Below are 55,941 nucleotides of genomic sequence, written 5' to 3'. Positions count from 1 at the left end.
GACACCGCTCCACGGCCGTTCGACGTACGGTTGACGCGGCGGTCGTGGACACAGACGAGATGGCCGTCCGCAGTCAGTCGCACATCGCACTCGAGGGCGTCCGCACCGTCCTCGATCGCCTTCTTGTACGCGGCCAGGGTGTGCTCGGGTGCCTCCTCGGAGGCTCCGCGGTGGGCGACGACCTGAATCGGGTGCTGTCGTGCATGGGTCACCGCGTCATGGTGCCACCGTTGAAGGGCAGACGTGAGGGTGGATATGCCAGGAATGGGTTAATTTCGCCTGACAAGACCCTTATAAAGAACGGTCTCGGACACACAGGCACCGCTTATGGTGCTCTGACGCCCAGTGGGAAAAGCTGACGGCAGACAAGAACACATGCACAGCTGATTCGCGCCCGGACCGCCGACAAGCGTGAGCGAGCGTGACCGAGTGCGACCGAGAACAACAGCCGTGGATCGAGGAGAAGAGCTGTGAGCACCGAGAACGAGGGCACTGCAGTACCCCCGGCCCCGTCCGCACCTCCTGTGCCGGTGGACACTCCCGCTGCTTCCGCGCAGACGGCCGCGCCGGGGGAGAGCGTGCCGACCGCTCAACTCCCGGCGGTGCCTCCGAGCGCCCCCGGCACACCGGAGCACGCACCGGCATACGGCACATCAGGCCAGGCGCCTGCGTACGGCTCCCCGGATCAGACGCCGGCCTACGGCGCACCCGACCAGACGCCGGCCTACGGCGCACCCGACCAGGCACCGGCCTACGGAACAACGGACCAGGCACCGGCGTACGCCTCCGTGGGCGCCGGGGCTCCTGACGCGCAGGGCCACGACTCCGGGGCCACCGGGCCTTCCGGAGCGCCGGTCTCCGCGGCCGAGGCGGGCTGGCCGCCCCCGCCGCCCGCCACCCCCTCGTACGCGGACGGCGGCGGTTCGGGCACCGGCTGGGGCTCCTCCTACCAGGAGCCCGCCCCCAAGTCCGGTGGCGGACGCGGTGGTCTGGTCGCCGCGATCCTCGTCGCCGCGCTGGTCGCGGGCGGCGTGGGCGGCGGCATCGGCTACACGCTGGCCAAGGACAACGACGACCCCACTGGCTCGACGACGGTTTCCGCCCCGCAGAGCAGCGGTGATGTGAAGCGCGCCGCGGACTCCGTCGCGGGCGTGGCCGCCAACGCGCTGCCGAGCACGGTCACCATCGAGGCCGAGAGCAGCAGCGGCGAGGGCGGCACCGGCACCGGTTTCGTCTTCGACAAGGAAGGCCACATCCTCACCAACAACCACGTGGTGGCGGACGCGGTCGACAACGGCAAGCTCACCGCGACCTTCTCCAACGGCAAGAAGTACGACGCCGAAGTGGTCGGCCACGCGCAGGGTTACGACGTCGCGGTCATCAAGCTGAAGAACGCGCCGTCGGATCTGAAGCCCCTCGCCCTCGGCGACTCCGACAAGGTCGCCGTCGGCGACTCGACGATCGCGATCGGCGCGCCCTTCGGTCTCTCGAACACGGTGACCACGGGCATCATCAGCGCCAAGAACCGCCCGGTGGCCTCCAGCGACGGCACGTCCAGCGCTGCCTCGTACATGAGCGCCCTGCAGACGGACGCCTCGATCAACCCCGGCAACTCCGGCGGCCCGCTCCTGGACGCACAGGGCTCGGTCATCGGCATCAACTCGGCGATCCAGTCGAGCGGCAGCCTCGACGGCACCAGCCAGTCCGGCTCCATCGGCCTGGGTTTCGCGATCCCGATCAACCAGGCGAAGACCGTCGCGCAGCAGCTGATCAAGACGGGCAAGCCGGTGTACCCGGTGATCGGCGCGTCGGTCTCCCTCGAAGAGGGCACCGGCGGCGCGAAGATCACCGACCAGGGGGCGAGCGGCTCCGCCTCGATCACATCCGGCGGTCCCGCGGACAAGGCCGGCCTCAAGTCCGGTGACGTCATCACCAAGCTCGACGACCAGGTGATCGACAGCGGCCCCACCCTCATCGGCGAGATCTGGACCCACCAGCCCGGCGACACCGTCAAGCTCACCTACACGCGCGACGGCAAGACCCACACCACCGACGTCACCCTGGGCGAACGCGAGGGCGACAGCTGACCGTGGCCCCCGAGTGGCCCACCAGCCCACGACACCTCCCGGGGCGGGTACGCTGTACCCGCTCCGTCCCAGGTGGGCCGGGGCGAGGGTGGGTTGCCCGAGCGGCCTAAGGGAACGGTCTTGAAAACCGTCGTGGCAGCGATGTCACCGTGGGTTCAAATCCCACACCCACCGCCAGGTCAGAGAGTGTGCAGGTCAGAAGGGGTGTCTCTCGGTGAGAGACACCCCTTCTGCGTTTACCCTGTCTCACCCTGACTCGCCTGTATCCCACCTTTGACCAGTGCGTATGGGCCATCTGTGGGCCAGGAATCGGGCCTACTCGTCATCGGCCAGTCCCTGGGCGATCAGTTGGTTGGAGCGTCCCTGATCCCCCTTCAAGATCTTGGCGTAGAAGCGGTAGAGCACCGCGATGCTGTGGCCCGCTCGCGCCGCGACCTCTGCGGGGTCCACCCCTGATTTGATCCACAGGGAGACGCCGGCGTGCCTCAGCGAGTACGGCACGTCGGCGAGCCGCGATGTGACCTCCTGCTCCGACAGAGCCTTGACCCGAGCAGCGCCCCACAGATCGCAGTACTCCGTGGAACGCACGCGACTGCCTCTCACTGCTCGGAAGAGTCGACCGTCCGGCGCGGTGCCGTACGCGGCGATGTGGTCTCGGAGCATCTTGACCAGGGTCGGCGGAATCGGCACGGACCGCGTCGCGCCGCGAGCTCGACGCTTGAGCCCTCGCGACTCGTACGACGTTCCGTCATCCGTCCAGCCGCCGGCCACTTCGGGGCGACTCTCCCCGAGCAGCAACTCACCCCAGTGATCGGCCGTTTCCTCGGTGTCCGGGGGCAGCGTGCAGTCTGAGCGCTTCAACGATGCGATTTCCCCGGGGCGCATCGCGGCGTAGTAGAGGCAACCGAAGAACGCTGCCATATGCTCACCGCGCGGTCCGGCACCGCGTACTGCGTCGATGAGCGCGCGAGCCTGCGCAGGTCCGGGGACGTACCGGAAGTCGATTTCGTCGTCTCGGTCTGGAGTCGTCCAGTCGACGCGTTGGAGGGGGTTGGTGGACAGAAGCCCCTTCTCTTCCACGGTGTACTTCAGGAAGTTGCTGAGGACCATGAGCTTTCGCCGCAGGGTGTTCTCAGCCGCCTTACGCCCGTCCAGCCGTCGTGAGAGCGCGTCCAGGGCGGGACGGAGCAACTCCGGGTTCTCCAGAGCGCTCACCTGCTCGGAGTGCTCGGAGAGCCATGACAGGGCAGCGCGGATGTCCTCAGGGGGTTCGTTGGCGATGTGGCGAGCGACCAGGTCACCGTCAGGACCGGGTACCGCGCGGAACGCCCACTGATAGAGCGCCGCCCGCAGCGTCTTTGCCTTCGGGGCACCCCGGTTCGTCGTGACGAGAGCAGGGATCACCACCGCGAGCGATTCGGCGATGCTGGCACGGTGCTTGGCGGCAGCGCGCGGCCACTTCATCAACGCGTACGCGGTGGCGTGCTCGTACCAGGTGGGCGAGTTGAGCGCGGCCAACTCGCGTGCGGGCAGGCCGGTTTCCTCGTCGAACTGCTCGCGTTCCCGCAGCGCGGTCATGAGTTCGGAACGGCGTCCATCGGCCTGCGTCTTGAGCTTGAAACTCCGGGAGTGAGGGCGGCGACCGACGCGCCAGCGCAGCTCAAAGGGCTTCGGGCGTCCGGCTCGCTTGCGGATGGACCAGATGTCTACGTCGTACGTGAGCATGGGGCTCCCAAGGGAGAGGGGCCCGCCGGTTCGGCGGGCCCCTCGGTCGGTTGGTGGTGGACTACGCGGCGCTCAGCTCGCAGCGCTCCCACCACGCGTCGAGGTCGGCGCGGCGGCAACGGAGCTGCCCGTTGGGGAGCTTGATGAGCTTCGGTGCCTTGCCGCGTGCGCGCATGCGGTAGAAGGCGGCGCGGCTCATGTCGATCTCGTTGAGGACTTCGGGGAGTTTGAGCATCTGGGGGCGAGCCATCGTTGCCACTCCTCGTTCGGGCGGGTCTCAGGTTGAGGGTGCGTGTGTGTCCGAGGTGGGGATTTCTGCGTCACCCGCGTCATCTGCGTCATGCACGCGTCTGACCTGCGTGTTTGGGGTGACGCAGAGGGTTGGGTGTGCGTCATCGGTGACGCAGGCTGTCCGTCACCGATGACGCAGGTGACGCACGATGACGCAGAGATATGCCGTCTGCGTCACCCGTGTCTGTGCAGGTCACCCGCCGTTTTGTGGGGTCGGGTGACGCAGGTGACGCAGCGCTTCCCTACTTAGGGAAAGGAGGGGGTGTCTGTGGTGGTGCGGTGCCGCTCAGAGAGTGAAGAAGGGGCCGCTTCGCGGCACGTCCTTGGAGCGCCGCGCGGCGGCGAACAGCAAGAGGAGCACGCCGCGCCCGGGTGCTCCTCTTGCTGTTCACGGGCGCCGGTCAGAACGCCCGTTCCTGTTCGTGTGAGGGCGGGGCGAGCCGGGTCATTTCGATGTAGCGGCCTTCTTTGGTGCGGCCGGAGTCGATGATCACGCCCCGGGCGGCGAGGGTGGGCTGAAGACGCTTGAGCCGGTCGGAGAGGACCTTGCCCGTGGTCGGCCATCCCTTGGGCAGGGTGCGCAGTTCGTCGCCGGCGTAGAGGCGGCTGAGGCAGTGCAGCCACTGTGTGGACGTCATCCGCTCTTCCGTGCCCGCCTCCATGGCCGCCGCGTGCTCAATGACGGCCTGCGCCAACAGGTCGCCCTCGATGACGTCGTCGTTCAGGTCGTCGAGGCAGGCCCGGTAGGCGGTGAGTGCTCCCAGGCCGGTGGCTGCGTCGAGTTGCGCGCACAGGTGGGCGAAGTCCGCCATCCGCAGGTCCGTGGGAGTCTCCGCGTCCACGGCGCGGACCTTGACCGTGAGGTCGAGCAGTGAGCCGAGGATGACGGGCAGTACCTGCTCGTACTCCGTCCACAGCTCATCCTCGGTGCGCCGCACCCGGGGCCGTTCGAGACGCAGGGGAAGCAACCGATCGGCGAGGTCGGGCCGGATGAGTCCCACGTCGATGCCGGTGAGGAGCAGGGGGCGGCGGTAGCCGACGCGGAAGACGTCTCCGTCGGTGAAGAGGGCGCGTTTGACGCTTTCGGCGCCGGTGACGATGCAGCACATGGCGTCGGACAGGTCCGGCGTCATGTGGGAGAGGTTGTCCAGCGCGGTCACCCATCCCGCGGCCACGGCCGCGATCAGGTTCTCTTCATCCTTCGGTGCCCGGCGCAGGTCGCCGGTCATGCCTTCGATGATCCGCACGAGCATCCGGCCGCCGGTGGACTTGCCCGCTCCCTGCGGGCCGGTGAGGAACGGGGCGGGGACGGGCACGGACGGTCCGAGGCAGCCGATGAGCCAGGCGATGGCCAGGCATTCGGTTTCCGCGTTGGCGAAGTTGCAGAGCCTCAGCAGGAGGTCGATGCCCTTGCCGTCGGTGTCCTTGGCGGGGAGGGGCAGTTCGCCGGTGAGCTGGGTGCGTCGCCAGCACACTTCGCGGGGGTCGGGGGTGAGGATGTCCCATCCGGTGGGGTGGATGCGGATGGACTGGCCGTCATCGCGGCCGAGGTCCAGCCACGTGGCCCCGTCGAATCCGGGGGCAACGCGGATGTGCACGGGCTGGACGTCCTCGGTCAGAGCGAGTGCTTCGATCAAGTCCAACGCCTCCTTGAGGGCGGACCCGTTGAACACGCCGATCCCGTCGCGGAAGAGGCCGACCATGAGTTCCTGGCGGTGGCTGCCCGTGGTGCCCTGGGAGCGGATCGGGCGGGCCACGGGGTGGGCGTTCTTCTGTGCGTAGACGGTTCCGTCGGCGGTGCGGAAGTACCGGAAGTGCGTTTGCGCGTAGTCGGTGATGACCTTGCGGGCCGGGTCCTTCTCGTCCTCGGACATGGCTACAGCCCCAATGCGGTGCGGGCGTTGGTCCACGCGTCGGTGCAGTGCCGGACGGTTTCGCCCTTGGTCTGCGCGGCGGTGAACAGCCGCGCGGCGTGGGTGTCGGTGAGGCAGCCGCACCGGCCGTGCGTGGACAGTACCGCGAGGAACGTCCGGTAGACGGTCGCGTGCACCGCACTGCCGGCGTCGGTGATGCGCTGTACGCCCATGGCGATGCCACGATCTAGGTAGGCGGGTGTGCGGTGCGGGCACGCCCCGCTTTGCCCTCTTATGGGTACTGTGAGGGCCTGTGGCGCCCTGTGGGCGGGCGACGGCTCCTTTACTGCCAGCGCGCGCACCACGGCCGGGAGAGCGGCCGTGGCTCCTGTGCCGGGTCCGAGCCAACGGGCATATGCCATAAGGGACTTGATGTCCACGCCGGGCCTGACCGCGTTCACGGACTGCATGACGCCTTGGTAGATCCAGTGCTCGCCCCGCGTCGTCGCCACGGTCCGAGTGGCGGGCAGGGTGGCGCGGGCCCATTCGATGGCTGCCGCGTTGTCCAGGTCGACCACGGTCACCCCTGCCCCGCCGGGGTGGTAGGCGACCGCAGCGGCCGTACGCCACGCGCTCGCCCACTGAGCGGAGTTGAGAGTGTGGGGGTCGGTGGTAGCGGCGGCCCAGCCGTGGCACGGCGCCGGGCAGGCGCAGGGCCCGGGGGTCTTCATATTCGGCCGGCCACCACACATGTTCTGGGCGCAGCTACGGCAGTTGCCGAATGGGCCCTTCCCCGCTCGCAGAGGCAGCACGGGCACGCCGTGCGCGGCGAGTGTGAGCGCGGCGGGCACTCGCCGGATGTCGGTGGGTTGCGTCATGCTGGGAGGCCTCCACAGGTCTGTTGACGGCAGGTGGACAAGGGCGGCCCCGGGTTCTTGGCGGAATGGGGGCCGCCCTTGGCGTTACTGCTCGTTGTTGGTCCGGGCCCACAGGCCGGTGGTCCGGCTGTTGACGTTGCGCTGGTCCTGGTAGACGGGTCCGGTGTAGTGGTGGTGGATGTCCGGGGCGGGCTTGGCCCGGGTCGCGAGCCGTGCGAGGGCGAGCACGAGGGCGGTGGGGGCACCGAACACGAGGCCGCACACGAGCGGGTCGGCGAACTGGGACACGTACAGGAGCACGGCCGCCGTGCCGCCGACCATGGTGGTGGCGGTGCCGCCGGCGAGCATGAGCACGCTCGCGTCGGTGGCGCCCTGGCTCATCGGGGGCCGTCCGGGCTGGACGACTGGCGGGGTGGGGCCGTGGGCGGGGACTGGGGTGTCGTCGCGATAGGCGGTGGGCCGGTAGGCGTCGGAGATGATCCGGCGTGCCTCGGTGGCGGCCTCGTCATCGCTCATCCGGGCGTTCGGCCGGACCGTGCTGGAGGTGTGTTCGGGGTACATGCGGAATTCCTTCCGGCAGTAGGTCAGGGAGGTTGAAGCACCCCCTTGGGGGTGGGCTGTGGAGGGGGTTTCAGGGGTCTGACCTGGGATGCCTCCCTGCCTCCCTGAACGATCATTCGTGCAGGTCAGGGCAAGGGAGGCAGGTCAGGGAGGGGGTCAGGGAGTTCTCCCTGCCTCCCTGACCCGCCGGGGGTCGGCTCCCTGCTATTCGGCAGCGGAAGCGGAACCCTCGTCGTCGCGGTTGGCGAGGGCTCGGGCGAGGCGGTCGCGACCGACGACCATGACCCCGTCGGACTTGTACGGCTCGGCTCCGGTGCCGTCCAGGACGCGCTTGAGGTCGAGGAACGACCAGCCGCCGTAGGCGCCGGCATTGAGCGTGCCGAGCCGGGACAGCACGTCCTTCGTGCGCACCCGCTCCGCCGTGCCGACCACGGACGCGATGTCCGCGAGCGGGTCACGGTCTGGGTCGCGGTCGACGGCATGCAGGGTGGTGACACCGTCGCGCAGGGCCTTGGCCCGGTCGATGATGGCTTTGGCCGCGTCGTCGTCGATGTAGTGCGTGCGCACCGTGAGGGACGCCTGCCCGGCAGGAATGTCGATGCCGGACGATGCCACGACCAGGGTTCCCTGATCCAGACCAGGACGCAGCATGTTGGGGGCGGCGCCCCCGTCAACGGCCTTGTCCCCCAGCGCCATACGCGCCTGAGACTCCGTGCCCAGCGCGAGTGAGGCACGCGTGTGGGCGCCCTCGCGGACCAGCTTGGGAAGGTTCTGATCGGTGGGGTCCTGAGTGCCCTGCCACATCAGGACGTTGACCGCACGGCCCTGGTTGTGAATCTTGCGGACGGCCATGAAATAGCGGGAGTTGGCTTTGGAGCCGCCGTAGGGCCGCTTGTCGTCGTCCTTGGCCGGGCACATGAACGCCATCTGTGCTTCGTCGACCAGCACGATCAGTGCGGGGAAGACGGTGCCGGGCGGGGCCTGGATCCGGCGGTTCATCTCCTCTACCGCGCCCTCGACCATCTCGGTCACCTGGATCACGTGCTCATCCGTCGGGCCCTGGATCAGGGTGGTGGCGAGTCCGTCGAACATGGCCCAGTCGCCTACGCCCTTGAGGTCGCCCATGAGGAACTGGACCGACTTGTCGAGGGCGAGCCACAGGGCGAGCGATCGCAGGGCGACGGTCTTGCCCTGGTTGGACAATCCCGTGATGAGGAGGTGGCGCTGGTAGAGGCTGAGTGCGGCGGCGTCCCCGCGCAGGTCCTGCCCCCAGGGGGCTCGGCCCTTGCCGTAGTCGGCGGTCATAGTCTCGTCGGTGACCAGCGGGGAGGGGCCGATGGGCTCATCCAGCGCCCCGGAGTCCGCGACCCACAGGCGAACCGTGCGCGCGGCGGTCGGGATGGTGATGAACACCTCGTGCTCATGCCGGCTGAGGTTCTCAGCGAGCTTCCGCCGGCGCTGCTGAATCTCGATCGTCGACACCCCGGACGGAAGCGTGACGTCAACCTCGACACCGCATCCCGCGATCCGGATCGGACCGAGCATGCTCGCGCCGGCGTCACCCATGTCCTTGATGGCGTTGCGCAGTGCGGGCACTCCGAGGTCGCGCAGTGCCTTGACCACGATCGACGGGGTGATGGGCTCACCCTCGCCGTTGCGGACGTTGTCGGGAAGCGCCCACGCGGGGGCGGCTTGCTGCTTGCTGCCGACGGCCCACAGGGCGAGCAGGGCGAGGAACGGGCCGATCGTCAGGGCCGGACCCCACACGACCTGAACGATGGTGATGATGAGGCGGATGAATTCGATCACGGCCATGATCGGTGAGATCACGTCGGTGACGTCCTTGTTGGCGATGGCCAGGACGACTCCGAGCGCGACCAGGGCGCCGATGCCCATCCCGGTCCCGACCAGTACTCCCTTGGCCGCGTCGACCGGGGAGTGCAGGAGGTCCATGCGGCGGCGGTGGCGTTCTGCGCGGAAGCGCTGCCCGCGCTCCTCCCACTCAGCGGCAACCTCGTAGTTTCCTGCGGCTTCCGCCGCACGGAACATCCGCTCGTAGCGGGAGGCGGTCCGCCCGTCCCAGGTCCGCTTGGCCGCGATCTTCGCGCCCCCGGCGACGTACAGCGTGTGGCGGGCGACGGCACGAGCGGTGGTCTTGGTGGTCTCGTGCGTGACCACGGTCTTCACCGCGCGCCCCGAGCGCACCCACAGCGGAACGGGCGCGGCCGGTGCCGAGTCGGGGACCACGGTGAGTGTGGTCACGGGGGCCGGTTGGGTGTTCTTGTGCAGGTGAATGACGTTCTCACTCATGCGGGAGTACTCCTGACTGCCCCGTGTCGGGGTGAAGTTGAGGGGGAGATCGGTGCGGAGAGGGTGGGTGTGGTCACCACCAGGCCGACTTTTTCTTGTGCACGATGGTGGGGTGGCCGTTGCGCATGTGGTCGACGCACTGCGGGCAGTCCTCGCGGGGCCCGAGGTGGCGGTGTGCGCGGCGGTCGTGGGCGTGCTGCCAGCACTGCGGGCACTCGCCAGGGGGCGTGGGCTTGACGGCCATGGTCACCACCACCCCGAGGACTTCTTGGCGGCCTTGGCGTGTGCGGCTTCGGTGACGAGTCGCTGCCGTTCGGTCTGCAACGCGGTGAGTTCCGCGATCAGCCGTGTCTCAGCGGAGCTGGTGAGGGAGTCGAGCCGGTTGTCTGCGCGGGTGGTGCTCTTGTGGCGCAGGGTCCGGTAGGAGCCGCCGGCGAGAGCGGCGAGCATCGCGCGGCGCTCGGATCCGGTGAGCGGCCAGGTCTCGCCCTGGCGGACCGCTTCGAGTTTGCGGTTCGTCTCACGGATCGCACGGTCCAGCCGTCGGGTGTCAGCGTTGCCCATGGTCGGAACTCCTCAGGAACTGTCGGAGTGGTCGGGGTAGGCGCACAGGACGCACATGCCGAGTGAGCGCGGCATGCAGTAGCTGTAGATGACCTGGCACTTGGGGCAGGTGCGGCGGGCGAGCATCGCCAGGGCGAGCGTGCCCCACTTCCGCGAGGTCATCGGCCGTACGGGCTTGGCGAGGTCGATGCGGTAGAGGTAGGCGACCCGCACCCCGCCCGCGCGCCGGTTGATGCGCATGACCTGTGCCGCTATCGGCTGTCCGCCCGGACGCAGGCCACGGGCCCGCAACTGCCTGCGGGTGGCGAACTGGTCGTCGTCGGGGCAGTACTTCCAGGGGTAGGTGGGGATGCCGTAGCGGGCGCCGTTGGGGTCGAAGCACTTGCCGTATGCGCCGCTCATCACGGCGTTCCGACAGCGGCGGCGCGTTCGGTGAGCAGGGCGTCGCGCAGCATGCGGGCGTTGGCGGGTGAGGTGTGGACCTCACGGCGGATGCCCTCAGCGGTCACCTTCGCGTCCGGCCAACCGGTGGTCACGGTGCGCGCCTCATCGAGCAGTTGAGCCGGGGTCCGCTTCGGCCGTGCCGATCGGGCGGCGTCGGGAACGGTGCCGGTTGCCCCGCGCGGGCGGGTCGATGTGGCAGCCACCGCACGCTTCGCAGGCGCCGTGACCGGAGTCGGGTCGATGGCCTGTACCGGCTTGAACGGGAGAGCCGACTTCAGGAAGTCGACCGTGACCGGATCGGGCATCCGCCACGGCGCCACGATGATCGGTGCGGGGGTCGATTCCGCGAGGTCAGCCATAGACTGATTCCTCACGATCTCGGTCGATTCCTCCATATTCGCGATCGGGGCCGGAGTCGGGGTGGGGCGGTGGTGCAGCACCTTGGCGACCAGGTCGGATCCGAAGTAGATCGACCCGACCGGAAGCGAGGTGGCGAGCAGGACCAGCGCGTAGTTGGCGGGGTCCCAGTCGGCGAGGCGGCCCCAGTCGACCGACGCGCCGTGCAGGGCGGGTACGAGTCCGTGGACGTAGTTGAGGACCAGCGAGGCGAGCGTGTAGGTGCCCAGCACCCGCAGGGCGAATGTCCGGTCCTTGCCGATCAGGACCAGGGCGGCGATCAGGGCCAGGGCCATCAGGCCGTCGACCACGAACGGGTAGAGCTTCGCGGCCGTGTTGTCCGCGCCGATCGCACTGGCCACGTCCCGCAATGCGTTCCACGAGACCCGGAACGCCATACCGACGACGGCGACCAGCGCGGACACCAGGAGGATCTTTCCCCAGCGGTTCACCGGAGCCACCCCCGCTTCCTGGGCTTCGGGGTGATCCGTTCGGCCCTGGCTTCTTCATGCTTGCGTGCGGCCGTCTCGTCACCGTCGCAGCGCGACAGGTAGGCGGCCTGCTCGTAGGCGTCCATCGACCGCCACTCCTGGTGGGACAGCTGCTCAGGCTCCACAGCCGGACGGTGCGGACGCAGCGCAGCCTCACGGGCGTACTGCTGCTCCGGGGTCTCCATGTTCTTGAACCGGCGGCCCATCACGCACCGCCCCGAAGCTGCCGGCCGTGCAGCGTCCAGCCGAGGAACTGCATGAAGCAGCCGGCCGCGATGCCGTACGTCCAGAGGTGCTCATGGGTGGCGAACACGGCCGTGCTGCTGGCGAGCGCCGCCAGGATGCCCAGTGTGATCAGGAGCAGGGCCGCGCCCTTGGGTGACGGGTTGGCGCTCATGCGGCACCGCCCAGCGTCAGCAGGGCGGACAGGATGAGCAGGGCCCCGCCGGCGCAGGTCAGATCGACCGCGCGGCGCAGGCCGGTGAACTTGGCGACCGCGAGCCGCGACAGTCCGGCCACGTCGGCAGCAAGGTCACGGGCGGCGGTGCTGTGGGTGATCTCCTCAGCGGTGAGCGTCGCCCACAGCGGGAAGCCGTGCCGGCCCCGCAGGTTCGGGCGCACCGACCGCAGCAGCAGACCAGCCGCCGCGACCAGGAGCGCCATGCCCGCACTCCCGACCACCAGAGCGGACCAGTGCAGCGGCAGGTCGCGGGCGATCGTCCAGGCACCGGCCAGGACCGCGCCCACGAACGCCAGCAACAGCGCGGTCTTGCTGTCGGTCCGCGCGATCTCCGCCTTCACCTCGGCGAGCGCGGCCGTCAGATTCGCGTCGGGGGCACTCATGCGGCACCGCCCGCCGCGCTCGCCGTGGCGGTGCGGTTGGCCAGCGCCCGCCGCTCCTCCAGCACCCGACCGAACGCCCGGCGCACCCGCTTGGCGTCCACCTCGTTCGGCGTGTGGTTGAGAGCGATGATCTGCGCGTCGATCAGGTCGACGTCCGCCAGGATCAGCGGCATCTCCCGGTCGATCGCGTCCAGCTCAGCGGCCGTCGGCTCCATGAAGTCGGCGAACGCGGTAACAGCATCCTGAACAGTGACGATGTGGTTCATTGGGTCGTGTTCTCCCTAGTCGGTGGTGCGGCCCGAAAGCGCCCCCGGAGTTCCAGCTCCGGGGGCGCGCCGCTTTGGGGTGGGTGGGTCAGCGCTGGACGACGTCCTTGTCGAGGTCGCGGTGGTGGACCGTGACCGTGTGGCCGACCGCGCTCAGTCGTTCGGCGAGCGCGGAAGCGAAGGTGGGGGCGCGGTGACGTCCGCCGGCGCATCCGTCGGCGACGGTGACCGTTCCGGCGCTCGGGCCGGAAGCGAACGCGGCGACCGCGGTGGCGGTGGCCTCGACCAGGTCGGTGATGCCGGGGGTGTTGAGCACGGCGGTACGCACCGGAGCGTCGTTCGCGGTCATGTAGCGCAGCTCCGGCGACACGTGCGGGTCACGGAAGTGATGCCGAAGGTCGATCGTGAGATGCGCGGCGGGCGGTGCGTTGTGCAGGTAGCCGAACGAAACGATCTCCACAGCAACACTCATGGGGAAACTCCTCAACTGGCGACGTGAAAGGGGGTGTTGCACTGCAAGGGGGACCAAGTCCCCACTCTCCGGCCGTTGCTCGCGGTCACCGGGCCACCTCGCCAGTCGGGCCGAAGCCCTGTCCCCTGGCCTTTAGCGGGATTGCAGCGTCCCCGCCCTCTGCGTTGGAGCAGCCCAAAGAAGGGCCACCCCGGCGCCTCGCTGAACTAGTTCTGCGGTGCGCTGTGATGATTAAGGCACGCTCCGGAGTGGGAGTCAACAGAACTAGTTCAGAGTTCCTGGGATTCGCTTCGACGGTCACGAAGCGATCCCGGCTATCCTCTTAGGACTAGTTCTGTAAGACTGGGGTCGCGAGTCACACATCCAAGGGAGTCACGCGTGGAGGAGACCAAGGTTCCGAAGGTTCAGCGGCTTGCCGCTGAGCTGCGGACGAAGATTCGGCAGGGGGTGTACCCCCCGGGGGCCGCGCTGCCCAAGGTCCGGGAACTTCAGGAATCCGAAGGCGTCGCCTACCAGACCGTGCGCGACGTGTACCGGGTGCTGGAGGACGAGGGGCTGATCATTTCCCGCAGGGGTGAGGGCACCTTCGTGTCGCCGATCCTCGGGAAGATCCATCGGGACGGCACAGGCCGCTACATCAAGTCGGCCCGCGAAGAGGCCGGCGCCCGGGGCGCGTTCGCGGCGGAAATCGCCCGGCTCGGGATGACCTCGAACGCGACAACCGTGATCAGCCGGGAGCGGCCACCGAAGCGGGTTGCCGAGATCCTCGGCATCCATCACGCAGCGAAGGCACTCGCCAGGGCGCGCGTCATGCGTGCTGACGCCACCGTTGTTCAGGTGGCAACCTCGTACTTCCCCGGGGATGTGGCGTTCGGTACGCAGCTTGAGCAACAGGACACCGGGGATGGCGGAAGCAAGTCCCGTCTCGCCGAACTCGGCTACCAGCAGACCAGCATCCGGGAGTCCATCGACGTACGGCCCCCGAGTAAGACCGAGGCCGAGTCGCTCGGCATCTCAGCCGACAGGTTGGTCTACGAGATCACTCATGTCGGTCTAACCGAGAGCGGCAGGGCTGTAGAGGTCTGCGTGCACGTTATGCCCATCACCCTCTGGTCACTCAGCTATGAGTGGCCCATCGACCTACCCTCAGCCTGAGAGGAACACCGAAGTGACCAGCAACACCGCCATCGTCCGCGATGCCACAGAGCGCTACCGCACTGCTCGACGGGAGGCAGGCGAGAGCCGGGGGGCTTTCGAGACCGAGATCAAGCGACTCGGGGGGACTCCCCGTGTGGAAACCGCCATCCGTCGCGACACCGCGCCTTCTCAGGTTGCCGAGCTTCTCAGCATCGCGGCCACCGACCAGACCGTCATCCGCGCCCGGCACATGTACGACGGTGACCGCTTGGTCCAGCTCGCCGACTCGTACGTCCCCGTGGACGTGGCGGAAGCGGCCGGCATCGAGAGCCCCGACCCTGGCCTTGGCGGCATCATCAGCCGAATGCGCGACGCGGGATTCGAGCAGACCGAAGCTGTCGAGGAAGTCACCCTGTACGCAGCCACCTCAATTGAGGCGGAGGCGTTCGGGGTCGAGGTCGGCAGCAACTTGCTTCAGATCACGCACACCGGTTACACGAAGACCGGTCGTGCGGTTGAGGTCACCGTGCACCGCCCTAGCCCCGGTTGGGTTCTGCGATACAGCCCGCCCATCAGCTGATCGCCGCGCACATCGACGGCCCGCACGGAACGGTGCGGGCCGTCGTCGTTTTCGCCTCCCCCTTGACAGAATCTCGCCTCATGGGCGAAGCGGTACTTCTGATTTTGGGTGCAGTACTTGGGTACTTCGGGCACGTTGGACAGGAGCGGTACACACACAAGCAGCAACAGAAGGCTGACGATGTGGCGCAGATGAAAGCCCTCCATGCCGAGTTCATCAAGCTGCGCGACCTGTGGGGAGACCAGCGCCAAGCTCTGCACATGGCCTCGACCCTGGAAGGTCAAGTTGCCCTGCTTCGCAATGCCAAGCTCCGAAAGCGCGTGCTCCTGGATTTGGACTATGCCCGGGACGCGATCGTGATCACCCCAGCTGATGAGCGCCAACGTGCCCGAAAGGTGTGGACGCAAGACGCTCTTGACTGCCTCGCGGCTGTCGCGAGGGGTAGCCGTCTTCCCGAGCCCGGAGACGACTACAACACCCACCTCTTTTTCCTCGATCGAATGGGTGCAAGGTTGGCACCATCCTTGAGCAGGATTACCGATGCCCTGGCGGAAAATCCTGAGCTTGTCGCCCTTGTTGAGGAGCGAAACGCATGGGAGAAGCGACGGCGAGCGCACACCGGATGGCGTCGCATCCTGTTCTGGCAGACGCGCCGCTGACCAAGATCGAGCAGCCGGTAATGCCGTGGGTCGCCTGCCTCCCGTCCTGTCCGTTCAGTGGCCCGTGGGCCATCTGTGGGCCAGTAGGACGGTTGCGGGCCACTGGGACAGCATCCGAGCAGGTCACAGCGCTATGGATGCGGACTGCGCGACGCTCTTGAAAACCGTCGTGGCAGCGATGTCACCGTGGGTTCAAATCCCACACCCACCGCGCAGGTCAGACGTGTTGCAGGTCAGAAGGGGTGCCCCTGAGAACGGGGCACCCCTTCTGTGTTGCTCTCCTTCTGCTTCTGGGTTGCCCTTCAGGTCCGGTTTCCCGTCATGCGTGCCGCCGAGGCCACCGTCGAGCGGGCCTCGCGGAGTGTGAGGCCGGTGTGTACGGCCGCGTCGATCAGGGCGGGGGTCAGGGCCGGGCCGATGCCGTTCTCGTAGGCGCGGCAGGCCGCCCAGAAGAGACGGGTGTTGCGTTGGCCTGCGTGGGCCGCCAGGACGAACTGGATCAGGCCTTGGCCCTGCCCGTGGACGTCCGCCGGTGTCGAGGACGAAGTCGGCTTGGCGTGCCGTGGTGGCGGCAGAAGTAGTCGTAGCAGGGCCGGCGGGCAGGGTGCGGGAGCCAACTGCGCGGTGCCCGGAGCGGTGCTGTAGACGCCCTGTTCGGTACGGGAGCCGGGGCCGACGAGGTAGCCGCCGGCGCCGCGGACGTCGATGCCGGGGGCCAGCCGGCTCGCCGAGTTGGGGACGGCCACGTCCGGCGGACCGCTCAGCCACAGGTGGCGGCCGCCGCTCGGGGTGAGGACGACCACTGTCTCCGGGATGGTGAACAGGTGGCGCAGGGCCAGTTCGCGCAGGGCCGCCGACGACTCCGTACCGGACTTGGTGTCCAGGTCGATGCCGATCAGATGGTACGGCGGCAGGCCACAGGCGATGCCGTAGCCGGTGGCCCAGGGGGCGGCCGTGAAGAGCGTGCGAATGCGGCGTGGGTCGGTCGAGGCGTCGTACACGCCGTGCCCGAAGCGGCCGCACTCGCCGTGGCAGACGGGCAGGCCGGCGGGGTCGGTGCGGTGAGGGGAGCGGAGGGCGGGGAGCTTCGTACGGGACAGCGGAATGACCGCGAGGCCGCGCTCGGCGGCGGACAGTGCGTGGGCCAGGGCCATGGTCGTGGCCTGCCGGTCGATGGTGGTGGTGGCCATGCCTCTATGTTCGTACGAGTGTTCGAAAAAAGGAAGAGGGTTCGGCGAGACACAGGGGCGGCGGCGGGTGTTTCAGGGGGTGTGGGAGAGATTGGCCGAAAAAGTGCCGGAACGCTTCATCTCGTGCGGTGCCTGTCGTCCGAGCCCACCTTGCGGCGTTGACCTGCGACTTTGAGCCAGAGTCGATGGGTGAAAGGTCGCGAAAGGCGTTTATCGACTTGTCCTCACGCTTCAGGGGGAATCGATGCTTCCGGGGTGGTTCGCCGGGGATTCGGTGGGCAACTCTGGAGTCGCGACGTCGTGCACATCACCGAGGCGGTCGGCCAACTGCCTTGGGACAAGCCGTACTTCCCGGTTCACCCCGGTGCGTACATCCGGTTCTTCTGGAGGAATTCACATGGCAAGCATCCGTACCGCCCGCGTCTTCGCCGCCGTCGCGGCCCTGCCCCTCGCGGCCACCCTCTTCACGGGTGTCGCGGCGGCAGACAACGGCGCCTTCGCGGACGACGGATCGAACGCGGCGGTGGCGACCATCAGCGGCAGCGGTGTCGGTGGCAACAACCACGGCAACTCGTCCACCACGCAGCAGCAGGCGGTCGGCTCCGGCGCCTCCAACCAGAACAACACGGCCCAGGTGAACGGTTCCGCGTTCACGGCCATCGACCAGTCGAACACCGTCGTCAACTTCACCAACCTCTGGTGAGCCGCGGGCCGATGCGCCCTCATCGGCCCGGAAACTCCCGTGCGGGGTTGTGCTCTGTGGGGTTCTAACGCGTCTGCGCGGCGGTGCTTCGGTGCTGTCGCGCAGACGTTTTTGTGTGTCCACGCGCGTGCGTGCCCATGCACATCGGCTGTGTGTGCGGCGTGTGCGGCGTGTGCGTCGGGGGCCGTGCGTATCGAGTGCGTGTGCATCAGGGGTGGGTGCCTCGGGTCCGTCCGCAGAGTTCGTGCGCTGAGTTCGTGCGCAGAGTTTCTGCGCTCGGGATGTTCGGGAGGGGCGCCTGGAGTGTCCGGCGAAGGTGCCTGGTGCGGGCTCCGGTGACCTTGACAGTCCGCATTATCTGACGGACAGTCAGAAACCCTTGTTCGTACGAGGTCCGGGAGGCCGCCGCCGTGCACCTCGCCCCCACCGAAGGCCAGCAGCGGCTGCGCGCCGAGCTCCGTACGTATTTCCGCGACCTGATGCCGGACGGGCCTCCGTCGCACGATGACCCCGGCAGGCAGCGCGCGCTGCTGCGCCGCATCGGCGCCGACGGGCTCCTCGGGCTCGGCTGGCCCGTCGCGTACGGGGGCCAAGGGCGCGGCGCGGATGAGCAGTTCGTGTTCTTCGACGAGGCGTACCGGGCCGGTGCGCCTGTGTCGATGGTCACGCTGAACACCGTCGGACCGACGCTCATGAAGTACGGGAGCGAGGAACAGAAGGACTTCTTCCTGCCCCGCATCCTGAGCGGTGACCTCGTCTTCGCGATCGGGTACTCGGAGCCCGAGGCGGGGACGGACCTGGCGTCGCTGCGGACGCGGGCGGTGCGGGAGTGCGGGGGTGCCTTCGGCTCGGGCCCTGCTTCGGGTCCTGGTCCTGGCTCGGGTCCTGCTTCGAGCCCTGGCTTGGACTCCGGCTCGCGCGCGGCTGAGAGTGCGGCTCGGGGCGCGGGTGAATCCGGAGCCGATGGAGGCGGTGCCGACACCGGCGCAGGCGCCGGTGCCGGTGCCGGTGCCAGTGTCGGTGCCGGTGCCAGTGCCAGTGTCGGCGGAAACTGGCTGATCGACGGGCAGAAGATCTTCACCTCCAACGCCCAGAACGCCGACTGGATCTGGCTCGCCTGCCGGACCGACCCGGAAGCGCCCAAGCACCAGGGCATCTCGATCATCCTCGTGCCCACGGACGCGCCCGGCTTCTCGTGGACACCGATCGAGACGGTGGGCGGGCAGACGACGACGGCCACGTACTACGACGGGATCCGCGTCCCGGCCGCGAACCTCGTCGGCGAGGAGAACGGCGGCTGGAATCTCATCACCAACCAGCTCAACCACGAACGGGTCGCGCTCGCCGCGATCGGCATGCAGGCCGAGGACTTCTATGCGGCCGCGCTGAGAGCGGCGCGCAACCCCGATCCGGTGACCGGTCGGCGCCGGGTTGACGAACCGTGGGTGAGGTTCCAACTGGCCGAGGCGCATGCCCGACTGGCGGCATCACGCCTGCTCAACTGGCGTTTGGTGGGGGATGTCGGGGCTGGCCGGCTGGCGCCGGGCGACGCGAGCGGCGTGAAAGTGGTGGGAACCGAATCGGCGGTCGCGGTGTACCGAATATGTCAGCAAATTGTCGGAGCGGACGCCCTGGTCCGCTCCGGTTCACCGGGGGTGTTCGGGGACGGTGAGCTGGAGCGGATGAACAGGGCGGCGCAGATCAACACGTTCGGGGGCGGGGTGAGCGAGGTGCAGCGGGAGATCGTGGCGACGATGCGGCTCGGGATGCGGAGGGGGCGGCGGTGAGCGACGAAGTGGACCGGGTGGACGGGGTGGACGAAGTGGACGGGGCGCGCGTGCTGTCCGGGCGGCTCAAGGCGTACGAGGGCCGGCCGGCCGCCGTCGCCGGCGCGGGCCGGGATCCGGTCAACGCACCGATGATCAGGCACTGGTGCGAGGCGATAGGGGACGCGAATCCGGCGTACGAGGGGCCGGACGCCGTCGCGCCGCCCACCATGCTCCAGGCGTGGACCATGGGCGGCCTCTCCGGGCACACAGGGCGTACGCAGGCGTACGACAAGCTGCTGGGGCTCCTCGACGAGGCCGGTTACACATCGGTGGTTGCGACCGACTGCGAGCAGGAGTATCTGCGACCACTGCGGCCCGGGGACGAGATCACCTTCGACGCGGTGATCGAGTCGGTCTCGGAGCCCAAGACGACCAAGCTGGGGAGGGGTTACTTCGTCACAACAAGGATGGATGTACGGGCGGGCGGCGAGCCGGCGGGGACCCACCGCTTCCGGATCCTCAAGTACGCACCGGCCGGGCGCCGGAAGCAGCAGGAACCGAAGGCGCGACGCCCGCGTCCGGTGATCAACCGGGACAACGCGGGTTTCTGGGAGGGGGTGGGTCGGCATGAGCTGCTGATCCAGCGGTGCGGCGGCTGCGGCGCGCTGCGGTTCCCCTGGCTGCCGGGGTGCAACGCATGCGGCTGCCCGAAGTGGGACACGGTCGAGGCGAGCGGGGACGGCACGGTCTACTCGTACGTCGTCATGCACCACCCGCCCTTCCCGGCCTTCGACCCTCCCTACGCGGTCGGCCTGATCGAACTCGCAGAGGGCGTGCGGATGGTGAGCAACGTGGTGGGGGTGCCGTACGACAAGGTGCGGATCGGCATGCCCGTGCGGCTCGAATTCCGCCGGTACGACGATGAGTTGGAGCTACCGGTCTTCCGGGCCGACGAGGCCGACGAGGCCTACGAGGTCGGCGCGGGCGGCGGTGGAGGCTGACATGGACTTCACGCTCACCGAAGAGCAGGCGGCCGCCCGGGACCTCGCCGCGCGGATCCTCGGCGACCTCTCCACGCCCGAGCGGCTCGCCGCGGCCGGGACCGGGAGCGACGCCGAGTTGTGGAAGGCAATGTGCGCGGCCGGGCTGGTGGCGGCCGTGACGGACATCGGACTGCTCGGCCTGGTGCTCCTCCTGGAGGAGCAGGGACGCGCCACCGCCCAGGTGCCGTTCGCGGCGAGCTGTGTGTACGGGCTGCTGGCGGTGGCGGCCCATGGTTCACCGGAGCAGCGGGAGCGGCTGCTGCCAGGGATCGGTGACGGGACGGTGGTGGTCAGCGGGGCGATCTTCGGGTCGGGCCCGGCAGTAACGGCAGAAGGGCCGGATGCGATACGTGGGGGCGCGGCTGGACGCGACGTACGGACGGGCGCGCCTGGAGGTGTACGTACGGGAGGGCCCGGAGCTGTACGGATGGGAGGGTCCGGAGCCGTGCGCACGGGAAGAAGGTCCGGAGCCGTGCGGACGGGCGGCCCTGGAGCTGTACGTACGGCGCCTCAGGGGCTGTTGAGCGGCACCGTTCCCGTGGTGCCCTGGTTGCGAGACGCCACCCATGTGCTTGTCGCGGACGACCTGCGTCGGCTGTGGCTGGTGCGGACCGCAGAAGCTGCGTGCGAACCGGTGGAGCTGACGGCGCCCTGGTCTGCGGGGCGACTGACGCTGGACGGGACACCCGGCGAGCGGCTCGGCGGCGACGGCGCGTACGACGACGTGCTCGCCACCGCACGTACCGCTTTCGCGGGGCTGCAGGCCGGGGTCTGCGCGGGATCGCTGGCCCGGGCGGTGGAACACACCAACGCGCGTGAGCAGTTCGGGCGCCCGCTCGCCGCCAAGCAAGGGGTCCAACTCCTGGCAGCCGACGCGTACATGGACACCGAGGCGATACGGGTGACGGCGTACGAGGCGGCGTGGCGGCGTGACGAGGGCCTGGCGTACGCGACCCAAGCCCTGACTGCCGCCTGGTGGGCGTCGGAGGCGGGCCGGCGAGTGGTGCACGCGGGCCAGCATCTGCACGGTGGGACGGGGGCCGACCTGGAGCACCCTGTGCACCGGCACTTTCTGTGGGGGCGGCAACTGGACGCGTATCTGGGATGCGGGAGCGAAGTGCTCCAGGAACTGGGGGAGTTGATCGTGAACGGGGAGGAAGGGACATGAGGGTCGAGGGTTCGAAGGGCGGAGGCGCGAGCCCCGGAGAGGCGGAAGTCGGAAGCGCAACGGTCGACGACGTCACGGTCGACGACGTCACGGTCGACGACATGACGGTCGGCGACATGACGGTCGGCGACATGACGGCTGACAACGTGTGGGCCGGGGACGTGAGGGTCGGGGATGTACTGCCGCCGCTGGAGATCGAGGTCACGCGCACCTTGATCGTGGCCGGGGCCATCGCGTCACGGGACTACCAGGACGTGCACCACGACGCGGAGCTGGCGCGGCAGAAGGGTTCCCCCGACATCTTCATGAACATCCTGACCACCAACGGGCTGGTCGGAAGGTACATCACGGACCACTTCGGACCGGGCGCGGTCCTCCGCAAGGTGGCCATACGGCTCGGGGCGCCCAACTACCCGGGCGACACCATGGTGTTGACCGGCTCGGTGGAGGAGCTCGCGGGCGACACCGCGACGGTGCGGGTCGTCGGGGCGAACGGCATCGGCAGACACGTGACCGGCACGGTGACGGTCACTCTTCCACCCGGGGGTGCCCCATGAGCGTACGGACGCGGGACACCCTCGGCGGGCGGGCCGCGATCGTCGGGATCGGGGCCACCGAATTCTCCAAGGATTCGGGGCGCAGCGAGCTGCGGCTGGCTGTCGAGGCGGTGCGGGCCGCGCTCGACGACGCGGGGCTGACGCCCGGGGACGTGGACGGGATGGTCACGTTCACGATGGACACCAGCCCGGAGATCACCGTCGCCCAGGCGGCCGGAATGGGGGAGCTGTCCTTCTTCTCGCGCGTCCACTACGGGGGCGGGGCGGCCTGCGCGACCATCCAGCAGGCGGCGCTCGCGGTGGCGACCGGGGTGGCCGAGGTCGTGGTCTGCTATCGGGCGTTCAATGAGCGATCGGGACGTAGATTCGGTTCCGGCGTGCAGCAGCGGGAGCCGTCGGCGGAGGGGGCGGCGCTCGGGTGGGCCCTGCCGTTCGGGCTGCTCACGCCCGCGTCCTGGGTGGCGATGGCGGCACAGCGGTATCTGCACACGTACGGGCTGAAGCCCGAGGTGTTCGGCCAGGTCGCCGTGGTGGACAGGAAGTACGCGGCGACGAACCCGGCGGCCTACTTCCACGGCAGACCGATCACACTCGCCGAGCACGCGGCCTCGCGGTGGATCGCGGAGCCGCTGCGGCTGCTGGACTGCTGCCAGGAGACGGACGGTGGCCAGGCACTGGTGGTCACCTCGCTGGAGAGGGCCCGCGATCTGCCGCATCCCCCCGCGGTGATCATGGCCGCCGCTCAGGGCGCGGGCCGCGGACAGGAGCAGATGACCAGCTTCTACCGGGACGGCTTCTACCGGGACGGTCTGACCGGGCTGCCGGAGATGGGCGTGGTGGCACGGCAGCTGTGGCGGACGACCGGGCTGACTCCGGCGGACATCGACGTGGCGATCCTCTATGACCACTTCACGCCGTTCGTGCTGATGCAGCTGGAGGAGTTCGGGTTCTGCGCGCCGGGGCAGGCCGCGGACTTCGTCGCCGAGGAGCGGCTGCCGCTCAACACACACGGCGGACAGCTGGGGGAGGCGTATCTGCACGGGATGAACGGTGTGGCGGAGGCGGTGCGACAACTGCGGGGGACGGCCGTGAACCAGATACCGCGTCCCCGCCACACGCTCGTCACCGCCGGTACGGGGGTTCCCACGTCGGGGTTGGTCCTGGGCGTCGACGCGGATGCCGGTGCGGGTTCCTAGCCCGTTCGGGCATGGCCGGAGGTGAGCTGCGGGGCCCGGGGGGCCGTGGCCCGCGTACTCCCGTCGTACTCGTCCCTCAGGGGTGAACCCTCAGAGGGCAGGACCTACTCGTCCACCTTCAGGAGGTGGGGGAAGCCCCCCTCCTACAACCTGAGGCGGACAACGCTTCGGGACCTGCGGCCGATCCGCAGGAGTAGGGGTCGATCCTAGCGTGGAGCCATGACCACACCCGTCTGCACCAGCGCTTCGAACGCCGCGACGCGGACCCTTCCGTACGCGCCCTACCCGTCGTTCGCGTCGTACGTGAAGGCCCGCCAGCCGGTGCTGTTGCGTACCGCCCGGTCGCTGACCGCGAACCCGTGCGATGCCGAGGACCTGTTGCAGACCGCGCTCACCAAGACATACGTCGCGTGGGAGCGGATCGAGGACCACCGGGCGCTCGACGGCTACGTACGGCGGGCGCTGCTGAACACGCGGACATCGCAGTGGCGCAAGCGCAAGGTCGACGAGTTCGCGTGCGACGAACTGCCGGAGCCGGAGGGGGCGCCCGTCGGGGACCCCGCCGAGGAGCAGGCCCTGCACGACGCGATGTGGCGGGCGATCATGAAGCTGCCGGCGCGGCAGCGGGCGATGGTCGTCCTGCGGTACTACGAGGACCTGAGCGAGGTGCAGACGGCGGAGGTGCTCGGTGTCTCCGTCGGGACGGTGAAGTCGGCGGTGTCGCGTGCGCTGGGCAAGCTGCGCGAGGACCCCGAGTTGGAGCCCGTCCGGTAGCGGCCGCTCCCCGGACGGTGTGACCGACGCCACTGGTCATCCGCCGACATCAGCTCCCCCGCCCCCTAAGTCCCCGCGCCCTAACCCCCCGCCTCCCGCCCCCGCCTCCCGCCTCCTCGGCCTCCCAGCTTCCGGACTCTCGCCTCCGAGCTTCCAGGCTCCCGGCCTCGCGCCTTCCCGCCCCCCGAAGGACCGCCGCGAGCTGATCGATCATCCCGGCTACTAGTGACATACCGCGCGGTATGTGCGCAGAATCAGCCCAACCCTTGCCACCGCGTAGGCAATGCCGCCCCCGGGAGGAACGCCGTGCTGAGCACGATGCAGGACGTACCGCTGCTGATTTCGAGGATCCTGACCCACGGGTCGGCGATCCACGGAACATCACAGGTGATCACCTGGACCGGCGAGGGAGAGCCGCAGCGCCGTTCCTACGCCGAGATCGGCGCCCGAGCCGCACAGCTCGCGCACGCCCTGAGTGACCTCGGAGTGGAGGAGGGGCATCCGGCGGGGACGCTGATGTGGAACAACGCCGAGCATGTGGAGGCGTACTTCGCGATCCCCTCCATGGGTGCGGTCCTGCACACCCTCAACCTCCGGCTCCCCGCGGAGCAGCTCGTCTACATCGTCAACCACGCTGCCGACCGCGTGATCATCGCCAACGGCTCGCTGCTTCCGCTGCTCGCGCCGCTTCTCCCCCATCTGCCGACGGTCGAGCACGTGGTGGTCTCGGGGCCCGGTGACCGTTCGCTGCTCGACGGGGCGACGGCGCGCGTGCACGAGTACGAGGAGCTGATCGCGGGCAGGCCTACCAGCTACGACTGGCCCCAGCTGGACGAGCGTACGGCCGCGGCCATGTGTTACACCTCTGGCACGACGGGCGACCCCAAGGGCGTCGTCTACTCGCACCGTTCCATCTACCTGCACTCCATGCAGGTCAACATGGCCCAGTCGATGGGTCTCACCGACCGGGACACCTCCCTGGTGGTTGTCCCGCAGTTTCATGTCAACGCCTGGGGTCTGCCGCACGCGACCTTCATGACCGGCATCAACCTGCTGATGCCGGACCGCTTCCTTCAGCCCGCGCCGCTCGCCGAGATGATCGAGAGTGAGAGGCCGACGCATGCCGCGGCCGTCCCCACCATCTGGCAGGGTCTGCTCGCCGAACTGACCGCCAAGCCCCGCGACGTCTCCTCCCTCACCCAGGTCACCATCGGCGGCTCCGCCTGTCCGCCCTCGCTCATGGAAGCCTTCGACAAGCTGGGCATGCGTGTCTGCCACGCCTGGGGTATGACGGAGACGTCCCCGCTGGGCACGATCGCCCGGGCGCCGGCCCATGTCGTGGGCACGGACGAGGAGTTCGCGTACCGGCTGACGCAGGGCCGCTTCCCCGCCGGCGTCGAGGCCCGCCTCACCGGCCCGGACGGCGAACGGCTCCCCTGGGACGGCGAATCCGCAGGAGAACTGGAGGTCCGCGGCCCCTGGATCGCGGGCGCGTACTACGGCGGCCCGGGTGCCGAACCCCAGCGCCCCGCCGACAAGTTCAGCGAGGACGGCTGGCTCAAGACCGGAGACGTCGGCACGATCAGTTCCGACGGTTTCCTGACGCTCACCGATCGTGCCAAGGACGTCATCAAGTCGGGCGGCGAGTGGATCTCGTCGGTCGACCTGGAGAACGCCCTGATGTCCCACCCGGACGTCGCCGAGGCCGCGGTCGTCGCCGTCCCCGACGACAAGTGGGGTGAGCGTCCCCTCGCCACCGTCGTCCTTCGGGAAGGAACCACTGCCGACTTCAACACCCTCCGCGCCTTCCTCGCCGACCAAGGGAAGATCGCCAAGTGGCAGCTCCCCGAACGCTGGACGATCATCGAGTCGGTCCCGAAGACGAGCGTCGGCAAGTTCGACAAGAAGGTGCTGCGCAGGCAGTACGCCGCGGGTGAGCTGGACGTCACGCAGATCTAGCAGTTCCTGGAGGAGACTTGGGGCGTTGTTTCACGTGAAACAACGCCCCAAGTCTTATATGTGCGAAGTCAGTTCGGACCCCGATGCCTGCCCTGCGCGGGTCAGTGATGCCGGCCCTGCCTGGATCGGTGACGCCGGCCCTGCGCGGGTCGGTCAGTTCGTGCCGATGCGCGCCAGCAGGTCCACGATCCGCTCCTGCACCTCGGCGCTCGTTGAGCGCTCCGCCAGGAACAGGACCGACTCCCCCGAGGCCAGCCGTGGAAGTTCGGCCTGGTCGACGGAGGCGGTGTAGACGACGAGCGGTGTGCGGTTCAACTGCCCGTTCGCGCGCAGCCAGTCGACGATCCCGGCCTGGCGCCGGCGTACCTGCATCAGGTCCATCACCACCAGGTTCGGCCGCATCTGAGAGGCCAGCGTCACCGCGTCCGCGTCGGTCGACGCCCGCGCGACCTGCATCCCGCGTCGCTCCAGCGTCGCCGTCAGCGCGAGCGAGATCTCCGCGTGCTCCTCGATGAGCAGCACGCGCGGCGGGTGCTGCTCGGAATCCCGAGGAGCCAGGGCCTTCAGGAGTACGGCGGGATCGGCGCCGTACGCCGCCTCGCGCGTCGCCTGCCCGAGTCCCGCCGTCACCAGGACGGGCACCTCGGCGGCGACAGCCGCCTGGCGCAGAGACTGGAGTGCCGTGCGCGTGATCGGCCCGGTCAGCGGGTCGACGAAAAGCGCGGCCGGGAAGGCGGCGATCTGCGCGTTGACCTCCTCGCGCGAGTGCACGATCACGGGCCGGTAGCCGCGGTCGCTCAGCGCCTGCTGGGTCGCCACGTCGGGTGCGGGCCACACGAGCAGACGCCGCGGGTTGTCCAGCGGCTCCGGCGGCAACTCGTCGTCCAGGGGCTGCAGACGTGGCTGATCGGCGACCTCGACGGCACCACCGGGGCCGTCGAGCGGCTCGGGGCCCTCGTCGGCGTTCTCGTCCGGGGCTCCTATGGCGTACGACCGCCCGGCACCCTCGGTGGCTCCGGCCGGCCGCGCCCCGGGGGCGTGCCCGCCCTGCGGGTGCGGACGGGCTGCCGTCTCCGGGCGCTCGGCGGCAGGCTCGGGGGGTGTGCCGAGCTTGCGACGACGCCCGCCGTTGCCGTTGGCCTGGTGCGGGGGAGGCGTCGGGGACTGGGACTGCGGCTGGGCCTGTGCCTGTGGCGCCTGTGCTTGTGGGGCCGACGGCTGGTTCGGGGCGGGCTGGCGGCCGAACGGCACACCCTGGCCGAGTGCCCGGACACTGATCGCGCGGCCCTGCGTCGAGTTGGGGTCGACAGGGGCCCGGGTCTCGGCGGGCAGTGGCTGAGCGACGCGCGGTTGGGCGGAGGGGGTGAGAGGCGCGGCTTGAGCGGGTGTTCCGGGCTGTGCCGGGGATCCGGCGCCTGAGGCGTCGTGGGCGCTCGCGTTCGGCCAGGGCTGCGGGGTGGGTGTGGCGCCAGCGGAGGTCTCGGCGTTCCCGGGCCACGGTGTCGGCGTGGCGGAAGGCTGCGCGGGAACGGGCTGCCCGGTGGCGGCCGCCCCCGGAACTCCCTGCGGCGGAACTCCCTGCGGCGGAACTCCCTGTGCCGGAACCCCTTGCGCCGGAACTCCCTGCGCAGGTGTTCCCGCCGCCCCCTGCTGCGCCGCGGCACGTGCCGCCCGCCGCCGTCCCGTAGGGCTGGAAACGGGGTGCGGCTGGGGCGGAGTGTGATCGTCGGCCGGGTCGTGCTGCATCGCGTCATGGCGGCCGTCGTCGGTCCGGCCCTGAGGAGCGCCGACAGCGCCGGCCTGCTGGAGGCGCTGCCGCTGGGCCTGCTGCTGAGCTTCGACGTACTCCGGCGACCGGTCCGCGTCCGCGGGCGGCAGTGCGAACACCGTGCGGGCGCCCGCTTCCTGCGTGGCGGCACGCTCGGCCGAGGCGGCCAGCGCGCGCCGACGCCGCCCGGGCGCCCCCTCCACAGCCGCACCGCCGTCGGCGCCCTGCGCACCGGCCGAGCTCGGAGCCGCGGGCAACGCCGGCGGCAGCGCGTGCTGTTCGCCGCCCTGACGTGCGCGCCGTCCGGAAGACACGGCCACGCCCTGCGCGGACACGGGTACGCCCTGCGGAGGCACCGTCCCGCCAAGCCCCGTACCCGTCGCCGCGGTCCCCGCCCCATGCTCGCCCGCCATGACGACCGCGCCTTCGGAGGCGCCCCCCGCAGGGCCCCCGGCCACATCGCCGGCCGAGTTCTCGACGGGGCTCGGTCGTCCACGCCGCCGCCCCGTACCGCCGGAGGTCCCACCATCGCCGGAGCTCTCGATGCCGGCCCCCTGCGCGGGAACGGACACCGCGGCGGTCGACCCGGACGCCTGCTCCTCCGCCATACGCCGCCGCCGACGCCCGGTGGGCGCGGTCGAGCCGCCGTCAGTGGCAGGGTCGGTGCCGGAGTCCGGGTCGGACTCCCCCGCCACCTCGCTCTCCAGGAAGGCGTCCACGGAGGACCGCCGCGCCCGCCGCCTGCCACCAGCCTGCTGGGAGGCCTGCTCGGGAAGGGCGATCTCGGCGCCGACCCCGGAGCCGGTCTCGACGGCGGCCGGAACCGCCCCGGCCCCACCGCCGATCGGCACCTCCAGCACGAACGAACTGCCGCTCATCCCCGGCACCTCGTGCGTCTGCAGCACGCCACCGTGCGCACGCACCGTCCCGCGCACGATCGGCCCGTGCACCGGGTCTCCCCCGGCGTACGGCCCGCGCACCTCGATGCGTACGACCTCACCACGCTGCGCCGCCGCCACGACGACGGTGTTGTCCATGTAGCCGCCCGCGGACACAGGCGCGTTGCCGGTGGCGTCGACTCCGGCGACGTCCGCGATGAGATGCGCGAGGGCGTTGGCCAGCCGCTGCGGATCGACCTCGGCCTCGATGGGCGGCGCGTGTACGGCGAACTGCACGCGTCCTGGCCCGATCAGTTCGACGGCGCCTTCGACACCGGCCGCGACGACCGCGTCGAGCATGACGTTCGTACGGGAGATCTGCTCGGCCCCGGAGTCGAGCCGCTGGTAGCCGAGCACGTTGTCGACCAGGGTCGTGATCCGCGAGTAGCCGGCGGCGAGGTGGTGGAGCACCTGGTTGGCCTCGGGCCACAGCTGTCCGGCGTCGTCCGCGGCGAGCTTGGACAGTTCACCGCGCAGCTGGTCCAGGGGACCGCGCAGGGACAGCGAGAGGACGGCGAGCAGCTGCTCGTGCCGGGCGTCGAGGGCCTCGTACCGGTCCTTCTCGCGCTCGCCGAGCGACGCGTACCGCTCGTCGCCCGCGGCCAGTTCCTCCTCGTGCTGCTCGCGCAGTTCGGCCAGCTCGGCGGCATGCTGCTCGCGCAGTTCGGCGAGTTCCCTGTCGTGGTCCTCGGCGGCTCGCGCGAGCTCCTGCTCGTGGCGCTCCTCGGCCTTGTCCTTCTCCTCGGCGAGGTTGTCGTACGGCCGCCGGTCGGTGAACGTCATCACGGCGCCGACGAGCTGGTCCCCGTCGCGCACGGGCGCGGTCGTGAGGTCGACCGACACCTTGTCCCCGGACTTGGACCACAGCACCTGCCCGCGCACCCGGTGCTTTCGCCCGGAGCGCAGGGTGTCGGCGAGCGGCGACTCCTCGTACGAGAAGGGCTCGCCGTCGGCGCGCGAGTGGAGGATGAGGGCGTGCAGCGCCTGCCCGCCCAGATCACTGGCCCGGTATCCGAGTATCTGAGCGGCCGCCGGATTGACGAGAACAACCCGCCCGTCCGTGTCCGTTCCCACGACACCCTCGGCCGCGGCCCGCAGGATCATCTCGGTCTGCCGTTGCGAACGTGCGAGTTCGGCCTCGGTGTCGACGGCGCCCGACAGATCCCGTACGACCAGCATGAGCAGCTCGTCGTTGGCGGGGCCGTAGTTGTCGTAGGCCTGCTGGCCGTTCTCGAGATTCGCACTGGTGACTTCGACAGGGAACTCACTGCCGTCGGTACGCCGCGCGATCATCCGGGTCGGCTTGGTCCGCCCGCTCGGGTCGATCGACTCGGGCCGCCGCATGCTGCCGGGGATGAGCCGTGAGTCGAACGCGGGCAGCAGATCGAGCAGTCCGCGCCCCACCAGAGCGGTACCCGGGGCCTCGAAGGCCTCCAGGGCGATGGTGTTCGCGTTGACGACGGTCCCATTGGCGTTGACCAGCACCAACGCATCGGGCAGCGCGTCCAATATGGCTGCGAGGCGAGCAGCGCCTCGGGATGGCCTGCTGCTCACGAGACGCTTCCTCCCTGTTACCGCACCTTGCCGTCCGCGGGTGCCATCTTGCCAATCGTCCCGCAGCGTGTCACGCGAGGGAGTCTACGGGCAGAGGTTGCGCTCGCGACGCCGGATGAGAGGGAGGTCGCACGGAGAACTGACGTAGAAACCACGCAGAAGCGACGCAGAAGCCGTGATCGCACATTTCGCCCCCTTCGCCCCTCTGTGGAGCCGTGACGCGTTGGGGAATCCGCAGTGCCCTCACTCTGTCCCCACCGTGCCCTGTCCCTGTCCTGGCTCTGGCCCGGCTATGAGCGAAGGTCGGGAAGGAGAGGCGTGAGTGCGTTCCACCGCGAGATCTGGCACCCGTCGCCGCGGTCGAACCTGGCGTCGACGGGCCGCCCCGCCCAGGTTCCGGTGACATGCGCGGTGGCCGGACCGCCGTACTGCATCGTGCACATGGTCCCCGGCGACACCGGGGCGAACGGATCCTTGCCCCAGCGAGCCCCCCGGTCGAGCGCACCGCACGCCCCGCTCACGTCGGGGTGACTGCCACCGTCGGGATGACACTGCAGGTCGTACGTCCCGTCCGCACCGCTCCCCGCGTCGTGGACGGTCACCGTCAGCCGGTCCCGGGAGTCCTCGTCGCGGGCGGGCGGGGGCATCAGGGCCGGCTTCGGGGCGGTGGCCGAGGCCGGGCCCGGGGAGGGGCTGAGGAAAATCGGTTCGACGTGCGCGATGACCGGCCCGAGGGACTTGAGGGAGTCGGCGGAGGTGAGGGAGTCGGCGGGCAGTGCGGTGGCCGACCCGGCGGGTACGGCGGACAGCGCGGCGGCGGACGCGGCCACAGTGAGAACGAGACGACGCAACATGACCTCACTAACGCCACGCACCGCGCACAGTTGCGCGGAGTTCCGGTCACTCGCGCGCCGAGCCGGTTCTCGTCCCTCCCCTCCCCTCACTCACCCCCTCACTCCGCTGTCCGCGTCCCGGCCCCTGCTGTGCATCCCGTCTGCCGCTTCGCCCGCTCCCACCACATTTGGACTTTGCTCTGCGGCCCGCCTGCCTAGTACCGTGGGAGGCGATTGGTGACAGCCCACTCGGCTGTGTCATCATCTGCACGCACCACTCGCGCTCGCGCGGGCGGTTGTGCGGGAGGCGTCGCCTAGTCCGGTCTATGGCGCCGCACTGCTAATGCGGTTTGGGACTTCAATCCCATCGAGGGTTCAAATCCCTCCGCCTCCGCACCAAGATCCGAAGCCCCGGCCCATCTGGTCCGGGGCTTCGGTGTAACCCCAGGCCAGAGCATGTCTGCGCAGCTCACAAGGGGTGCGGCAAACGGATTTCACATGGCGACGGCAGTCATGTAATGTTCTTCCTGTCGCCGCGAGCGGGCCCGAAAGCCCAGGAAACGGGACAAAAACAAAACAAGCACTCGTAGCTTAACGGATAGAGCATCTGACTACGGATCAGAAGGTTGCAGGTTCGAATCCTGCCGAGTGCACAGCAGACCAGGGGCCCCGTGGAGTAATCCACGGGGCCCCTGGCTTTTGTCTTGATGGCGGGGTTCGACGGCAGTCACTTCAAGGGTGGATGCGGGGGCTAGTGGTCATGGCAGGAGTCTCCTGCCGGGGCTGCTCCGCGGAAGTTCGTTGAGGGGTGTTGATCGAGTGGTCCTGACCTCTCGGTGTGCCTCCGTGTCGGCGGCCGTCGGGCGGGTGGGGCGTCCGAACACCTGCCCCCGGCGCCTTCCGTAGGCTCCTGGCATGTCTTACGGGGTGGATGCGCGGGAACTGTACGAGGCCCTGGCGTGCGATGAAGGGGTGGAGCCGTACGAGACGATCGTCCTGCCGTGGCTTGACCGGGCACGGGACGGCTACCGCGGCTGGCTGGCCACGGCGGCTGAAGACGGCGCATGGCGGGCCGAGAAGGAAACGGAGCCGAACGCCCGGGAACTCGTGCGGGAGCTCTACGCCCTGCACCGGGTCAGCGACCGGCTGTTGCTCACCTTTCAGCCTCCCTCCGGCGAGCCCGGTTCCCCGGACCCGCGGCCCCTGCTCTCGGAGCGCGAGTACCTCGACGTGTTCACGTCGCTCGGCATGACGCCGTTCGAGGATGGTGGCGCATTCGACCCGTTCCTCCACGAGATAGTCGAGGTCGAACAGGCCGACGACCCGCACGCGCCGATCGAGATCACCGAGGTCCGCTGGCCCGGCCTGATGCTGGGCCGGCTGCTGTTCAACCGGGCCGGTGTGCGGATCCGCGCCGGCATCGAGCACGCGCAGCGCGGCGTCGCGGACCGCTCGCCGCTGTACTGGACCTTCCGGCGCCGCCACCGGCCAACGGTCGACCTGTCCCAGGGCTGGGGCAGCAATTCCCAGTGGCGCACCGACTTCCGCCTCGACTACCGGACCCCGGCCGGCGATCGGCTCAACGTGGCGGGGGACCGCCCGATCGACGGCAGCGGCGATCTGCACCCCGGCCACCCGAAGAATCTCAGCCCCGAGGAACGGCTCCTGATGCCCGGCGACCGGCGCGAGCTGTTGCGCCACCGCTGCCTCCTGCGTGCACCCGGGGCCGCCGACGCACTGGCCGGATCGCCCGGTTGGGAGCGGGACCTGATGCCCTTCGACTGGCGGCTTCCGGACTCCGAGGCCTGACCCCGGGGGCAGCCGGGGCTTTCTCTGGCGAGCCGTCGGGTAGTCCGCTGAGCAGGATGTTGTCCGCGTAGCTGGGTTGCCGGCCAGGTGGAGCGCGAAACCTCGGGTGTGCAGTACGCCAGTGAAGGGTGAAGCGCAGGCGCCACGGTCGGAGGCTGTACTCGCTGAGCAATTCGGCTGCGACGTAAGCGAATCCGGCACGGGAGCGGACCGGGATGGCGTCCACCTGCGGCCACCGCTTACGGGCGTGGCGGCTCAGGCGCTGGCGCTGGCGCTGGCGCAGATGGTGCTGCGTCGATTCCGACGGACAGGGCACCTGACGGCACTCGTCTTGATGTCTCGTGGCTGGCTGGGCGCCGCGGTCTCGAATTTTGTCGACTTGCCTCACGTCAGGTGGTCGGGCTGGGCGCCGGTCCTTGTGGGCTGCGTGTTTCTGCCGTGGGAGTGGCGACGAGTGTGGCGTCGCCAGGCTCCGTACGACGGGCGGTAGCCCAGATGGCGATCCACTCCTCGGCCGCCGCCCGGGGTTCAGGGGTGGGCTTGTGTGAAGGCGGCGGTCGGTAGTGGGGTCAGGGTTTCCTCCCAGGCGATACAGATGCCGAGCTCCTGTTCCAGGAAGCGGAGGAAGGCGATGTCAGGTAGTTCGTCGGCTGTGTAGGTGAAGCCGGGTACCTCGGCTTCCGGCGTGGTGTGCTCCTGGCCCGACGCTCGCGGTTCGTAGTAGGCCACCACCTCGCCTGCACGGGCGTAGCCGACCTGCTGCATGCCCGCGCCGCTGCGGAACATGGTGTAGGCCCGTGTGCCGCGTGACAACGGCACCAGGCAGTTCGTGGCGCGGCTCGAGAAGCTCTCGATGGCGTAGGCCCAACCAGGGACGGCGCCGGCCCGGACGATCACCTGTGGGTGCGACAGAAATCCGGCTTCCTCCAGCCGTGCCACGAGGTCCTCGTCCTCCCGGTCCAGGAACCCCAGATCGCTCAGGTGGCCGTCCTCCGGCCGGAAGTGCAGCTCGGCGACCGCGTGGTCGGTCAGTTCGTGGACGTGCGAGGGCTCCGCACCCATCCGCACCAGCAGTTCCTGCGGCGTGATTCCCTCACACAGCGTGAAGGTGTAGCCGCCGTCATACGCGTCCGCTATCCATCGCAGTCCGTTCTCCATCTCGCGCCCTCCCTCGGTTGGCCACATCGGTCGCAAGGTAGCCCGGCCCGGCAAGTCCGTTGCTGTGTGGGGGAGGGAGAGAACCGACCGCTTTCGGGCCTGCGTTGATGCTCCTATTGGCTGTCAGTGGTGGCCTCTACGCTTTTGGTGATGGCACAGGCGTGGAGATGTACGGGGCTGGGGTGGGCCGGGGGTGTCCCCGTGCTCGGGTGGGACGGGGGGCGCAGGAGTGCGTTGACCTGGGGGAAGCAGGTTGCGTTCGGCGTGGTGGACGGGGGCGTGCGGAGGTGTGTGGGGGCGCGGGGGAACGCGTGTCCGGTGAGGGCCGCGGTGCCCGGGCGGAGTGTCGGAGCCCGGTGCGAGGAGTGCGGGCGGCTGGAGCGGGCCCACTCCGTCGCCGCGGACACCATCGCGGACGATCATCGGCCCTACTCCGTCTATCTGGCCTGGTTCGGGCCCGGGATGGTCAAGGTCGGGATCACCGCCGTCGAGCGCGGGTCGGCTCGGCTCCTGGAGCAGGGAGCCGTTGCCTTCAGCTGGCTGGGGCGGGGGCCGTTGATGGCCGCCCGGCGGAGCGAGGAGCTGCTGCGTACGGTCCTCGGCGTACCGGACCGGATTCCCTACGACGCCAAGCGGGTCGTCCGCAGTGCGCTGCCGGACACGGAGGCCCGGGCGGCGGAGATCCGTGAGCTGCACGCGCGGGCGCTGGGACTCGGCGGGTGGCCCGAGTCCTTGGAGCGGATGCCGTTCGAGGCGGTCGATCACGCCGGTGCCTTCGGGTTGGGTGGGTTGCCACCGGCCTGGGGTGTCGTCAGCGAGCTGGTCGAGGGGGGCGTGGTGAGGGGGGAGCTGGTCGCCGCCGCCGGGCCCGATCTGCATCTGGCCACCGAGCGCGGGGTCGTCGTCCTCGACACACGGCTGATGGCCGGGTGGGATCTGACCACCGCGCCTGCGGTGCCTGCCGTGCCCGGCGCGGACGCCTCGCCCGGCGTGCCTGCGGTACCCGGCGCACCCGCGGCCCCCGCAGCGAACGGCCCCGCCACCCCCACCGTCACCGCCCCCGGAATCACCGTCCCCATACGAGAGTTGACGAATCCGAACGACGCCGTCGTCCAGGACGGGCTCTTTTGAAGGGGCGGAATGGTCAAGACCTCGATCCCTTTTGGACCCCGTTCGGAAAGGCGTTGGACGTCGGGGACCGCAGGACCCGAGAGTGGCTGACATGAGCGATCACCTCATTGCACCTGTCGCCGCCCGCGAACCCCCGTACTACGCCGTCGTATTCACGTCCCTGCGGACCGAAGGTGACAACGGGTACGGCGAGACCGCCGAGCGCATGGGAGAGCTGGTCAAGGAGGTTCCCGGGTTCCTCGGGGAGGACTCCGCACGGACGCCCGGCGGGCTCGCGATCACCGTCGCCTACTTCCGGGACGAGGCCGCCATCGAGGAGTGGCGGAACCATCTGGAGCACCGGGCGGCGAAGACGTACGGGCGCGAGCACTGGTACGAGCGCTACAGCATCCACATCGCCAAGGTCGAGCACAGCCACGGGTTCGTGCGGGAACCGAACCAGGCTCGGGAGCAGGAGCAGGAGCAGGAGCAGGAGTGGGAGCAGGAGTGGGCGTGAACGAGATGGATGGCCGGCATGACTCGGACGGCGTACGGCAGTTCTGGACGCGGCTCGGGCTCCCCGGGCTCGTCGACATCCATACCCACTTCATGCCCGAGCGCGTTCTGCGCAAGGTGTGGGCCTACTTCGACGGGCTCGGGCCGCTGACCGGCGGTGTGGAGTGGCCGATTACCTATCGCGGGGACGAGGACGAACGACTCGCGGTGATCCGGGAGTTCGGGGTGCGGGCCTTCACGGCCCTGCTGTACCCGCACCGCGCGGGCATGGCCCAGTGGCTCAACGGCTGGGCCGCCGACTTCGCCCGGCGGACCCCGGACGTCCTGCACACCGCGACGCTGTTTCCCGAGCCGGGCGTCGGGACGTATGTGCGTGAGGCCGTCGAGGCGGGGGCGCGGGTCTTCAAGGCGCACGTGCAGGTGGGGGCGTACGACCCGGGTGACCCGCTCCTGGACCCCGTCTGGGGACTGCTCGCCGAGGCCGGGATCCCGGTCGTGACGCACTGCGGATCCGGGCCGGCGCCGGGCAAGCACACCGGGCCAGGACCGGTGGCCGGGGTGCTGGCCCGGCATCCCCGGCTGCGGCTGGTCGTCGCACATCTCGGGATGCCCGAGTACGAGGACTTCCTCGGGCTCGCGGAGCGGTACGAGGAGGTGCGGCTGGACACGACAATGGCGTTCACCGACTTCAGCGACCGTTTCTCGCAGTTCCCGGTCGAGGCGCTGCCCCGGCTCGCCGACCTGGGCGACCGGGTCCTCCTCGGCACCGACTTCCCGAACATCCCGCACCCGTACGTCCATCAGCTGCACGTCCTGGAGCGGCTGGGCCTGGGTGACGACTGGCTGCGAGCCGTTTGCTACGAGAACGGGGCACGGCTGTTCGGGATCATGGATCCCACCGGGATCACGGATCCCACCGGGATCATGGACCCCACCGGGATCACGGGTCCCGCCGGGGACCCCCACTCCTTCGGGGTCAGGCCGTCACAGTGATCCCGCCCCTCCCTGCCGGATCACGCGCTCACCATGATCCCGAACTCCTGCGGGACCGACCCGTCACCGTGGGTGCTGAGCGCCTCCCAGGTGTTCCCTGAGAGGCGCCTGTGCGTTTCTCAGGCAAATCACAGGTTCCGGAAAGGATGTTCTCAGCGGCGCCGAGCAATGTGTCGGCTATGACCACGACCTCGCCCCAGGGGCGCACCGAACTGCTGAGGCCGGACGGGAGCCCCGTCCGAGTGCTTGTGGTGGACGACGAGCTGTCGATCACCGAGCTGTTGTCCATGGCCCTTCGCTACGAAGGCTGGCAGATCCGCAGCGCGGGTGACGGGACGGGGGCGATTCAGACCGCTCGCGACTTCCGGCCCGACGCCGTCGTCCTCGACATGATGCTGCCCGACATGGACGGGCTGACCGTCCTGGGGCGGCTGCGCCGCGAGCTGCCCGACGTGCCCGTTCTGTTCCTTACCGCAAAGGACGCCGTCGAGGACCGCATCGCCGGGCTCACCGCCGGCGGCGACGACTACGTCACCAAGCCCTTCAGCCTCGAAGAGGTCGTGGCCCGGCTGCGTGGGCTGATCCGCCGTTCCGGCGCCGCCGACCGCCGCAGCGACTCCACGCTCGTCGTCGGGGACCTCACCCTCGACGAGGACAGTCACGAGGTGTCGCGCAGCGGCGAGGGCATCCACCTCACCGCGACCGAGTTCGAGCTGCTGCGCTTTCTGATGCGCAACCCGCGCCGGGTGCTCAGCAAGGCGCAGATACTCGACCGCGTGTGGTCCTACGACTTCGGCGGTCAGGCCAATGTCGTCGAGCTGTACATCTCCTACCTGCGCCGGAAGATCGACGCCGGTCGCGAGCCGATGATCCACACGCGGCGCGGAGCCGGTTATCTGATCAAGCCCGCGGCGTCATGAGCGGACGACGACGGCCGCGAGCGCAGAAGAGGCGAGGACGACAGCCGCGCACCCTGCGGACGCGGCTCGTCGTCTCGGGAGTGGCGCTCATTGCCGTGGTCTGTGCGGTGATCGGCACCGTGACGACCATCGCACTGCAGAATCATCTGTACGAGCAGTTGGACAGCCAGCTCGGCGAAGCCGCGATGCGCGCGACGGGAGGCCCGCTGAAGCCGGGGGGCGGGAACCCGGACGCCAACATCCCGAACAACCAGCTTCCGGGCGCCAACGGCAACTCCACCTCGCAGAACAACACCTTCGAGTTCCTCACCCGGGGGCCGAGCCAGGAGAACACCATCGCCGCCGTCGTGCAGAGCGGCGCGATCACCGACGCGGTCATCTCCCAGGAGAAGACCGACACCAGCGGCGGCTTCCAGGAGATGGACACCCAGCCCCTCACCGAGGCGCAGCAGGCCGCGCTCGCCTCCGTGTCCACGACCGGCGTGCACAGCGTGGAGATCCCCGGCCTCGGCCAGTACCGCGTCAAGTACCAGTCGGGTATCAAGGGCGACTTCTACATCGCCATCCCCACCAAGTCCGTCACCAACACCATCAGCACCCTCATCATCGTCGAGGTGTGCGTCACCGGCGCCGGTCTGATCGCCGCCGGCATCGCGGGCAGCGTGCTCGTCGGCGTGGCCCTGCGCCCGCTGCGCAAGGTCGCCGCCACCGCCACCCGCGTCTCCGAACTCCCCCTGCACAGCGGCGAAGTCACCCTGTACGACCGTGTCCCCGAGTCCCAGGCCGACCCACACACCGAGGTCGGCCAGGTCGGCGCGGCCCTCAACCGGATGCTCGACCACATCCACGGCGCCCTGCACGCGAGACAGCAGAGTGAGACGCGGGTACGGCAGTTCGTCGCGGACGCGAGCCATGAGCTGCGTACGCCACTGGCGTCCATCCGCGGCTACGCCGAGCTGACCAGACGCGGCCGCGAGGAGACCGGGCCCGACACCCGGCACGCGCTGGGCCGGATTGAATCCGAAGCCGGGCGCATGACCCTCCTTGTCGAGGACCTTCTGCTGCTCGCGCGGCTCGACGCCGGGCGGCCCCTGCAGTACGAGCAGACCGATCTCGTACCGCTCGTCATCGACTCCGTGAGCGACGCCCGGGCGGCCGGACGTGACCACAACTGGCGCCTGGACCTGCCCGACGAGCCCGCGCTCGTCCTCGCGGACGCGGCCCGGCTGCAACAGGTGATGGTCAATCTGTTCGCAAATGCACGCACGCACACACCCCCGGGCACGACGGTGACGGCACGTGTCCGCCAGCAGGGACCGTGGATCTGCGTGGACGTCCAGGACGACGGGCAGGGCATTCCGCCGGAACTGCTCCCGCACGTCTTCGAGCGTTTCGCGCGCGGCGATTCCTCGCGCTCCCGCTCTTCCGGTTCGACCGGTCTCGGTCTGGCCATCGTGCAGGCCGTCGCGTCCGCGCACGGGGGCGCGGTGACCGTCGACAGTGTTCCCGGACGTACGGTGTTCACCCTGCATCTGCCCGCGCTGCCCGTGGAAGCGCCCGTAACAAGTTCGCAAACGTACTCACAGGTTCAGCACAGTGCCACCACATGGGCGCAACAGGGCACGTGAGGAAAGTAGTTGGCATGCGAACCGACTCTTCTCCCGGCAACCTGCCGGCGCGGGAGCACCTCCCGGCCGGGTCCGCCGGTACGCCTGTCCTGGACGTTGTGATCCCCGTCTACAACGAGGAGAAGGACCTTCAGCCGTGTGTGATGAGACTGCACGAGCACCTCAAGCGCACCTTCCCCTACGAGTTCCGCATCACCATCGCGGACAACGCGTCGACCGACACCACTCCGCAGGTCGCCGCACGGCTGGACGCGGAGATTCCGGAGGTCAGGGCCTTCCGGCTGGAGCAGAAGGGCCGGGGCCGGGCGCTGCGCACGGTGTGGTCCGCCTCGGACGCGCCGATCCTCGCGTACATGGACGTAGACCTGTCCACCGACCTCAACGCCCTGCTGCCGCTGGTGGCTCCGCTGATCTCGGGCCACTCGGACCTCGCGATCGGCTCGCGGCTCGCGCGGAGTTCGCGCGTGGTGCGCGGTGCCAAGCGGGAGTTCATCAGCCGTACGTACAACCTCATCCTGCGCGGTTCGCTGCAAGCGCGCTTCTCCGACGCCCAGTGCGGCTTCAAGGCGATCCGGCGTGATGTCGCCCAGGTGCTGCTGCCGCTGGTCGAGGACACCGGCTGGTTCTTCGACACCGAGATGCTGGTGCTCGCCGAACGCGCCGGGCTCCGCATCCACGAGGTGCCGGTCGACTGGGTCGACGACCCGGACTCGACCGTCCACATCGTCAAGACCGCGACGGACGACTTGAAGGGCGTCTGGCGGGTCGGCCGCGCCCTGGCCACCGGCTCACTGCCGCTCGACCGGCTCGCCCGGCCCTTCGGAGACGACCCTCGCGACCGTGAGCTGATCGACGTACCCAAGGGTCTCGCCCGCCAGCTCGTCGGCTTCTGCGTGGTCGGCGCCCTGTCCACGCTCGTCTACCTGCTGCTCTACAGCGGCTTCCGGATGTTCTCGGGCTCGCAGGTCGCCAACGCGCTCGCCCTGCTGGTCTCGGCCGTCGCCAACACGGCCGCCAACCGGCGTCTGACCTTCGGCGTACGCGGCCGGGGCGGCGCCGTCCGTCACCAGGCCCAGGGTCTGGTCGTGTTCGGTATCGGCCTCGCCCTCACCAGCGGTTCGCTCGCCGCCCTGAACGCGGCGACGACCGACCCCGGGCACTCCACGGAGCTGGCGGTGCTCATCGCCGCCAACCTCGCGGCGACGGTCCTGCGGTTCCTGCTCTTCCGCGCCTGGGTCTTCCCCGACCGGCGCGACGAGACGCCCTCCCCCGTCGTGGCGGGCCATCACCCTGCCTCCCCCACCTACTCGGCGGCGGTTCCGGCTCCGCAGCAGTACCAGAGCTATCAGGGTCACCAGGGCCACGAGCACCTGCCGTTGCCCCAACCTCCGTACGACACAGACCAGTTCCGCGCCGGCGAAGCCGCGGACCGCACCTACGGGGACGCGACCATGCAGTTGGAAGCGGTACGCCCGTACGACGACGATCCGAATCCGAGGAACGCACGATGACGACCCAGTCCGATACGAGCTATCAGGGGGGAGCGAATCCCCCCACAGGCACCGCGGATCCCGCCGCGGGGCCGACGGCCTCGACGGCCGTACACGAGCCGGTCGTGCCGACCGCCTCCCCCGACTCCGGTGAGCCCAAGCAGCCCTTCGCGCGCCGTGTCTGGCGCGGCCGGCCCGAGGACCCGAGCTGGGCGCGCCCCGCGTTCCTCGGCCTGCTGGTCGTCACCGCCGTGCTGTATCTGTACAACCTGAGCGCCTCCGGCTACGCCAACTCCTTCTACTCCGCGGCCGTCCAGGCCGGCAGCGAGAGCTGGAAGGCCTTCTTCTTCGGCTCGCTGGACTCCTCCAACGCCATCACCGTCGACAAGCCCCCGGCCTCGCTGTGGCCGATGGAGCTGTCGGTACGGATCTTCGGTCTCAGTTCGTGGGCGATCCTCGTTCCCGAGGTGCTCATGGGCGTCGCCACGGTCGGCGTCCTGTACGCGGCCCTGCGGCGCCGCTTCAGCCCGGCAGCGGGTCTGATCGCGGGCGCGGTGCTCGCGCTCACCCCTGTCGCCGCGCTGATGTTCCGGTTCAACAACCCGGACGCGATCCTCGCGCTGCTGATGACCGTCACGGTCTACTGCGTGATCCGCGCCCTGGAGGACGGCCGTACGAAGTGGCTGGTCTGGGCGGGTGTCGCGGTCGGCTTCGCCTTCCTGTCGAAGACCCTGCAGGCCTTCCTGGTCCTGCCGCCGCTCGCCATCCTGTACGCGGTCTGCGCGCCGGTGAAGCTGAAGAAGCGGTTCGTGCAGCTGGGCTGGTCGACGCTCGCGCTGCTCGTCTCGGGCGGCTGGTGGGTCGCGATCGTCGAGCTCTGGCCCGCGTCTTCGCGCCCGTACATCGGCGGCTCGCAGAACAACTCCTTCCTTGAACTGACCTTCGGCTACAACGGACTTGGCCGTCTCAGCGGCGACGAGGCCGGCAGTGTCGGCGGAGGCGCCGCCGGTAGCACCGGGCGGTGGGGCGTGACCGGCTGGGACCGGATGTTCAGCGACGAGGTCGGCAGCCAGGTCTCGTGGCTGCTGCCGGCCGCGCTGATCCTCTTCGTCGCGGGTCTGGTGCTCAGCCGGAAGGCCAAGCGGACCGACCTGGTGCGCAGTTCGTTCCTCGCCTGGGGCGGCGCGCTGCTGATCACCACGCTGATCTTCAGCTACATGGCTGGCATCTTCCACCAGTACTACACGATCGCCCTGGCCCCCTACATCGCCGCCCTGGTCGGTATGGGCGCGACGGTGCTGTGGGCGGAGCGCGCCAAGATCTGGGCCTCGCTCACCCTCGCCGCCTCGGTCACCGCGACCGCGGCCTGGGGGTACGTCCTCCTCAACCGCACCCCCGACTACCTGCCCTGGCTCAAGTGGCTGGTCCTCGTCGGCGGTCTGGTCGGCGCCCTCGGTCTGGTCTTCGTGGCCAAGCTGGGCCGCCAACTGGCCCTCGCCGCAGCTGCGTTGAGCTTCGTGGCCGCGATCGCGGGTCCGACCGCGTACACGCTCAGCACGGTGAACACCGGGCACACCGGGTCCATCGTGACGGCCGGTCCTGCGGGCGCGAGCCGGGGCGGGTTCGGCGGAGGCGGTGGCGGAGGCGGTGGCGGCGCAGGCGGTGGCATGCGCGGTGGCGCGCCTGGCCAGAACCAGCAGGGCGGCACCACGGGCCAGCCTCCGACCGGTGGCGGCGGTGGCTTCCCCGGTGGTGGCGCGAACGGCAACACCCAGCAGCAGGGCAAGGGCGGCGCGGCCGGTGGCGGTGCGGCCGGGGGCGGCATGGGCGGTGGTGGTGCGGCCGGTCTGCTCAACGGCGCGACCGTCACCGACGAGGCCAAGGACCTGCTGCAGAAGAACGCCGGAGACTACACCTGGGCGGCCGCGGCCATCGGTGCCCAGAACTCCGCCAACTACCAGCTCGCCACCGGCGACCCGGTGATGGCGATCGGCGGCTTCAACGGCACCGACCCGTCGCCGACGCTGGCCCAGTTCCAGCAGTACGTGGCCGACGGCAAGATCCACTACTTCATCTCAAGTTCGACAGGGGGTGGCGCCATGGGTGGCGGCAGCGCTGAAGGCACCTCCTCCCAGATCACCACCTGGGTCGAGGCCAACTACACGAAGGTGACGGTCGGTTCGGCCACCTTCTATGACCTGACGCAGCCGACCAGCGGTGCGAGCAGCAGCTGAGTGATTCTGCCGAGTCGTCTCCGACGGCTTGATTCAGGAGGGCGGTGGCCCGGGGCGTTTGCTCCGGGCCACCGCCCATTTCGGTTGTCGGGCGATCACTACTGTGTTGTACGCCGTACAGGGGCGTTCTTTACGGCGGCACGCTGCTCGGGCTGCTGCTGATCGGCGTGGGCTGCGCGATCGCCAACCCCGCTGTGGCGCACGCCAGGGCGGGGCGGGCGCGCGGTTCCCAACTCCCGTTTCTCCGCGCTGATTCCGGCGGCCGCGACCTCGCTGCCCGCGCTGCTCGCGATGGCGGGCTCGGCGCACGAGCGGCGGCATTGCTGCGGCGGGCCGAGAGGGAAGAATCGGTTGTGGCGGTTTCCGTGTAACGCACGCTTGGCATCGTCAAGGAAGGCGGATCGGAGAGTTCCGGCCGCCCTCCTTGAAGTAGCGAGTTCGAGTTCGAGTTCCGAGGAAGGTGCGCCATGGTGAGGGCAGCTGACCGGGCCGAGCGTCCGGCGCGGGCCAGTGTCTGGCTGGAGGGCAGGGCTCCCCGGGGCGGGGCGGCCCCGCGTGGTGGCGGTCAGCCCTCGGGGCTCGACCGGGACCGGATCACCGAGGTCACGGTGCGGTTGCTCGACGCGGAGGGGATGGGGAAGTTCTCCATGCGCCGGCTGGCCGCCGCGCTGAACGTCACCGCGATGTCCGTGTACTGGTACGTCGACACCAAGGACGACCTGCTCGAACTGGCCCTCGACGCGGTGTTCGGTGAACTGGAGCTGCCGGAAGCGGAGTCGGGCGAGGACTGGCGGGATCAGCTGCGTGGCCTTGCCGGCGGCTATCGGGCGCTGCTGGTGCGCCATCCCTGGGTGTCCCCGCTCATCGGGACCTTCTTGAATATCGGCCCGCACGCCATGGCCTTCTCGCTCCGTGTGCAGGAGGTGCTCCGCAGGACGGGGCTGCCCCCGCACGGGCAGATGGGCGCGCTCTCGGCGGTCTTCCAGTTCGTGTACGGGTTCGGCACGATCGAGGGTCACTTCGTGCAGCGGTGTGCCTCGGCGGGGATGAGCCAGGACGAGTACCACCGCCAGGCCATGAGCACGATCGTCGAACAGCCCCGGTTCGCGGAGCACTTCGGGCGTTCCGCGGATCTCCGGGAGGCGCGTGGTGGTGACACGGTCGAGGAGATGCGGGAGCGGGACTTCGGGTTCGCGCTGGAGACACTGATCGCGGGGATCGAGGCGATGGTGGCGCGGGGCGGCTGAGCGTAGAGGCCGCTTACGGGCTGTGGGTGGGTCGGGGCCGCGCCGGTACATCCGCCCGCATCCGAACGGATCGACTGGGGTTTGTCAGTGACCGTGGGGCTCGGATCCGTTCGGATGCGGGCATTTGATGTACCGACACGGCCGCTCCCGCCGGTGGGCGGCCGCGGGTGTGTCGTCCGGTGCGGTCAGTTCTCGTCCTGCGGGGCCGCCAGGCGGGCCGGGAAGCCGCCGGTTGCCACCGGGCTCCAGCGGTCAGGGGTGACCCGGATGATCGACTTGCCCTGCTTGAGCATGGCCTCGCGGTACTCGTCCCAGTCCGGGTGCTCGCCGGCGATGTTGCGGTAGTACTCGACGAGGGGCTCGACGGAATCGGGCACGTCGAGGACCTCGGCCGTGCCGTCGACCTGGACCCACGGGCCGTTCCACTCGTCGCTCAGGATGATCAGGCTGACCCGCTCGTCCCGCTTGGCGTTGCGGGTCTTGGCGCGTTCGGGGTACGTCGAGACGACGATGCGGCCGGAGTCGTCGACCCCGCAGGCCAGCGGGGAGCCCTGGGGGCTGCCGTCGGCGCGGCGGGTGAGCAGGATGGCGCGGTGGCGGGGACGTACGAAGTCCAGAAGCTCTTCGCGGGACACGGGGGTGTTCGTTGCGGTGTTCGGTGCCATGGCTCGCAGCCTAGGGCCTGGGGTGGCTGTGTGGATGTCCCTGGTGTTCCTATGTCTGCGGGAGGGATTCGCCCTGTAGGGCCTGGATGTCCAGTTCCACCTTCAGTGTGGTGCCGATGGCCGCGATGCCTGCCTGGAGGATCTGGTTGTAGTTCATCGCGAAGTCCTCGCGGTGGAGGTCGGCCGTGGCGCGGAATGCCGCGCGGGTGCCGCCCCAGGGGTCGGCGCCGGTTCCCAGGTAGGCCAGGTCCAGGTCGACCGGGCGTACGACGCCGTGCAGGGTCAGTTCGCCGTGGACGGTCCAGCGGTCGGAGCCGGCGGAGGTGAGGCCCGTCGATCGGTAGGTGATCTCGGGGTACGTGAGGACGTCCAGGAAGTCCGGGGACTTCAGGTGTTCGTCGCGCATCGCGTTGCCGGTGTCGATGGAGGATGCCTTGATCACCGCCTCGACACGGGACTTGGCCGGCTCGTCCGGGGCGATCTCGATCCGGGCCGCGAAGTCGGTGAAACGGCCGTGCACGCTGGAGATGCCCAGGTGCTGGGCGACGGCGCCGACGGACGAGTGCGCCGGGTCGACGGTCCAGAGGCCGGGGGGCGGCAGTTCGGTGCCACCCTGGCGGGCGAGGGTCACACTGCCGACCTCGGCCCGGCCGCTCGCCGTGACGAGGGCGCTGGAGGCCGTGGGGGCGTAGCCGACCGCCGTGACGATCACCGTGTACGCGCCGGGGGCGAGGGGCGTCGCGTCGTGCACGGCTCCTTCGGTGTCCGCCTCGGTACGCAGCACCTGTGTGCCCGTCACGTCGGTCACCGTGACGACCGCGTGCGACACGGCCCATCCGTCCCGCGTACGGATCCTTGCGGTCAGTCCCATCCCGTTTTCTCCCTGCAAGTCTGGTCAAAAAAGAACCGGCCCGTGAAAGTGCGCCTCCGCTCAGAGCGCGCCCCTCACGGGCCGGGATCCAATTACTCGCCGGGGTAGGCGAGTTCGATGTCGTGGGCGTCGACGCCGCCGCCGTTGACGGTGAGCGCGGTGGCCACCGGCGGGTAACCCGTCGCGATGACCGTGTACTCGCCGCTGTCCAGGTCGGTGAAGGCGTACGCCCCGTCCGTGCCGGTCCTGGAGGTGCCGACCACATTGCCGGCCGCGTCCACCAGCGTGACCCGCGCATCTCCGAGCGGGCCGCCCTGTGCCCGTACGACACCCTGGACCAGGGCACCGGAGGCGAGCTCGACCTCGACCCGGGTGACGCCGGCGCCGCCGACCTCGACGGGCAGTGCCACGGGCCGGTGTCCGGTGGCGTTGACCGCGACGGTCACGGAGCCCGGGATCAGCTCGGCGAAGGTGAACTCGCCCTGCGCACCGCTGGTTCCGGTGGCCAGCACATCACCGCGCACGTCGGTCACGATGACCATGGCGTCCTTGACCGGGCTTCCGGTCTCCGCGGCCCGTACGACACCGCTCAGGCCGCTCGTGCCGCTCAGCAGGATGTCGTACGTGACCGGCCCGTCGTTCACGAGGACCGTCGAGGCCTGCGGTTGGAAGCCGTCGGCGGAGGCGATCAGGACGTAACTGCCCACGCCGGGCGCGGCCACGGCGTAGGAGCCGTCGGCCTGCGCGACCGAGCGGCCCAACTGCCGTCCCGCCAGCGAGATCAGCGTGACCGCGGCCTGCGGCACGGGCGCGCTCTCGGTGCCCCGGACGTACCCGCGTACCGGAATTCCGCTGGGTGTGGTGGAGGTGGTGGAGGTGATGGCCATGGGGGTGCTTTCCCTCTCCGGCGTGGCGGAGGTCGTGGGCTGTTGCGTGTCATCGGGGGCTGCCGTGGCCCAGCTCGGGACCTTCTCCTCGGCCGGCGAAACCTCCGCCGCTGCCTGTGCCAGGCCGCCCGAGGTCCGCAGCGGGACCTCCTTGATGAACAGCGTCACGAAGAAGGCGAGCAGCGCCATTGCCCCGGCGATCAGGAAGACGTCCGCGATGCCGTGGCCGTATGCGCTCTCCACGACGGTGCGCAGCGGCGCGGGCAGCTTGTCGACGTCCGGGATGGTGCTCTCGGAGCTGGAACCGGCCGCCAGGGAGGCGTACTTGGGGTCGAGGCCGGCCAGGCCGTCCTTGATGTAGTCGGTGATCCGGGTGGCCATCACCGCGCCCAGTGCGGAGACGCCGATCGCGCCGCCGAGGGAACGGAAGAACGTCACCGTGGAGCTGGCCGAGCCGAGGTCCGCGGGGGCCACCTGGTTCTGCGTGGACAGCACCAGGTTCTGCATCATCATGCCGACGCCGAGACCCATCAGCGCCATGAAGATCGCGATGTGCCAGTAGACCGTGTCGTACCGGATGGTGCCCAGCAGGCCCAGCCCGGCGGTGACCAGGATGCCACCGCTGACCAGCCAGTACTTCCATCTGCCGGTCTTGGTGATGACCTGTCCGGAGACGGTGGAGGAGATGAACAGACCGAGGATCATCGGGATGGTCATGACGCCGGACATCGTCGGCGACTTGTCCCGGGCCAGCTGGAAGTACTGGCTGAAGAAGACCGTGCCGGTGAACATCGCGACGCCCACGAAGAGCGAGGCGATGGAGGAGAGGGTGATGGTGCGGTTGCGGAACAGCCGCAGCGGGATGATCGGCTCGCTCGCCTTCGACTCGACGAGCACGAACAGCAGCCCGAGCAGGATCGATCCGCCGACCATCGCGTACGTCTGCCAGGACACCCAGTCGTACTTGTTGCCGGCGAAGGTGACCCAGACCAGCAGCAGCGAGACGGCGGCGGAGATGAAGAACGCGCCACCCCAGTCGACCTTCACCTCGCGCTTCACGACGGGCAGGTGCAGGGTCTTCTGCAGCACGATCAGCGCGACGACGGCGAACGGCACACCGACGTAGAAGCACCAGCGCCAGCCGAGCCACGACGTGTCGGTGATGACACCGCCCAGCAGCGGACCGCCGACGGTCGCGACCGCGAACGTCGCGCCGAGGTAGCCGGAGTAACGCCCGCGCTGGCGCGGGGAGATCATCGCGGCCATCACGATCTGGGCGAGGGCGGACAGACCACCGACGCCGACGCCCTGCACCACACGGCAGGCGATCAGCATGCCGGGGTTCTGCGACAGTCCGGCGGCGGCCGAGCCGAGCACGTAGACGATGAGCGCTATCTGTACGAGCGTCTTCTTGCTGTACAGGTCGGAGAGCTTGCCCCACAGGGGCGTCGTCGCGGTCATGGCCAGCAGCGAGGCCGTGACGACCCAGGTGTAGGCGGACTGGCCACCCCCCAGGTCGCCGATGATCTCGGGGAGCGCGTTGGTGACGATGGTCGACGACAGGATCGCGACGAACAGTCCGAGCAACAGCCCGGAGAGCGCCTCCATGATCTGCCGGTGTGTCATCGGAGCGCCGTCGGCGGATCCGGAGGACCCACCCCCGTGCTTGGCGTGCGCCCGCACACCGGACGGTGTGGTGGTAACCATGGGCTTCCTTCTGTTGCGTACTTTCGTACCTATGCGGGTGTGCGGGTGGTGATCAGTGGTTGGTCAGTTGTGGCCTCGTGTGCCCGGGGGAGCCGGTGAGGAGTGGCTCGGCAGTCGCCGAAGCTCTCGCGCAGCCTGCCCATGAGGTGGATGAGGAGCCCGACCTCGTGGTCGGACCAGTCGCTCAGCCGGTCGGCGAGGAGATGCGAGGTGCGCCGGGACAGCTCGTCGAGCCGTGCGTGTCCGGCGGGGGTGAGGCGCAGGATGCGTGAGCGTTTGTCGGCCGGGTCGGCGGACCGTTCGATCCAGCCCCGGTCCGCGACGTGTGCGACATGGCGGCTGGTCACCGACATGTCCACGGCGAGCAGCTCGGCGAGCCTGCTCATGCGCATTTCGCCGTACCGGCCGAGCAGCGTCAGCACGGTGGCGGAACCCGCGGGGCAGTCGGGCGGCAGGATTCGTGCCAGGTCCCTCTTCACCGCACCGATGGCGCTGAGCTGACGAGCCAACTCCTCGTACTGCGCCTGCTCGGCCATCGTCCCTCCGGTATTCGTTGCTCGGGGCAACCATAAATAAGTTGGTTGCTACAGGCAAACTAAATCGGAGATTCACGCCCTAAAACCTTGGCAAAGGCAAGGTTGGCGAACGTAAATTCGCAGGTCGGAGCGGGGGTCAGGGCGGGCCGTTCAGGCCCACGCGCAGGCCGCGGAGGGCCGGGGGCGGAACCCCCGCGCTTGGGCAACCGTCCGGCGTTCGCTAGTGTCCTGGGCCATGGCACACACCCAGGGCCCCGAGGGCAACCACGACCCCGCGGGAAGCACCCAGATGTTCCGCGCATTCGTCGACGAGGCCCCCCAGGGCCGGCAGCAGCAGGCGGTGGCCGCTCCGGCGGGCCCCCGCATCGGCCTGATCATCGGAGTCGTTCTCGCCGTCGCGGTCGTGGCCGCGGTGGCCTGGCTCGCACTCATGTAAACCGCTGTTCCGGTCGCCGACGCGGCGGGCGCCCTTGCCGCTCGTGGCGTCGGGGGTCGCGCGCCGCCGGGCGGCATCCACCTCACGCGTCGATGTACGGGGACGGGGCGCGCGGGGGAGCAGGCGCTCGGCTACGTCCAGTCCATGGACACGTCCCGCGTCTCGACATGCATGCCCAGCGGCACACTCCCCCACTCTCGGCTTCGCTCGAGCGGGGGGACCTCCATCGCCTCGACGCACACCGTCCAGGTCTTCGTCCGCTCCGCGCCCGCGGCGATCGGCGCCGGCAACTCCTTGTTGGACTCGATCGTCGCCCAGTCGATCCCCAACGCCCCGATGATGTGCGCCCCGAAGGTCACCGTGCCCGAACGCACCGCCGTACCGCCGGTGTTGCGGAACGAGACGGTGACCTGCTCGCACCACCGGTGATCGGTGCTCGCGCGCCCGGGGGCGCCGACGGTGAGTGCGGCCGGCTTGGGCTCCGCGGGAGTCGCAGAAGGCGCAGGGGGTGCGCCGGTCGGTGTTTCCGAGCCGGAACTTCCGTCCGTACGGCCGGAGTCCGCATCGCCCGGTGATGTCGTACGTCCGTCTCCGGGGGCGTCGCTCGCGGTCCCCGCCCCTGGTGCGGGCGTGCCGCTTCCGTCATCCCGGGTGTCCGCCGCGCCTGAAGTCCCGTTCCCCGCCGCACCCTTGGCACTTTCGGATGCCGAGGTCGGGGGGCCAGGGGGATCAACTGCACGTCCCCCGTGGGCGCCACCGCCGGGCCGGACGCGGGGTGCTGCACGGCGACGTAGCCGCCCCGCCGTCCCCGGCGCCGCAGGCGACGAGCGCGCTCCCCAGACACACGACAGCCGCCGAGGCACCCACAAGGGCACCTCGGCGACCAGGAGTCACACGGATCCACTGTCGACGCAGCATCGCGACAGTGTGACTGACGCTCCGTCAAATATGAACCCTCGGGCCGGTTGGCTGGTTCGCCGGTACACCGGTCTCGCGGGCGGTTCAGTCCGAGATGAGCCCTTCCCGGAGCTGCGAGAGCGTCCGGGTCAGGAGCCGGGAGACGTGCATCTGCGAGATGCCGACCTCCTCGCCGATCTGCGACTGGGTCATGTTCGCGAAGAAGCGGAGCATGATGATCCGGCGCTCGCGGGGCGGCAGTTTGGCGAGCAGCGGCTTGAGGGACTCGCGGTACTCGACGCCCTCCAGAGCGGTGTCCTCGTAGCCGAGGCGGTCTGCGAGGGAGCCCTCGCCGCCGTCGTCCTCGGGGGCGGGTGAGTCGAGGGAGGACGCCGTGTACGCGTTGCCTACCGCGAGGCCGTCGACCACGTCCTCCTCGGACACGCCGAGTGCGACGGCGAGTTCGGCGACGGTGGGCGAGCGGTCGAGCTTCTGGGAGAGCTCGTCGCTGGTCTTGGTGAGGGCGAGCCGCAGCTCCTGGAGGCGGCGCGGGACGCGCACCGACCAGGACGTGTCGCGGAAGAACCGCTTGATCTCACCGACGATCGTCGGCATCGCGAACGTGGGGAACTCCACGCCGCGTTCGCAGTCGAAGCGGTCGATCGCCTTGATCAGGCCGATCGTGCCGACCTGGACGATGTCCTCCATCGGCTCGTTACGGGAGCGGAAGCGCGCCGCCGCGTACCGGACGAGCGGGAGGTTGAGCTCGATGAGGGTGTCCCGAACGTAGCCACGCTCGGGGCTGTTCTCGCCCAGTGCGGCGAACCGCAGGAACAGGGAGCGGGACAGGGTGCGGGTGTCGATGGCCCCTGAGGTCGTCGGTGCCGGGACGGCCCGGGCGGCCGGAGCGGCATCGGGGGCCGGAAGGGCTGGAACATCGACAACGTGAAGCACGTCGGGCGCGGATTCGCTCTTTGTGAGCGTGAGCACCTTCGAGCTGCCCTGGTCTGCGGACATGCCACCCCCTTTGGGTCGCGGACGGTCGCGGCGGACGCTCCCGTCGGAGGAACGCAGCCTCCACCTGAATACCGGAGGCGAGGCCGCGGCAAACGCGGTAGCCGCAGAATGTCACATGTCGGCAACACGCTGAAGTGATATGTCGACACAGTGAGGGTGAATAGGCCCTGGGTAGAGGGGGTCTGACGGTTTTTCAGCGCCGAACGACCGGAAAAGACGCCGGTGAGCGATTCGCTCTTACCGGTTACGCCTCGATCCTGTTTGCGGATCTGAGGCGCGCGAAGCTACGGGCCAGGAGCCTTGACACATGCATCTGGGACACGCCGAGTTCCGCGCTGATCTGTGACTGCGTCAAATTGCTGTAGTAGCGCAGGAGAAGGATTCTCTGCTCGCGCTCGGGCAGTTGTACGAGGAGGTGGCGTACGAGGTCACGGTGTTCGACCCCGTCGAGGGCCGGGTCCTCGTAGCCGAGCCGGTCGAGCAGTCCGGGCAGCCCGTCGCCCTCCTGGGCGGCTTCGAGGGAGGTCGCGTGGTACGAGCGTCCGGCCTCGATGCAGGACAGCACCTCCTCCTCGGTGATCCGCAGCCGCTCGGCGATCTCGGATGTGGTGGGCGAGCGCCCGAAGGCCGTCGTGAGGTCCTCCGTGGCGCTGTTCACCTGCACCCACAGCTCGTGCAGCCGACGCGGTACGTGGACGATGCGGACGTTGTCGCGGAAGTACCGCTTGATCTCCCCGACGACGGTCGGCATCGCGAAGGTCGGGAACTGCACGCCCCGGTCGGGGTCGAACCGGTCGATCGCGTTGATCAGGCCGATCGTGCCGACCTGGACGACGTCCTCCATGGGCTCGTTGCGGCTGCGGAAGCGGGCGGCGGCGTACCGGACGAGGGGGAGGTTGGCCTCGATGAGCGCGCCGCGTACGCGGTTGTGCTCGGCGGTGCCCGGCTGGAGCCCCTTGAGCTGGCCGAAGAGCACCTGCGTGAGGGCCCGGGTGTCGGCGCCGCGGCGCCGCTCCGGGGCGACCTCCTGGGGCGGGTCCTGCACGACCACGACGTCTTCCGGCGGCGTTTGGGGTGAGACCTGGGAGACCTGGGGCGGTGTCTGCGGCGGAGCAGCCTGCGGGGGTGTCTGAGGCGGTGTCTGCAGAGATGTCTGTGGCGGGGCCTGCAGGGATGCCTGTAGGGGCGTCTGTAGTGGTGCTTGCGGCGGTGCTTGCGGCGGTGCTTGAGGCGCAGTACTGGCCGGCACGGTCAACTCCACCTCTGTGATCCGTCAGATCCATCAACTCATCCGTCAAAAGCGGTCATAGCATCACAAGACATGTGCACTGTGTGCAAGCACCGCATAACGCCGTGTTGAACGAGATTTAGGGAGAGTTGGGACCCGAGACGCAAAACAGCCCCTCGCCGGTTGCGGCGAGAGGCTCGGGGGGCGCGCCTCGGAAGGGCGAGCCGGGCGGCTCAGAACGGATAGTCGGCGATCACCCAGGTCGCGAACTCGCGCCACAGCGCGACGCCCGCCTGGTGTGCCGGGTGGTCCAAGTACCGCTTCAGCGCGTCGATGTCGTCCACGGCGGAGTTGATCGCGAAGTCGTACGCGATGGGCCGGTCGGTGATGTTCCAGCCGCATTCCCAGATGCGCAGCTCCGGGATCTGCGCGCCGAGCGCCCCGAACGCGGCGACGCCCGCGACGACACTCGGGTCGTCGCGCTCGACACCCTCGTTGAGCTTGAAGAGGACCAGATGGCGGATCACGGGCACTCCCTGGTGGTGCGGTTCTTGGTTCAGTCCTGGGCCCCGTTGGCGATCCAGGTCATGAAGTCGCCGACGGCCTGGGCAGCGTTCGATATGCCCTCGAACCCTATCTGGACGTAGTCGGCCGCCGTCTTCGGATCCGTGATGATCACGTAGAGCGCGAAGACCACGAGTACATAGACGGCGATCTTCTTCGAATTCACCGCCATCGCGGCCTCCCCTGTGACTGCTGCGCCCGGTGGGGCCCTGTTGACGGCCGCGAGTGTAACCTTCACACCCCCTTTAGGGGCCAACGGCCCGCTGGTCGTGGCCCTTTGCCGGGCGCGAACGCACGAAGGGCCCCGTCTCTCGACGGGGCCCTTCTCAAGCGGTAGCGGAGGGATTTGAACCCTCGGTGACTTGCGCCACACTCGCTTTCGAGGTCTGTTCGTGTCGGTTGGAGCTTGATGCACGCGCGTTCAGCCCCGTTCACCCTCGTGCTCCCGCTCGGCGCGCGAACCGGTACGGACGGCGCTGGACGGGGGTGAATGAGACGGAAACTGAGACGGCCGCCGACCGGTCGCGAGGTCGCCTACCGGGATCGTCGGCACTCACCCCAAGGCGCCTCCGTAGCGGCACGCGCGGCTGGGGTTGCTCGGTCGTCTCGACGGTGACGCCTTCCATGTCGTGATCTCCGCATTTGCGCAGGCCAGAGGTAACCATCGTCAGACGAGGTGCGGCAGAGTCCGTATCACGGTGAAGTGGAGATGTCCGGGCGTAGATGCCCGGGCGTAGATGTCAAGACTCCGGCCAGAAAGATGACCCGGAAGAAGGGAGTCTTGCGCTCGCCAGGCTACTTGCCCACAATAACCCATCACTATGATCTGAATATCGTTCATGTCGCGCAGAAATTACAAAACAGACAACGGGGGGCGAAATGGATCAAAGTTCCTTAGTGGCAGTTGCTTCCGTCATTGTCGCAGTTCTCGGGGGAGCGGCAGTTGCCCTGAAGATCTCTTTCAATAGGAGGAACGAGGCAAGAGGAGACCACAGCAGGTCTTTGACCGTGGATGGTGACGGGAACATTGCTGCAGGCGGCAACGTCACCTTCAGCGCCCCTCCGTCAGCAGAGCCCGGCCAGCAGAACGGGACTGACTGACATGGAACAATCAGTCCCTCCCGGTCAGCAGGGCCCGGTCAGTGAAACGGGGCTGACTGAGATAGAAAAAATCCTGGTCAAAGTCTCTGGCACTGGGAACGTCACCGCAGGCAGAGATATCTTCCTCCATGGCAACCTCTACACAGCCGCGAGTGCAGAGAAGGCTCTAAGTAGAGTCGATAAGAGTGACATAGCCGACGCTGTGGTAGCAGGGGTGCGCAAGGGGTACATCGCTCCCGCCGTCGCGACGCAGATCGCAGGTGCAGCGCCCGCCCGCCGACGGACAGGATCCTGGGGTGTACTCGTATGGCCCGGCATAGCCGTCGCTTTCATGCTGGTGGCCGCGCTGTCTCAAGTGGACGTGGACTGGTTGCGGACCAGGAATTTCTTGATCACCGGTGGCCTGGTGTGGCTGGCATGGGTTTCAGTTAAACGGGGCTGGTGGTAGTTCCCTCCCGGGCCATATCGGGCCGACACTGCGGGCACGCCGTGCGCAAGGCGGCGAGCGCGTCAGGTCTGATGCCGACCGACGCTCCCGGCCTCGCCCGCCCGCGTTCCAACACTCCCCGACGTGTGCGAGCGCGGGCGGCACCTGCTCCTAGCGGGTTCTCTTGCGTTGACGATGGCGAGGCGAGCGCGACGGTTACCAGCGCAGGGCAATTCCCCTCCCCGTGCCGCGGCTGGGGCCCCGGTCGATGACGCCGAGTTCTTCCATCTTGTCGAGTTGGTACGCGACTGACCCCGTGCTCGACAGTCCCACGCTTCGGCAGATCTCCCGCATCGAGGGAGTCTCCCCGCGGTCGGCTACCCAGTCCCTGATGCACTGCAGGATGCGTTCCTGCTGTTCCGTGAGGCGGCCCTCTGCCTCCTCCAGCTCCCGGACCTGTCGACGCAGGTCGACCCTCGCCCCTGGCGACCGGCCGGCCCTCGTCTCCCAGAACGGGTGGGAGGCAAGCCGGGCGGAGAGCTGCTGCAACCGACGACGCAGTGCGGCCGTGTGCAGCGGTCGACGCTCAAGCGCCGCATAGGTGCGGTTCCAGTCGCGTTGAGCCTGGATCAGATCGAGCGGAAACGTCGTGTGCGCCATGGCCAAAATTCAATCATGTGTTCGATTATTGACGCGAGGGCCGGCGCGAAGCCGAGTCGACAACCACGGTGGGATCCGGGTATCGGGCTACCCGCGCAGATGCCTCTGCGCAACCGCTGCGGGTGCAGCGCACTGCCAGACGGCGCATGCTAATGAGAGGGGAACGTCTCGGGGGCCGGGCTCGGTTACCGCGCCCTTTCATAGGAGGCATCCCATGCCCCTAACCGTTCAGATCTTCCTGTCTCTGGCACTTGTCGTGCTGGTATCGGGCGTCGTCATTGCGCTCCTGGGCTTCCCCAAGCATGCGGTCCAGGCGCCTGCCGCATCGCGAGAGCGCGTCCGTTCACTGGCGGGTCTTCTTGCGGTGCTCGGCAGCGACGCCGCCATTGTCTTCGTCGTCATCTGGGGTGTCGGCAGGCTCGGAGGTGCGTCCTCGCCGGAAGCGATCGCGCTTATCACGGGTGCATTCACGGCCGTGGGCACGATGTCAACCGCATACCTGGGTATCAAGGCTGTGGCCAATACGGCACAGATCCTTGCCTCGGAGCAACCGGGTGGGGGAGGGAGTTCTGACGAGGGCGGGGGCTCTAACGGCAATGGCTCGGACGATCCAAACGACGGGGGCGAGCAAGCGGCTGATGCGAAGGCGGCTGCGGGTGGACAGCTTGAAGAGCCCCTTCAGGAGCGTGGTGCCGACCAGGAGCGTGGTGCCGACGGGCAAGCGGCTGATGCGAAGGCGGCTGCGGGTGGACAGCTTGAAGAGCCCCTTCAGGAGCGTGGTGCCGACCAGGAGCGTGGTGCCGACGGGCAAGCGGCTGATGCGAAGGCGGC

General features: G+C 69.2%; 54 protein-coding genes and 4 tRNA genes (1 of these 58 running past the window's edge). 28 read left to right on the top strand and 30 right to left on the bottom strand.

Features of this window, described 5'->3' with window-relative positions; all coding sequences use genetic code 11:
- A protein-coding gene (locus tag ACFWP7_RS14415) for a glycerophosphodiester phosphodiesterase (protein ID WP_384381191.1) crosses the window boundary here: on the bottom strand, positions 1–212 show its 5' end (the start). The gene continues 598 nt to the left of window position 1, outside the view; only the first 212 of its 810 coding nucleotides appear in the window; it begins with the start codon at positions 210–212; the stop codon falls past the left edge of the window.
- A 258-nt stretch (positions 213–470) separates the two neighbouring features.
- On the opposite strand from ACFWP7_RS14415, the gene ACFWP7_RS14410 reads away from it, so the two are divergent.
- Complete coding sequence (locus tag ACFWP7_RS14410) at positions 471–2,087, top strand: trypsin-like peptidase domain-containing protein (protein ID WP_384381189.1); 1,617 nt, start codon at positions 471–473, stop codon at positions 2,085–2,087.
- Positions 2,088–2,174: 87 nt separating this feature from the next.
- Positions 2,175–2,264, top strand: a tRNA-Ser gene (locus ACFWP7_RS14405).
- Between the two features lie 138 nt (positions 2,265–2,402).
- Here the strand turns inward: ACFWP7_RS14405 and ACFWP7_RS14400 are convergent.
- The 15 genes from ACFWP7_RS14400 to ACFWP7_RS14330 all read right to left on the bottom strand — a co-directional run bounded on the left by ACFWP7_RS14400 (position 2,403) and on the right by ACFWP7_RS14330 (position 13,181).
- Entirely contained in the window at positions 2,403–3,812 is a 1,410-nt protein-coding gene (locus ACFWP7_RS14400) for a tyrosine-type recombinase/integrase (protein WP_384381187.1), read from the bottom strand.
- Between the two features lie 61 nt (positions 3,813–3,873).
- Positions 3,874–4,062, bottom strand: a complete 189-nt coding sequence (locus ACFWP7_RS14395; RefSeq protein ID WP_384381185.1) for a helix-turn-helix transcriptional regulator — start codon at positions 4,060–4,062, stop codon at positions 3,874–3,876.
- Positions 4,063–4,504: 442 nt separating this feature from the next.
- Positions 4,505–5,977, bottom strand: coding sequence for an ATP-binding protein (locus ACFWP7_RS14390; protein ID WP_384381183.1), 1,473 nt, complete (start codon positions 5,975–5,977; stop codon positions 4,505–4,507).
- A gap of 2 nt (positions 5,978–5,979) precedes the next feature.
- On the bottom strand, positions 5,980–6,834 hold the full coding sequence (locus tag ACFWP7_RS14385; protein WP_384381181.1) for a bifunctional DNA primase/polymerase: 855 nt from the start codon (positions 6,832–6,834) through the stop codon (positions 5,980–5,982).
- Positions 6,835–6,918: 84 nt separating this feature from the next.
- Positions 6,919–7,395, bottom strand: a complete 477-nt coding sequence (locus ACFWP7_RS14380; RefSeq protein ID WP_384381179.1) for a hypothetical protein — start codon at positions 7,393–7,395, stop codon at positions 6,919–6,921.
- Between the two features lie 204 nt (positions 7,396–7,599).
- Entirely contained in the window at positions 7,600–9,705 is a 2,106-nt protein-coding gene (locus ACFWP7_RS14375; RefSeq protein ID WP_384381177.1) for an FtsK/SpoIIIE domain-containing protein, read from the bottom strand.
- A 73-nt stretch (positions 9,706–9,778) separates the two neighbouring features.
- Positions 9,779–9,949, bottom strand: coding sequence for a pRL2-8 (locus ACFWP7_RS14370; RefSeq protein WP_384381175.1), 171 nt, complete (start codon positions 9,947–9,949; stop codon positions 9,779–9,781).
- A gap of 2 nt (positions 9,950–9,951) precedes the next feature.
- Positions 9,952–10,269: a hypothetical protein gene (locus ACFWP7_RS14365; protein WP_384381173.1), complete on the bottom strand. Its 318-nt coding sequence runs from the start codon at positions 10,267–10,269 to the stop codon at positions 9,952–9,954.
- A 12-nt stretch (positions 10,270–10,281) separates the two neighbouring features.
- On the bottom strand, positions 10,282–10,671 hold the full coding sequence (locus ACFWP7_RS14360; RefSeq protein ID WP_384381171.1) for an RRQRL motif-containing zinc-binding protein: 390 nt from the start codon (positions 10,669–10,671) through the stop codon (positions 10,282–10,284).
- The gene (locus ACFWP7_RS14355; RefSeq protein WP_384381306.1) at positions 10,671–11,561 is read right to left on the bottom strand and encodes a DUF2637 domain-containing protein; all 891 of its coding nucleotides are present in this window, start codon (positions 11,559–11,561) and stop codon (positions 10,671–10,673) included. Before ACFWP7_RS14355 ends, ACFWP7_RS14360 begins: the two co-directional genes overlap by 1 nt.
- On the bottom strand, positions 11,558–11,806 hold the full coding sequence (locus ACFWP7_RS14350; protein ID WP_384381169.1) for a hypothetical protein: 249 nt from the start codon (positions 11,804–11,806) through the stop codon (positions 11,558–11,560). The genes ACFWP7_RS14355 and ACFWP7_RS14350 overlap by 4 nt, the downstream gene beginning before the upstream one ends.
- A complete protein-coding gene (locus ACFWP7_RS14345) occupies positions 11,806–11,997 on the bottom strand; it encodes a hypothetical protein (RefSeq protein WP_384381167.1) in 192 nt (63 codons plus the stop codon). Before ACFWP7_RS14345 ends, ACFWP7_RS14350 begins: the two co-directional genes overlap by 1 nt.
- On the bottom strand, positions 11,994–12,443 hold the full coding sequence (locus tag ACFWP7_RS14340; protein ID WP_384381165.1) for a Pycsar system effector family protein: 450 nt from the start codon (positions 12,441–12,443) through the stop codon (positions 11,994–11,996). The genes ACFWP7_RS14345 and ACFWP7_RS14340 overlap by 4 nt, the downstream gene beginning before the upstream one ends.
- A complete protein-coding gene (locus ACFWP7_RS14335; protein WP_384381163.1) occupies positions 12,440–12,709 on the bottom strand; it encodes a DUF6284 family protein in 270 nt (89 codons plus the stop codon). The genes ACFWP7_RS14340 and ACFWP7_RS14335 overlap by 4 nt, the downstream gene beginning before the upstream one ends.
- An 88-nt stretch (positions 12,710–12,797) precedes the next feature.
- Positions 12,798–13,181, bottom strand: a complete 384-nt coding sequence (locus tag ACFWP7_RS14330; RefSeq protein WP_384381161.1) for an ATPase — start codon at positions 13,179–13,181, stop codon at positions 12,798–12,800.
- A gap of 378 nt (positions 13,182–13,559) precedes the next feature.
- On the opposite strand from ACFWP7_RS14330, the gene ACFWP7_RS14325 reads away from it, so the two are divergent.
- The 4 genes from ACFWP7_RS14325 to ACFWP7_RS14310 all read left to right on the top strand — a co-directional run bounded on the left by ACFWP7_RS14325 (position 13,560) and on the right by ACFWP7_RS14310 (position 15,765).
- Positions 13,560–14,336, top strand: coding sequence for a GntR family transcriptional regulator (locus tag ACFWP7_RS14325; protein WP_384381159.1), 777 nt, complete (start codon positions 13,560–13,562; stop codon positions 14,334–14,336).
- A 13-nt stretch (positions 14,337–14,349) separates the two neighbouring features.
- Positions 14,350–14,898: a UTRA domain-containing protein gene (locus tag ACFWP7_RS14320; protein ID WP_384381157.1), complete on the top strand. Its 549-nt coding sequence runs from the start codon at positions 14,350–14,352 to the stop codon at positions 14,896–14,898.
- Positions 14,899–14,978: 80 nt separating this feature from the next.
- Positions 14,979–15,557: a hypothetical protein gene (locus ACFWP7_RS14315; RefSeq protein ID WP_384381155.1), complete on the top strand. Its 579-nt coding sequence runs from the start codon at positions 14,979–14,981 to the stop codon at positions 15,555–15,557.
- Between the two features lie 127 nt (positions 15,558–15,684).
- Positions 15,685–15,765, top strand: a tRNA-Ser gene (locus ACFWP7_RS14310).
- Between the two features lie 94 nt (positions 15,766–15,859).
- Here ACFWP7_RS14310 and ACFWP7_RS14305 read toward each other — a convergent pair.
- Positions 15,860–16,747 (bottom strand): bifunctional DNA primase/polymerase, encoded by an 888-nt coding sequence (locus ACFWP7_RS14305; protein ID WP_384381153.1) that lies wholly within the window; start codon positions 16,745–16,747, stop codon positions 15,860–15,862.
- A 397-nt stretch (positions 16,748–17,144) separates the two neighbouring features.
- Between ACFWP7_RS14305 and ACFWP7_RS14300 the strand changes: the two genes are divergently transcribed.
- The 8 genes from ACFWP7_RS14300 to ACFWP7_RS14265 all read left to right on the top strand — a co-directional run bounded on the left by ACFWP7_RS14300 (position 17,145) and on the right by ACFWP7_RS14265 (position 25,916).
- A complete protein-coding gene (locus ACFWP7_RS14300) occupies positions 17,145–17,450 on the top strand; it encodes a hypothetical protein (protein ID WP_365440626.1) in 306 nt (101 codons plus the stop codon).
- 410 nt (positions 17,451–17,860) lie between these two features.
- Positions 17,861–19,237 (top strand): acyl-CoA dehydrogenase family protein, encoded by a 1,377-nt coding sequence (locus ACFWP7_RS14295; protein ID WP_384381151.1) that lies wholly within the window; start codon positions 17,861–17,863, stop codon positions 19,235–19,237.
- Complete coding sequence (locus ACFWP7_RS14290; RefSeq protein ID WP_384381149.1) at positions 19,234–20,220, top strand: bifunctional MaoC family dehydratase N-terminal/OB-fold nucleic acid binding domain-containing protein; 987 nt, start codon at positions 19,234–19,236, stop codon at positions 20,218–20,220. The genes ACFWP7_RS14295 and ACFWP7_RS14290 overlap by 4 nt, the downstream gene beginning before the upstream one ends.
- 1 nt (position 20,221) lies before the next feature.
- Positions 20,222–21,430: an acyl-CoA dehydrogenase family protein gene (locus ACFWP7_RS14285; RefSeq protein WP_384381147.1), complete on the top strand. Its 1,209-nt coding sequence runs from the start codon at positions 20,222–20,224 to the stop codon at positions 21,428–21,430.
- A 161-nt stretch (positions 21,431–21,591) separates the two neighbouring features.
- Positions 21,592–21,987: a MaoC family dehydratase gene (locus tag ACFWP7_RS14280; protein WP_384381304.1), complete on the top strand. Its 396-nt coding sequence runs from the start codon at positions 21,592–21,594 to the stop codon at positions 21,985–21,987.
- On the top strand, positions 21,984–23,183 hold the full coding sequence (locus ACFWP7_RS14275; RefSeq protein ID WP_384381145.1) for a lipid-transfer protein: 1,200 nt from the start codon (positions 21,984–21,986) through the stop codon (positions 23,181–23,183). The genes ACFWP7_RS14280 and ACFWP7_RS14275 overlap by 4 nt, the downstream gene beginning before the upstream one ends.
- A 219-nt stretch (positions 23,184–23,402) precedes the next feature.
- Entirely contained in the window at positions 23,403–23,957 is a 555-nt protein-coding gene (locus tag ACFWP7_RS14270) for a SigE family RNA polymerase sigma factor (protein WP_384381143.1), read from the top strand.
- 306 nt (positions 23,958–24,263) lie between these two features.
- Positions 24,264–25,916 (top strand): long-chain fatty acid--CoA ligase, encoded by a 1,653-nt coding sequence (locus ACFWP7_RS14265; protein ID WP_384381141.1) that lies wholly within the window; start codon positions 24,264–24,266, stop codon positions 25,914–25,916.
- Between the two features lie 153 nt (positions 25,917–26,069).
- Here ACFWP7_RS14265 and ACFWP7_RS14260 read toward each other — a convergent pair whose 3' ends face one another.
- Together ACFWP7_RS14260 and ACFWP7_RS14255 are read right to left on the bottom strand one after the other, a co-directional pair.
- Entirely contained in the window at positions 26,070–30,176 is a 4,107-nt protein-coding gene (locus tag ACFWP7_RS14260; RefSeq protein ID WP_384381139.1) for a PAS domain-containing protein, read from the bottom strand.
- Between the two features lie 290 nt (positions 30,177–30,466).
- Positions 30,467–31,030 carry an SSI family serine proteinase inhibitor gene (locus tag ACFWP7_RS14255; protein WP_384381137.1) on the bottom strand — a complete coding sequence of 188 codons (564 nt, stop codon included), beginning with the start codon at positions 31,028–31,030 and terminating at the stop codon, positions 30,467–30,469.
- Between the two features lie 282 nt (positions 31,031–31,312).
- On the opposite strand from ACFWP7_RS14255, the gene ACFWP7_RS14250 reads away from it, so the two are divergent.
- The 3 genes from ACFWP7_RS14250 (at position 31,313) to ACFWP7_RS14240 (ending at position 32,818) form a co-directional block, all read left to right on the top strand.
- Positions 31,313–31,403: transfer RNA gene (locus ACFWP7_RS14250), tRNA-Ser, on the top strand.
- A gap of 186 nt (positions 31,404–31,589) precedes the next feature.
- Positions 31,590–31,662 (top strand) — tRNA-Arg (locus ACFWP7_RS14245).
- A gap of 262 nt (positions 31,663–31,924) precedes the next feature.
- The gene (locus ACFWP7_RS14240) at positions 31,925–32,818 is read left to right on the top strand and encodes a hypothetical protein (protein WP_384381135.1); all 894 of its coding nucleotides are present in this window, start codon (positions 31,925–31,927) and stop codon (positions 32,816–32,818) included.
- 528 nt (positions 32,819–33,346) lie between these two features.
- Here the strand turns inward: ACFWP7_RS14240 and ACFWP7_RS14235 are convergent.
- Entirely contained in the window at positions 33,347–33,976 is a 630-nt protein-coding gene (locus ACFWP7_RS14235; RefSeq protein ID WP_384381133.1) for a DUF6461 domain-containing protein, read from the bottom strand.
- A gap of 150 nt (positions 33,977–34,126) precedes the next feature.
- Between ACFWP7_RS14235 and ACFWP7_RS14230 the strand changes: the two genes are divergently transcribed.
- The 8 genes from ACFWP7_RS14230 (at position 34,127) to ACFWP7_RS14195 (ending at position 44,114) form a co-directional block, all read left to right on the top strand.
- A complete protein-coding gene (locus tag ACFWP7_RS14230; protein ID WP_384381131.1) occupies positions 34,127–35,107 on the top strand; it encodes a DUF2797 domain-containing protein in 981 nt (326 codons plus the stop codon).
- A 91-nt stretch (positions 35,108–35,198) separates the two neighbouring features.
- Positions 35,199–35,603 (top strand): antibiotic biosynthesis monooxygenase family protein, encoded by a 405-nt coding sequence (locus tag ACFWP7_RS14225; protein WP_384381129.1) that lies wholly within the window; start codon positions 35,199–35,201, stop codon positions 35,601–35,603.
- A 5-nt stretch (positions 35,604–35,608) separates the two neighbouring features.
- A complete protein-coding gene (locus ACFWP7_RS14220; RefSeq protein WP_384381302.1) occupies positions 35,609–36,595 on the top strand; it encodes an amidohydrolase family protein in 987 nt (328 codons plus the stop codon).
- Positions 36,596–36,774: 179 nt separating this feature from the next.
- A complete protein-coding gene (locus tag ACFWP7_RS14215; protein ID WP_365440575.1) occupies positions 36,775–37,515 on the top strand; it encodes a response regulator transcription factor in 741 nt (246 codons plus the stop codon).
- Entirely contained in the window at positions 37,512–39,143 is a 1,632-nt protein-coding gene (locus ACFWP7_RS14210; RefSeq protein WP_384381127.1) for an ATP-binding protein, read from the top strand. The genes ACFWP7_RS14215 and ACFWP7_RS14210 overlap by 4 nt, the downstream gene beginning before the upstream one ends.
- A 14-nt stretch (positions 39,144–39,157) precedes the next feature.
- Complete coding sequence (locus tag ACFWP7_RS14205; RefSeq protein ID WP_384381125.1) at positions 39,158–40,654, top strand: glycosyltransferase; 1,497 nt, start codon at positions 39,158–39,160, stop codon at positions 40,652–40,654.
- Positions 40,651–42,867 carry an ArnT family glycosyltransferase gene (locus ACFWP7_RS14200; RefSeq protein ID WP_384381123.1) on the top strand — a complete coding sequence of 739 codons (2,217 nt, stop codon included), beginning with the start codon at positions 40,651–40,653 and terminating at the stop codon, positions 42,865–42,867. Before ACFWP7_RS14205 ends, ACFWP7_RS14200 begins: the two co-directional genes overlap by 4 nt.
- Positions 42,868–43,334: 467 nt before the next feature.
- On the top strand, positions 43,335–44,114 hold the full coding sequence (locus ACFWP7_RS14195; protein ID WP_384381121.1) for a TetR/AcrR family transcriptional regulator: 780 nt from the start codon (positions 43,335–43,337) through the stop codon (positions 44,112–44,114).
- Positions 44,115–44,299: 185 nt separating this feature from the next.
- Here ACFWP7_RS14195 and ACFWP7_RS14190 read toward each other — a convergent pair whose 3' ends face one another.
- From ACFWP7_RS14190 to ACFWP7_RS14175, 4 genes are all read right to left on the bottom strand, one after another.
- A complete protein-coding gene (locus ACFWP7_RS14190; RefSeq protein WP_384381119.1) occupies positions 44,300–44,779 on the bottom strand; it encodes a PPOX class F420-dependent oxidoreductase in 480 nt (159 codons plus the stop codon).
- 49 nt (positions 44,780–44,828) lie between these two features.
- Positions 44,829–45,650, bottom strand: coding sequence for a YceI family protein (locus tag ACFWP7_RS14185; RefSeq protein WP_384381117.1), 822 nt, complete (start codon positions 45,648–45,650; stop codon positions 44,829–44,831).
- Between the two features lie 92 nt (positions 45,651–45,742).
- On the bottom strand, positions 45,743–48,244 hold the full coding sequence (locus ACFWP7_RS14180) for an MFS transporter (RefSeq protein ID WP_384381115.1): 2,502 nt from the start codon (positions 48,242–48,244) through the stop codon (positions 45,743–45,745).
- Between the two features lie 29 nt (positions 48,245–48,273).
- Positions 48,274–48,780: a MarR family winged helix-turn-helix transcriptional regulator gene (locus ACFWP7_RS14175; RefSeq protein WP_384381113.1), complete on the bottom strand. Its 507-nt coding sequence runs from the start codon at positions 48,778–48,780 to the stop codon at positions 48,274–48,276.
- A gap of 235 nt (positions 48,781–49,015) precedes the next feature.
- On the opposite strand from ACFWP7_RS14175, the gene ACFWP7_RS14170 reads away from it, so the two are divergent.
- A complete protein-coding gene (locus tag ACFWP7_RS14170; RefSeq protein WP_384381111.1) occupies positions 49,016–49,216 on the top strand; it encodes a hypothetical protein in 201 nt (66 codons plus the stop codon).
- Between the two features lie 131 nt (positions 49,217–49,347).
- On the opposite strand, the gene ACFWP7_RS14165 is transcribed toward ACFWP7_RS14170, so the two are convergent.
- The 5 genes from ACFWP7_RS14165 to ACFWP7_RS14145 form a co-directional block, all read right to left on the bottom strand.
- Positions 49,348–49,590, bottom strand: coding sequence for a hypothetical protein (locus ACFWP7_RS14165; RefSeq protein ID WP_384381109.1), 243 nt, complete (start codon positions 49,588–49,590; stop codon positions 49,348–49,350).
- A gap of 628 nt (positions 49,591–50,218) precedes the next feature.
- On the bottom strand, positions 50,219–51,130 hold the full coding sequence (locus ACFWP7_RS14160; protein ID WP_384381107.1) for an RNA polymerase sigma factor SigF: 912 nt from the start codon (positions 51,128–51,130) through the stop codon (positions 50,219–50,221).
- A 244-nt stretch (positions 51,131–51,374) separates the two neighbouring features.
- Entirely contained in the window at positions 51,375–52,379 is a 1,005-nt protein-coding gene (locus ACFWP7_RS14155) for an RNA polymerase sigma factor SigF (RefSeq protein WP_384381106.1), read from the bottom strand.
- 212 nt (positions 52,380–52,591) lie between these two features.
- The gene (locus tag ACFWP7_RS14150; protein ID WP_384381104.1) at positions 52,592–52,885 is read right to left on the bottom strand and encodes a Dabb family protein; all 294 of its coding nucleotides are present in this window, start codon (positions 52,883–52,885) and stop codon (positions 52,592–52,594) included.
- Between the two features lie 29 nt (positions 52,886–52,914).
- Positions 52,915–53,094 carry a hypothetical protein gene (locus ACFWP7_RS14145; RefSeq protein WP_384381102.1) on the bottom strand — a complete coding sequence of 60 codons (180 nt, stop codon included), beginning with the start codon at positions 53,092–53,094 and terminating at the stop codon, positions 52,915–52,917.
- Between the two features lie 930 nt (positions 53,095–54,024).
- On the opposite strand from ACFWP7_RS14145, the gene ACFWP7_RS14140 reads away from it, so the two are divergent.
- Positions 54,025–54,471: a hypothetical protein gene (locus ACFWP7_RS14140; protein ID WP_384381100.1), complete on the top strand. Its 447-nt coding sequence runs from the start codon at positions 54,025–54,027 to the stop codon at positions 54,469–54,471.
- Between the two features lie 195 nt (positions 54,472–54,666).
- Here ACFWP7_RS14140 and ACFWP7_RS14135 read toward each other — a convergent pair whose 3' ends face one another.
- Complete coding sequence (locus tag ACFWP7_RS14135) at positions 54,667–55,110, bottom strand: LexA family protein (protein ID WP_384381098.1); 444 nt, start codon at positions 55,108–55,110, stop codon at positions 54,667–54,669.
- A 214-nt stretch (positions 55,111–55,324) separates the two neighbouring features.
- Between ACFWP7_RS14135 and ACFWP7_RS14130 the strand changes: the two genes are divergently transcribed.
- Positions 55,325–55,941 (top strand): hypothetical protein (locus ACFWP7_RS14130; protein WP_384381096.1); only part of this gene is annotated, 617 nt, incomplete at its 3' end.

It is taken from the genome of Streptomyces sp. NPDC058470, from assembly GCF_042721055.1.
In the GTDB taxonomy this organism is placed as follows: Bacteria; Actinomycetota; Actinomycetes; order Streptomycetales; family Streptomycetaceae; genus Streptomyces.
Note: the sequence above shows the minus strand (reverse complement) of the source record. Positions and strands in the feature narration are given on the sequence as shown.

Bases quoted from the DNA above. Each gene is read 5' to 3' on its own strand.
- ACFWP7_RS14400 (WP_384381187.1), bottom strand. From the start codon at position 3,812: ATGCTCACGTACGACGTAGACATCTGGTCCATCCGCAAGCGAGCCGGA.
- ACFWP7_RS14395 (WP_384381185.1), bottom strand. From the start codon at position 4,062: ATGGCTCGCCCCCAGATGCTCAAACTCCCCGAAGTCCTCAACGAGATC.
- ACFWP7_RS14390 (WP_384381183.1), bottom strand. From the start codon at position 5,977: ATGTCCGAGGACGAGAAGGACCCGGCCCGCAAGGTCATCACCGACTAC.
- ACFWP7_RS14385 (WP_384381181.1), bottom strand. From the start codon at position 6,834: ATGACGCAACCCACCGACATCCGGCGAGTGCCCGCCGCGCTCACACTC.
- ACFWP7_RS14380 (WP_384381179.1), bottom strand. From the start codon at position 7,395: ATGTACCCCGAACACACCTCCAGCACGGTCCGGCCGAACGCCCGGATG.
- ACFWP7_RS14375 (WP_384381177.1), bottom strand. From the start codon at position 9,705: ATGAGTGAGAACGTCATTCACCTGCACAAGAACACCCAACCGGCCCCC.
- ACFWP7_RS14370 (WP_384381175.1), bottom strand. From the start codon at position 9,949: ATGGCCGTCAAGCCCACGCCCCCTGGCGAGTGCCCGCAGTGCTGGCAG.
- ACFWP7_RS14365 (WP_384381173.1), bottom strand. From the start codon at position 10,269: ATGGGCAACGCTGACACCCGACGGCTGGACCGTGCGATCCGTGAGACG.
- ACFWP7_RS14360 (WP_384381171.1), bottom strand. From the start codon at position 10,671: ATGAGCGGCGCATACGGCAAGTGCTTCGACCCCAACGGCGCCCGCTAC.
- ACFWP7_RS14350 (WP_384381169.1), bottom strand. From the start codon at position 11,806: ATGGGCCGCCGGTTCAAGAACATGGAGACCCCGGAGCAGCAGTACGCC.
- ACFWP7_RS14345 (WP_384381167.1), bottom strand. From the start codon at position 11,997: ATGAGCGCCAACCCGTCACCCAAGGGCGCGGCCCTGCTCCTGATCACA.
- ACFWP7_RS14340 (WP_384381165.1), bottom strand. From the start codon at position 12,443: ATGAGTGCCCCCGACGCGAATCTGACGGCCGCGCTCGCCGAGGTGAAG.
- ACFWP7_RS14335 (WP_384381163.1), bottom strand. From the start codon at position 12,709: ATGAACCACATCGTCACTGTTCAGGATGCTGTTACCGCGTTCGCCGAC.
- ACFWP7_RS14330 (WP_384381161.1), bottom strand. From the start codon at position 13,181: ATGAGTGTTGCTGTGGAGATCGTTTCGTTCGGCTACCTGCACAACGCA.
- ACFWP7_RS14315 (WP_384381155.1), top strand. From the start codon at position 14,979: ATGGGCGAAGCGGTACTTCTGATTTTGGGTGCAGTACTTGGGTACTTC.
- ACFWP7_RS14305 (WP_384381153.1), bottom strand. From the start codon at position 16,747: ATGGCCACCACCACCATCGACCGGCAGGCCACGACCATGGCCCTGGCC.
- ACFWP7_RS14300 (WP_365440626.1), top strand. From the start codon at position 17,145: ATGGCAAGCATCCGTACCGCCCGCGTCTTCGCCGCCGTCGCGGCCCTG.
- ACFWP7_RS14285 (WP_384381147.1), top strand. From the start codon at position 20,222: ATGGACTTCACGCTCACCGAAGAGCAGGCGGCCGCCCGGGACCTCGCC.
- ACFWP7_RS14275 (WP_384381145.1), top strand. From the start codon at position 21,984: ATGAGCGTACGGACGCGGGACACCCTCGGCGGGCGGGCCGCGATCGTC.
- ACFWP7_RS14270 (WP_384381143.1), top strand. From the start codon at position 23,403: ATGACCACACCCGTCTGCACCAGCGCTTCGAACGCCGCGACGCGGACC.
- ACFWP7_RS14255 (WP_384381137.1), bottom strand. From the start codon at position 31,030: ATGTTGCGTCGTCTCGTTCTCACTGTGGCCGCGTCCGCCGCCGCGCTG.
- ACFWP7_RS14240 (WP_384381135.1), top strand. From the start codon at position 31,925: ATGTCTTACGGGGTGGATGCGCGGGAACTGTACGAGGCCCTGGCGTGC.
- ACFWP7_RS14235 (WP_384381133.1), bottom strand. From the start codon at position 33,976: ATGGAGAACGGACTGCGATGGATAGCGGACGCGTATGACGGCGGCTAC.
- ACFWP7_RS14230 (WP_384381131.1), top strand. From the start codon at position 34,127: ATGGCACAGGCGTGGAGATGTACGGGGCTGGGGTGGGCCGGGGGTGTC.
- ACFWP7_RS14225 (WP_384381129.1), top strand. From the start codon at position 35,199: ATGAGCGATCACCTCATTGCACCTGTCGCCGCCCGCGAACCCCCGTAC.
- ACFWP7_RS14220 (WP_384381302.1), top strand. From the start codon at position 35,609: ATGGATGGCCGGCATGACTCGGACGGCGTACGGCAGTTCTGGACGCGG.
- ACFWP7_RS14215 (WP_365440575.1), top strand. From the start codon at position 36,775: ATGACCACGACCTCGCCCCAGGGGCGCACCGAACTGCTGAGGCCGGAC.
- ACFWP7_RS14210 (WP_384381127.1), top strand. From the start codon at position 37,512: ATGAGCGGACGACGACGGCCGCGAGCGCAGAAGAGGCGAGGACGACAG.
- ACFWP7_RS14205 (WP_384381125.1), top strand. From the start codon at position 39,158: ATGCGAACCGACTCTTCTCCCGGCAACCTGCCGGCGCGGGAGCACCTC.
- ACFWP7_RS14200 (WP_384381123.1), top strand. From the start codon at position 40,651: ATGACGACCCAGTCCGATACGAGCTATCAGGGGGGAGCGAATCCCCCC.
- ACFWP7_RS14195 (WP_384381121.1), top strand. From the start codon at position 43,335: ATGGTGAGGGCAGCTGACCGGGCCGAGCGTCCGGCGCGGGCCAGTGTC.
- ACFWP7_RS14190 (WP_384381119.1), bottom strand. From the start codon at position 44,779: ATGGCACCGAACACCGCAACGAACACCCCCGTGTCCCGCGAAGAGCTT.
- ACFWP7_RS14185 (WP_384381117.1), bottom strand. From the start codon at position 45,650: ATGGGACTGACCGCAAGGATCCGTACGCGGGACGGATGGGCCGTGTCG.
- ACFWP7_RS14180 (WP_384381115.1), bottom strand. From the start codon at position 48,244: ATGGTTACCACCACACCGTCCGGTGTGCGGGCGCACGCCAAGCACGGG.
- ACFWP7_RS14175 (WP_384381113.1), bottom strand. From the start codon at position 48,780: ATGGCCGAGCAGGCGCAGTACGAGGAGTTGGCTCGTCAGCTCAGCGCC.
- ACFWP7_RS14170 (WP_384381111.1), top strand. From the start codon at position 49,016: ATGGCACACACCCAGGGCCCCGAGGGCAACCACGACCCCGCGGGAAGC.
- ACFWP7_RS14160 (WP_384381107.1), bottom strand. From the start codon at position 51,130: ATGTCCGCAGACCAGGGCAGCTCGAAGGTGCTCACGCTCACAAAGAGC.
- ACFWP7_RS14145 (WP_384381102.1), bottom strand. From the start codon at position 53,094: ATGGCGGTGAATTCGAAGAAGATCGCCGTCTATGTACTCGTGGTCTTC.
- ACFWP7_RS14140 (WP_384381100.1), top strand. From the start codon at position 54,025: ATGGAACAATCAGTCCCTCCCGGTCAGCAGGGCCCGGTCAGTGAAACG.
- ACFWP7_RS14135 (WP_384381098.1), bottom strand. From the start codon at position 55,110: ATGGCGCACACGACGTTTCCGCTCGATCTGATCCAGGCTCAACGCGAC.